56 protein-coding genes (1 of these 56 running past the window's edge) are annotated in these 56,176 nt (G+C 74.3%); 38 read left to right on the forward strand and 18 right to left on the reverse strand.

Translation table 11 applies throughout. The annotated features are described in order from the left end of the window. Positions 1-950: 950 nt before the first annotated feature. Together ACWDNY_RS02580 and mycP are read left to right on the forward strand one after the other, a co-directional pair. Positions 951-1,769, forward strand: coding sequence for a hypothetical protein (locus ACWDNY_RS02580; protein WP_451643860.1), 819 nt, complete (start codon positions 951-953; stop codon positions 1,767-1,769). Further along, complete coding sequence (gene mycP / locus ACWDNY_RS02585; protein ID WP_451643861.1) at positions 1,766-2,944, forward strand: type VII secretion-associated serine protease mycosin; 1,179 nt, start codon at positions 1,766-1,768, stop codon at positions 2,942-2,944. The genes ACWDNY_RS02580 and mycP overlap by 4 nt, the downstream gene beginning before the upstream one ends. 219 nt (positions 2,945-3,163) lie before the next feature. On the opposite strand, the gene ACWDNY_RS02590 is transcribed toward mycP, so the two are convergent. Then, entirely contained in the window at positions 3,164-3,394 is a 231-nt protein-coding gene (locus tag ACWDNY_RS02590; protein ID WP_451643862.1) for a hypothetical protein, read from the reverse strand. 207 nt (positions 3,395-3,601) lie between these two features. Between ACWDNY_RS02590 and ACWDNY_RS02595 the strand changes: the two genes are divergently transcribed. Further along, a complete protein-coding gene (locus tag ACWDNY_RS02595) occupies positions 3,602-4,333 on the forward strand; it encodes an SseB family protein (protein WP_451643863.1) in 732 nt (243 codons plus the stop codon). Between the two features lie 60 nt (positions 4,334-4,393). On the opposite strand, the gene ACWDNY_RS02600 is transcribed toward ACWDNY_RS02595, so the two are convergent. Further along, positions 4,394-4,792: a DUF1844 domain-containing protein gene (locus ACWDNY_RS02600; protein ID WP_451643864.1), complete on the reverse strand. Its 399-nt coding sequence runs from the start codon at positions 4,790-4,792 to the stop codon at positions 4,394-4,396. A gap of 393 nt (positions 4,793-5,185) precedes the next feature. Between ACWDNY_RS02600 and infC the strand changes: the two genes are divergently transcribed. The 10 genes from infC (at position 5,186) to ACWDNY_RS02650 (ending at position 17,017) form a co-directional block, all read left to right on the forward strand. Further along, the gene (infC, locus tag ACWDNY_RS02605) at positions 5,186-5,842 is read left to right on the forward strand and encodes a translation initiation factor IF-3 (RefSeq protein WP_451643944.1); all 657 of its coding nucleotides are present in this window, start codon (positions 5,186-5,188) and stop codon (positions 5,840-5,842) included. A gap of 201 nt (positions 5,843-6,043) precedes the next feature. Beyond that, positions 6,044-6,238, forward strand: a complete 195-nt coding sequence (gene rpmI, locus ACWDNY_RS02610) for a 50S ribosomal protein L35 (RefSeq protein WP_451643865.1) — start codon at positions 6,044-6,046, stop codon at positions 6,236-6,238. 95 nt (positions 6,239-6,333) lie between these two features. Then, on the forward strand, positions 6,334-6,717 hold the full coding sequence (rplT, locus tag ACWDNY_RS02615; RefSeq protein WP_055492778.1) for a 50S ribosomal protein L20: 384 nt from the start codon (positions 6,334-6,336) through the stop codon (positions 6,715-6,717). A 211-nt stretch (positions 6,718-6,928) separates the two neighbouring features. Next, positions 6,929-7,789: a TrmH family RNA methyltransferase gene (locus ACWDNY_RS02620; RefSeq protein ID WP_451643866.1), complete on the forward strand. Its 861-nt coding sequence runs from the start codon at positions 6,929-6,931 to the stop codon at positions 7,787-7,789. A gap of 93 nt (positions 7,790-7,882) precedes the next feature. Next, a complete protein-coding gene (locus ACWDNY_RS02625) occupies positions 7,883-9,034 on the forward strand; it encodes an ATP-binding protein (protein ID WP_451643867.1) in 1,152 nt (383 codons plus the stop codon). 178 nt (positions 9,035-9,212) lie between these two features. Continuing rightward, positions 9,213-10,334 carry a phenylalanine--tRNA ligase subunit alpha gene (gene pheS, locus ACWDNY_RS02630; protein WP_451643868.1) on the forward strand — a complete coding sequence of 374 codons (1,122 nt, stop codon included), beginning with the start codon at positions 9,213-9,215 and terminating at the stop codon, positions 10,332-10,334. After that, on the forward strand, positions 10,334-12,892 hold the full coding sequence (pheT, locus tag ACWDNY_RS02635) for a phenylalanine--tRNA ligase subunit beta (protein ID WP_451643869.1): 2,559 nt from the start codon (positions 10,334-10,336) through the stop codon (positions 12,890-12,892). The genes pheS and pheT overlap by 1 nt, the downstream gene beginning before the upstream one ends. Before the next feature lie 269 nt (positions 12,893-13,161). Beyond that, positions 13,162-14,358, forward strand: a complete 1,197-nt coding sequence (locus ACWDNY_RS02640) for a PP2C family protein-serine/threonine phosphatase (RefSeq protein WP_451643870.1) — start codon at positions 13,162-13,164, stop codon at positions 14,356-14,358. 416 nt (positions 14,359-14,774) lie between these two features. After that, on the forward strand, positions 14,775-16,115 hold the full coding sequence (locus ACWDNY_RS02645) for a transcriptional regulator (RefSeq protein WP_451643871.1): 1,341 nt from the start codon (positions 14,775-14,777) through the stop codon (positions 16,113-16,115). Between the two features lie 356 nt (positions 16,116-16,471). Next, positions 16,472-17,017, forward strand: coding sequence for an NUDIX hydrolase (locus tag ACWDNY_RS02650; protein ID WP_451643872.1), 546 nt, complete (start codon positions 16,472-16,474; stop codon positions 17,015-17,017). Positions 17,018-17,038: 21 nt separating this feature from the next. Here the strand turns inward: ACWDNY_RS02650 and ACWDNY_RS02655 are convergent, their stop codons facing one another. Next, positions 17,039-17,296, reverse strand: coding sequence for a hypothetical protein (locus tag ACWDNY_RS02655; protein ID WP_451643945.1), 258 nt, complete (start codon positions 17,294-17,296; stop codon positions 17,039-17,041). Positions 17,297-17,489: 193 nt separating this feature from the next. Continuing rightward, positions 17,490-18,350: a 3-hydroxybutyryl-CoA dehydrogenase gene (locus tag ACWDNY_RS02660; protein WP_451643873.1), complete on the reverse strand. Its 861-nt coding sequence runs from the start codon at positions 18,348-18,350 to the stop codon at positions 17,490-17,492. 168 nt (positions 18,351-18,518) lie between these two features. Between ACWDNY_RS02660 and ACWDNY_RS02665 the strand changes: the two genes are divergently transcribed. Further along, a complete protein-coding gene (locus tag ACWDNY_RS02665) occupies positions 18,519-19,814 on the forward strand; it encodes a glycoside hydrolase family 10 protein (RefSeq protein ID WP_451643874.1) in 1,296 nt (431 codons plus the stop codon). Here ACWDNY_RS02665 and ACWDNY_RS02670 read toward each other — a convergent pair. Then, entirely contained in the window at positions 19,784-19,999 is a 216-nt protein-coding gene (locus ACWDNY_RS02670; RefSeq protein WP_451643875.1) for a DUF1918 domain-containing protein, read from the reverse strand. The two genes, ACWDNY_RS02665 and ACWDNY_RS02670, sit on opposite strands and share 31 nt — an antisense overlap. A 106-nt stretch (positions 20,000-20,105) precedes the next feature. Beyond that, the gene (locus ACWDNY_RS02675) at positions 20,106-21,152 is read right to left on the reverse strand and encodes a DMT family transporter (protein ID WP_451643876.1); all 1,047 of its coding nucleotides are present in this window, start codon (positions 21,150-21,152) and stop codon (positions 20,106-20,108) included. Between ACWDNY_RS02675 and ACWDNY_RS02680 the strand changes: the two genes are divergently transcribed. From ACWDNY_RS02680 to ACWDNY_RS02690, 3 genes are all read left to right on the forward strand, one after another. Next, positions 21,151-22,665 (forward strand): aminotransferase-like domain-containing protein, encoded by a 1,515-nt coding sequence (locus ACWDNY_RS02680; RefSeq protein ID WP_451643877.1) that lies wholly within the window; start codon positions 21,151-21,153, stop codon positions 22,663-22,665. The genes ACWDNY_RS02675 and ACWDNY_RS02680 overlap by 2 nt on opposite strands. Then, positions 22,662-23,099 (forward strand): GNAT family N-acetyltransferase, encoded by a 438-nt coding sequence (locus ACWDNY_RS02685; protein ID WP_451643878.1) that lies wholly within the window; start codon positions 22,662-22,664, stop codon positions 23,097-23,099. The genes ACWDNY_RS02680 and ACWDNY_RS02685 overlap by 4 nt, the downstream gene beginning before the upstream one ends. A 103-nt stretch (positions 23,100-23,202) precedes the next feature. Continuing rightward, a complete protein-coding gene (locus ACWDNY_RS02690; protein WP_451643879.1) occupies positions 23,203-23,796 on the forward strand; it encodes a histidine phosphatase family protein in 594 nt (197 codons plus the stop codon). Here the strand turns inward: ACWDNY_RS02690 and ACWDNY_RS02695 are convergent. Continuing rightward, on the reverse strand, positions 23,778-24,341 hold the full coding sequence (locus ACWDNY_RS02695; protein ID WP_451643880.1) for a DUF6314 family protein: 564 nt from the start codon (positions 24,339-24,341) through the stop codon (positions 23,778-23,780). The two genes, ACWDNY_RS02690 and ACWDNY_RS02695, sit on opposite strands and share 19 nt — an antisense overlap. A 444-nt stretch (positions 24,342-24,785) precedes the next feature. On the opposite strand from ACWDNY_RS02695, the gene ACWDNY_RS02700 reads away from it, so the two are divergent. The 10 genes from ACWDNY_RS02700 to ACWDNY_RS02745 all read left to right on the forward strand — a co-directional run bounded on the left by ACWDNY_RS02700 (position 24,786) and on the right by ACWDNY_RS02745 (position 33,817). Then, positions 24,786-25,136 (forward strand): GtrA family protein, encoded by a 351-nt coding sequence (locus ACWDNY_RS02700; RefSeq protein ID WP_451643946.1) that lies wholly within the window; start codon positions 24,786-24,788, stop codon positions 25,134-25,136. A 195-nt stretch (positions 25,137-25,331) separates the two neighbouring features. Beyond that, positions 25,332-25,616 carry a hypothetical protein gene (locus ACWDNY_RS02705; protein ID WP_451643881.1) on the forward strand — a complete coding sequence of 95 codons (285 nt, stop codon included), beginning with the start codon at positions 25,332-25,334 and terminating at the stop codon, positions 25,614-25,616. A 155-nt stretch (positions 25,617-25,771) separates the two neighbouring features. After that, complete coding sequence (locus ACWDNY_RS02710) at positions 25,772-27,118, forward strand: MFS transporter (protein WP_451643882.1); 1,347 nt, start codon at positions 25,772-25,774, stop codon at positions 27,116-27,118. A 241-nt stretch (positions 27,119-27,359) separates the two neighbouring features. Continuing rightward, positions 27,360-28,388, forward strand: a complete 1,029-nt coding sequence (gene argC / locus ACWDNY_RS02715) for an N-acetyl-gamma-glutamyl-phosphate reductase (protein WP_451643883.1) — start codon at positions 27,360-27,362, stop codon at positions 28,386-28,388. A 148-nt stretch (positions 28,389-28,536) separates the two neighbouring features. Continuing rightward, positions 28,537-29,688: a bifunctional glutamate N-acetyltransferase/amino-acid acetyltransferase ArgJ gene (gene argJ, locus ACWDNY_RS02720; protein ID WP_451643884.1), complete on the forward strand. Its 1,152-nt coding sequence runs from the start codon at positions 28,537-28,539 to the stop codon at positions 29,686-29,688. Next, positions 29,685-30,629, forward strand: a complete 945-nt coding sequence (gene argB, locus ACWDNY_RS02725; RefSeq protein WP_451643885.1) for an acetylglutamate kinase — start codon at positions 29,685-29,687, stop codon at positions 30,627-30,629. Before argJ ends, argB begins: the two co-directional genes overlap by 4 nt. Continuing rightward, positions 30,626-31,837, forward strand: a complete 1,212-nt coding sequence (locus tag ACWDNY_RS02730; protein ID WP_451643886.1) for an acetylornithine transaminase — start codon at positions 30,626-30,628, stop codon at positions 31,835-31,837. Before argB ends, ACWDNY_RS02730 begins: the two co-directional genes overlap by 4 nt. Before the next feature lie 7 nt (positions 31,838-31,844). Then, positions 31,845-32,387, forward strand: a complete 543-nt coding sequence (locus tag ACWDNY_RS02735; protein WP_361499605.1) for an arginine repressor — start codon at positions 31,845-31,847, stop codon at positions 32,385-32,387. A gap of 97 nt (positions 32,388-32,484) precedes the next feature. Then, positions 32,485-33,072: an RNA polymerase sigma factor gene (locus ACWDNY_RS02740; RefSeq protein ID WP_451643887.1), complete on the forward strand. Its 588-nt coding sequence runs from the start codon at positions 32,485-32,487 to the stop codon at positions 33,070-33,072. Next, positions 33,062-33,817, forward strand: coding sequence for a hypothetical protein (locus tag ACWDNY_RS02745; RefSeq protein ID WP_451643888.1), 756 nt, complete (start codon positions 33,062-33,064; stop codon positions 33,815-33,817). Before ACWDNY_RS02740 ends, ACWDNY_RS02745 begins: the two co-directional genes overlap by 11 nt. A gap of 69 nt (positions 33,818-33,886) precedes the next feature. Here the strand turns inward: ACWDNY_RS02745 and ACWDNY_RS02750 are convergent, their stop codons facing one another. From ACWDNY_RS02750 to ACWDNY_RS02785, 8 genes are all read right to left on the reverse strand, one after another. Next, the gene (locus tag ACWDNY_RS02750; RefSeq protein ID WP_451643889.1) at positions 33,887-34,843 is read right to left on the reverse strand and encodes a serine/threonine-protein kinase; all 957 of its coding nucleotides are present in this window, start codon (positions 34,841-34,843) and stop codon (positions 33,887-33,889) included. After that, entirely contained in the window at positions 34,840-36,690 is a 1,851-nt protein-coding gene (locus ACWDNY_RS02755) for an ABC transporter ATP-binding protein (RefSeq protein ID WP_451643890.1), read from the reverse strand. Before ACWDNY_RS02755 ends, ACWDNY_RS02750 begins: the two co-directional genes overlap by 4 nt. A gap of 99 nt (positions 36,691-36,789) precedes the next feature. Further along, on the reverse strand, positions 36,790-36,957 hold the full coding sequence (locus tag ACWDNY_RS02760; protein WP_451643891.1) for a hypothetical protein: 168 nt from the start codon (positions 36,955-36,957) through the stop codon (positions 36,790-36,792). A 349-nt stretch (positions 36,958-37,306) separates the two neighbouring features. Further along, on the reverse strand, positions 37,307-38,044 hold the full coding sequence (locus ACWDNY_RS02765) for an FAD:protein FMN transferase (protein WP_451643892.1): 738 nt from the start codon (positions 38,042-38,044) through the stop codon (positions 37,307-37,309). 55 nt (positions 38,045-38,099) lie between these two features. Further along, positions 38,100-38,906, reverse strand: a complete 807-nt coding sequence (locus ACWDNY_RS02770; protein WP_451643893.1) for an FMN-binding protein — start codon at positions 38,904-38,906, stop codon at positions 38,100-38,102. 58 nt (positions 38,907-38,964) lie between these two features. Continuing rightward, on the reverse strand, positions 38,965-40,347 hold the full coding sequence (locus tag ACWDNY_RS02775; RefSeq protein WP_451643894.1) for a ferredoxin reductase family protein: 1,383 nt from the start codon (positions 40,345-40,347) through the stop codon (positions 38,965-38,967). 76 nt (positions 40,348-40,423) lie between these two features. Beyond that, complete coding sequence (locus ACWDNY_RS02780; protein WP_451643895.1) at positions 40,424-40,915, reverse strand: FMN-binding protein; 492 nt, start codon at positions 40,913-40,915, stop codon at positions 40,424-40,426. A 7-nt stretch (positions 40,916-40,922) separates the two neighbouring features. Next, positions 40,923-42,275, reverse strand: coding sequence for a ferredoxin reductase family protein (locus ACWDNY_RS02785; protein WP_451643896.1), 1,353 nt, complete (start codon positions 42,273-42,275; stop codon positions 40,923-40,925). A 212-nt stretch (positions 42,276-42,487) separates the two neighbouring features. Between ACWDNY_RS02785 and ACWDNY_RS02790 the strand changes: the two genes are divergently transcribed. The 7 genes from ACWDNY_RS02790 to ACWDNY_RS02820 all read left to right on the forward strand — a co-directional run bounded on the left by ACWDNY_RS02790 (position 42,488) and on the right by ACWDNY_RS02820 (position 51,588). Next, entirely contained in the window at positions 42,488-43,249 is a 762-nt protein-coding gene (locus ACWDNY_RS02790) for a response regulator transcription factor (RefSeq protein WP_451643897.1), read from the forward strand. A gap of 32 nt (positions 43,250-43,281) precedes the next feature. Next, entirely contained in the window at positions 43,282-44,760 is a 1,479-nt protein-coding gene (locus ACWDNY_RS02795) for a sensor histidine kinase (protein ID WP_451643898.1), read from the forward strand. A 275-nt stretch (positions 44,761-45,035) separates the two neighbouring features. Beyond that, positions 45,036-46,232, forward strand: coding sequence for an argininosuccinate synthase (locus ACWDNY_RS02800; protein ID WP_451643899.1), 1,197 nt, complete (start codon positions 45,036-45,038; stop codon positions 46,230-46,232). A gap of 109 nt (positions 46,233-46,341) precedes the next feature. Beyond that, positions 46,342-47,778, forward strand: coding sequence for an argininosuccinate lyase (gene argH, locus ACWDNY_RS02805; protein ID WP_451643900.1), 1,437 nt, complete (start codon positions 46,342-46,344; stop codon positions 47,776-47,778). Between the two features lie 158 nt (positions 47,779-47,936). Further along, on the forward strand, positions 47,937-48,908 hold the full coding sequence (locus ACWDNY_RS02810) for an aldo/keto reductase (RefSeq protein ID WP_451643901.1): 972 nt from the start codon (positions 47,937-47,939) through the stop codon (positions 48,906-48,908). Positions 48,909-49,489: 581 nt separating this feature from the next. Next, positions 49,490-50,041: a TetR/AcrR family transcriptional regulator gene (locus tag ACWDNY_RS02815; RefSeq protein ID WP_451643902.1), complete on the forward strand. Its 552-nt coding sequence runs from the start codon at positions 49,490-49,492 to the stop codon at positions 50,039-50,041. Then, on the forward strand, positions 50,038-51,588 hold the full coding sequence (locus ACWDNY_RS02820) for an MFS transporter (protein WP_451643903.1): 1,551 nt from the start codon (positions 50,038-50,040) through the stop codon (positions 51,586-51,588). Before ACWDNY_RS02815 ends, ACWDNY_RS02820 begins: the two co-directional genes overlap by 4 nt. Before the next feature lie 114 nt (positions 51,589-51,702). On the opposite strand, the gene ACWDNY_RS02825 is transcribed toward ACWDNY_RS02820, so the two are convergent. Beyond that, positions 51,703-52,374, reverse strand: coding sequence for a lysophospholipid acyltransferase family protein (locus ACWDNY_RS02825; RefSeq protein ID WP_451643904.1), 672 nt, complete (start codon positions 52,372-52,374; stop codon positions 51,703-51,705). A 401-nt stretch (positions 52,375-52,775) separates the two neighbouring features. Between ACWDNY_RS02825 and ACWDNY_RS02830 the strand changes: the two genes are divergently transcribed. The 3 genes from ACWDNY_RS02830 to ACWDNY_RS02840 all read left to right on the forward strand — a co-directional run bounded on the left by ACWDNY_RS02830 (position 52,776) and on the right by ACWDNY_RS02840 (position 55,075). Next, a complete protein-coding gene (locus ACWDNY_RS02830; protein WP_451643905.1) occupies positions 52,776-53,951 on the forward strand; it encodes a glycerophosphodiester phosphodiesterase in 1,176 nt (391 codons plus the stop codon). A 75-nt stretch (positions 53,952-54,026) separates the two neighbouring features. After that, positions 54,027-54,533, forward strand: a complete 507-nt coding sequence (locus ACWDNY_RS02835) for a sigma-70 family RNA polymerase sigma factor (protein WP_451643906.1) — start codon at positions 54,027-54,029, stop codon at positions 54,531-54,533. A 44-nt stretch (positions 54,534-54,577) separates the two neighbouring features. Continuing rightward, positions 54,578-55,075, forward strand: a complete 498-nt coding sequence (locus tag ACWDNY_RS02840; RefSeq protein ID WP_451643907.1) for a GNAT family N-acetyltransferase — start codon at positions 54,578-54,580, stop codon at positions 55,073-55,075. A gap of 64 nt (positions 55,076-55,139) precedes the next feature. On the opposite strand, the gene ACWDNY_RS02845 is transcribed toward ACWDNY_RS02840, so the two are convergent. Both ACWDNY_RS02845 and ACWDNY_RS02850 read right to left on the reverse strand, forming a co-directional pair. Continuing rightward, positions 55,140-55,595 carry a hypothetical protein gene (locus ACWDNY_RS02845; protein ID WP_451643908.1) on the reverse strand — a complete coding sequence of 152 codons (456 nt, stop codon included), beginning with the start codon at positions 55,593-55,595 and terminating at the stop codon, positions 55,140-55,142. After that, entirely contained in the window at positions 55,576-55,935 is a 360-nt protein-coding gene (locus ACWDNY_RS02850) for a hypothetical protein (protein ID WP_451643909.1), read from the reverse strand. Before ACWDNY_RS02850 ends, ACWDNY_RS02845 begins: the two co-directional genes overlap by 20 nt. Before the next feature lie 70 nt (positions 55,936-56,005). Between ACWDNY_RS02850 and ACWDNY_RS02855 the strand changes: the two genes are divergently transcribed. After that, positions 56,006-56,176, forward strand: the beginning of a protein-coding gene (locus ACWDNY_RS02855; protein WP_451643910.1) for an HAD family hydrolase. Its footprint extends 480 nt past the window's final position; 171 of the gene's 651 nt are visible here — the first part of the coding sequence; the start codon lies at positions 56,006-56,008; the stop codon falls past the right edge of the window.

Below are 56,176 nucleotides of genomic sequence, written 5' to 3' on the forward strand. Positions count from 1 at the left end.
GGCTTTCGGCGGCCGGTTCCGGTGAGTCGCCGGGTTCCCTCCGAGGTGTGCCGCCGGTGACCGGTGCCGCGGCGTCCGGCGGGCCGGGGCAGGGGGAGGCGTTCGGCTCGGAGCGTGGGCTTTCGGCGGCCGGTTCCGGCGCGGCCCCGGGGTCCTTCCCCGGCGGCCCGCAGGCTCCGGGTGCCGGCAGCCCCGGGCGGCCGACCGGCGAACGGCCCTCGGCACGGCGTGGCGGGGAACGCGGGTCATCGCCGGGCGCAGCCGGTCCGGCCCCCGACCGTGACCGTCTCCGTGGCACGCCCGCGGGCCCCGGTGCCGGAACCGGCGGCCGGCCCACTGCGGAGGGTCCGCGGCCGTCGGCGGTACGTCGGCCGCCGGTGACCGGGCGCGGCGACGTCCCCGCCGAGGGCGCCTCGGAGACGACCCGGCGCCTGCGCCCGATCCCCGCCGAGAACCCGTCGGAGACGACCACGCGGCTGCGGCCCCTGCCCGCTCACCGGCCGCCGGGCACGGGCGCGCCGCGCCCGGCACCGCCGTCCTCCCGCCCCGGCGTCCAGTCCGACGGCGCGGCCCCGTCCGCGTGGTCCGACGCCGCGACCCGGCCGTCCCACCCGGACGCCCCGGCTTCACCCACCACGTCCAGTCCGTCCCGGTCCGACGCCCCCGCCGCACCCGCGAGCCGGCCCGGAGCCGGGCGCACCGGACCGCGTCCCGGCAGCGCGGGTGATCGGCTGGGCACACCCTCCGGCCCACCGCCCGCCCGTCCCGAGCGCGGCGCCTGGACCTCCGTACCGGACGATCCGTTCCACCCGGGTTCCGTCCGCCCTGCCCATGCCGCCACCCCGCCCCGGCCCCCGTCGCGTACGGCCTTCGCTCCCGTTTCCCCCGATCCGTCGCGCTCGTGGAGCGCTTCGGCGTCCGCCGCCGACCCCTACGCCCACCGACCCGTCGTGGGGCTCGGCGAGCCCGAGGGCTACGACGAGCGGGGACGCGGGCGCGCGCTCGGGGCACGGGTGCGCCTGCGGCCGCGGGCGGCCGCGGTGGCCGCCTGCGTCGTGCTCGGCTTCGGGCTCATCGGTGGTGCCGTCACCGGGAGCTGGCTCACCGGCGGCTCCGCCGAGGCGGACACCGCGGGCACGTTCACCGCCGCCGGCGCCCTGTGGCACAGCGTCCCCGTCGACCAGTTGTTCCCGCCCACCGTGGCGGGCCGCGGTGCCGGACCCGGCGGCGCGGACCGCACCTGGACCCGCGTCGCCGTAGCGCCGGACAGCGGCTGCAAGGACGCCTTCGACCCGCTGCTGCGCCAGGTCCTCGCCCCGGTCGGCTGTGCACGTCTGCTGCGCGCCACCTACACGGACGCCACCCAGAGCCACGTCACCACCGTCGGACTGCTCTTCACCAAGGCCGACGCCGCCGCCATGCACGCCCTCGGCGGGCGCTTCGAGAAGGAGCGGCTCGACCGGCGCGCCGACCTGATGCCCCGTACGTACCCCGCCGAGGGCACCGCCGCCGCGCACTTCGGCGCCCGGCAGCGGGCCTCCTGGACGGTCTCCGTGCTCACGGACGCCCCCGTGGTCGTCTACGCGGTGTCCGGCTGGGCCGACGGCCGCACCGTCGACGACCCGCAGCCCGCGGCGGACGCGGTACGCTCCGGCGCCACCGCGGCCCCCGCCCAGGCGGGCCTCGGGCACGAGGCGCAGGGCCTGGCCGACCGTATCGAGCGCGGCCTGCGCAAGACCGTCGGCCCGGCCACGGAGAAGCCGTCGTGAAGCCCGAAGTGACCCGCAGGACCGGGGCGCTGAGCCTGCTCGTGGCCGCCTGCCTCGCCCTCGTGCCGCCCTCCGCCGCGTACGCCGACGGCATACGCGCCCAGCAGTGGGCCCTGGACGCCCTGCACGTCCAGCAGGCGTGGCGCACCACCAGGGGCGAGGGCGTCACCGTCGCCGTCCTGGACACCGGCGTCGAGGCGGACCACCCCGACCTGGCCGGCAACGTCCTGCCCGGCAAGGACCTCATCGGCTTCGGCGCCCGGCGCGGCGACCGGGCCTGGGCCCGCCACGGCACCGCCATGGCCGGCATCATCGCCGGGCACGGGCACGGGGCGGGCCGGGCCGACGGTGTCATGGGCGTGGCTCCGGGCGCGAAGATCCTGCCCGTGCGGGTCATCCTCGAGGACGGCGACTCCGCCCGAGCCCAGGCCCGCAGCACCCGCGGCAGCGCCCTCGCCGACGGCATCCGCTGGGCCGCCGACCACGGCGCCGACGTCATCAACCTCTCCCTCGGCGACGACTCCGCCTCCGCGCACCCGGAACCGGCGGAGGACGAGGCCGTCCAGTACGCACTGAAGAAGGGCGCCGTCGTGGTCGCCTCGGCCGGGAACGGCGGCGAGAAGGGCGACCACGTCTCCTACCCGGCCGCCTACCCCGGCGTGATCGCCGCGACCGCCGTCGACCGCTACGGAACCCGCGCGTCCTTCTCCACCCGCCGCTGGTACGCCACCGTCAGCGCACCCGGCGTCGACGTGGTGATCGCCGACCCGGACCACAAGTACTACGAGGGCTGGGGCACGAGCGCGGCCTCCGCGTTCGTCTCCGGGGCCGTCGCGCTCGTCAAGGCGGCGCACCCCGGCCTGACGCCCGCGCAGATCAAGAAGCTCTTGGAGGACACGGCCCGCGGGGCGCCGTCCGACGGCCGCGACGACTCCCGCGGCTTCGGCTTCGTCGACCCGGCCGCCGCGATCTCGGCCGCGGCCCGCCTCAAGCCGGGCGGCCTGCACGCGGCGGCGTACGGCGACGAGTACTTCGGGGCCGGCCCCGACCCCGCCGACGACGACCAGGGCGCCTCGCACTGGGCGGGCGCCCTCGCGGGCGGCGCGGGGGGAGTGCTCCTCGTCACGGCGGTGGTCCTGTGGCGCGGCCGCCGCACGTCCCCCGAGGGCCACTGACCCGGCCCTCCGCTCGGGCCGGGCCCCACAGGTCCCGCCTTCCCATGGGTCCGGCCGCCGCACGCCGCGCAGGCCGGCCCCCGCAGGTTCTGTCTTCGCACGGGTCCCGCCTTCGCGGAGCCCAGCCCTGCAGAGTCCGGCCCCTTCAGGCGCCGGCGGCCTTCGCAGGTCCCGGCCCTCGCAGGACCTAGCCTTCGCCGACCGCCGGCCGCGGTCCGGTCAGCCGGTCGGCGAGGCCGTCGCGGGCGGCGTCGCCGCGTCCCCGGCGCAGGCCTGCACCGCGGCCCGTGCCGCCGCCTCGACCAGCACGATCCCCTGCTCCTTCGTCGGGTTGCCGTTCGACAGGACGGCCGGCAGGTGGTCCTCGTCGCCCGCCGTCACGCGCCCGACGCTAGTGAGGACCCACAGCCCGTCGTGCCGCGCGGCGGACAGCCGTTCTTCAGCGCCCACGCCGAGTCGTCGGCCGCGGCCGACACACCCCGGTCCCGGCCCTCGGCGATGCGCTCCGTCGACTCCCGGAGACACCTCCTTAGGACGCCGCGGACGACGCCGCCGCCGACGATACGGCGAGCGCGCCGGGGCGCCCCCGGCGGCCGGGGCGGCCGCTGAAGTGGCCCCGGCCCGGCGCGGCCGGTTGGCCCGGATAGGGTCGGGACCGTGGCGAAGAAGAACATTCCCGACTCCGGCTTCTCCGACGACGACGGCTCCGCCGACCCCCGGCTGAGCGCCGCACTCGCCGCCTGGGCCGAGGACCGCACAGCCGTCGAGCCGGTCCTGCGGGCACTCAAGGGCACCCGGCTGCTCGTCCCCGTGGTGGCCGTGCTCGGCGAGGTCGAGGAGGACGCCGGCGGGCTGCGGCGCGAGAAGACCAGCGACATGGCCGTGCCCACGCTGAAGGCGGGCGACCGCACCGCGCTGCCCGCCTTCACCTCGACCGGCTCCCTGGCGCGCTGGGACCCGGCGGCCCGCCCCGTGGCCGTCCCTCTGCACCAGGCCCTGGAGGCCGCCGCGCACGAGAAGGCGGACACGGTGGTGCTGGACGTGGCCGGTCCGGTGCCGTTCGAGCTGACGGGACCCGCGCTGCTCGCGCTCGCCGAGGGCCGTACGTCGGCCGACCCGCTCGCCGACCCGGCGGTACTGGAGGCCGTACGGGACGCCCTGGCCGCAGAGCCTTCCGTGGTCCGGGCCCACCTCGGGCCGGGTCGGGCCGACGGCATCCTCGCCCTCGTCCTCGACGCGTCCGCCGCCCCGGCCGAGGCGGCGCGTGCCGTCGCCGAGCGCCTCGCCGCCAGCGACACACTGAGGGCCCGCCTGGTGCGGGGTCTCGACCTGGCACTACTGCCGGCCGGGACCACGCCTCCGGGCGAGCCCCTGTACGTACGCGGATGACCTGGGCGCGCGGGCGCGCGGGCGGGACTCGTCGCTCCCCGCCCGCAAGGGCCGGTGGCGTCAGCCGTACACCGGCCCCGTGTACTTCTCGCCCGGTCCCTGGCCCGGCTCGTCGGGGACGACCGACGCCTCGCGGAACGCCAGCTGCAGCGACTTCAGGCCGTCGCGCAGCGGGGCGGCGTGGAAGGAGCTGATCTCCGTCGTGCTCGCGTCCAGCAGACCGGCGAGGGCCGTGATCAGCTTGCGGGCCTCGTCCAGGTCCTTGTGGTCGTCGCCCTCCCCTTCCTGGGGGGCCAGACCGAGCTTCACGGCGGCGGCGCTCATCAGGTTGACGGCGACCGTCACGATCACCTCGACCGCCGGTACCTCCGCGATGTCGCGGGTCATGGCGTCGAAGTCGGGGGTCTCGGCGGCGTCCGAGGCGGTCTCGGGGCGGTCGGAGGCGGGAGTGTCACTCATGCCCTCACCATAGGTGCAGCCCGGCCGCCGCCCCGCCGCGGGAGTGCCCCGCACGCGGATTCGCACCACCCCCGGCGAGCTGCTAACCTTGAGTGACGACCGGCCGGACGCGCATGTCTCGGACATACGGGCCCGGCCCACAAGTGGAGGCTTCGAGCTCCCACCCGACCGCCCCCCGGGGCGGCGGGTCACCGGTCAGGCGGCTCCGCCCCAGCGGCGGTCCGCCCGATAGCACGCCCCCGCGGTCACCGCGGCGGTTGTTCCGGTAGTTCGAGGAGCTCCGCCTGTGATCGTCCGGGGCATTTTTCGTGTCTCGGCGCGGTTAGGTCTAATGACTACAGACGTTACGCGGCTGTCCGCCAGACCGTCGCGTGGTGCTACCGAGGAGGATCCATCAGCGCCGAGCCCCGCATCAACGACCGGATTCGCGTTCCCGAGGTGCGACTTGTCGGTCCCAGTGGCGAGCAGGTGGGCATCGTCCCCCTGGCCAAGGCACTGGAGCTTGCGCAGGAGTACGACCTGGACCTGGTCGAGGTCGCGGCGAACGCCCGTCCGCCCGTGTGCAAGCTCATGGACTACGGGAAGTTCAAGTACGAGTCGGCCATGAAGGCCCGTGAGGCGCGCAAGAACCAGGCGCACACGGTCATCAAGGAGATGAAGCTCCGGCCGAAGATCGACCCGCACGACTACGACACCAAGAAGGGTCATGTCGTCCGGTTCCTCAAGCAGGGCGACAAGGTCAAGATCACGATCATGTTCCGCGGTCGCGAGCAGTCCAGGCCCGAGCTGGGCTACCGGCTGCTGCAGCGCCTCGCGGAGGACGTCCAGGACCTCGGTTTCGTGGAGTCGAACCCGAAGCAGGACGGTCGCAACATGATCATGGTTCTCGGTCCGCACAAGAAGAAGACCGAGGCGATGGCCGAGGCCCGTCAGGCGCAGGAGGCACGCAAGGCGGACGCGAAGGCCAACCCCGGCCGCTCGCAGAACCCTGCAGATGGCGGTGCCGACACCGACGCCGACACCGACACCGAGGCTCCGGCCGAGGCCTGATCCCGGGGCTCCACGGCCCCGGGACACCGGACGGACCGGACGTCCGGGCCCTTCGGGAACGACAAGACGTCCGGAGACGTCCGGACCACCACCGGGGACGCCAGTCCCAGGATGTAACCGACACAAGAGCGACGCTCCCACCACCGTGCCCGGTTTTGCGACCGGGCACGGGAGCGCCACCGACGAGGAGAGAACGGCGCCATGCCGAAGAACAAGACGCACAGCGGTGCCAGCAAGCGCTTCAAGATCACCGGCTCCGGCAAGGTGCTCCGTGAGCGCGCCGGCAAGCGCCACCTGCTCGAGCACAAGTCGTCCCGTCTGACGCGTCGCCTCACCGGCAAGGCCGTGCTGGCCCCGGGCGATGCCAAGAAGGTCAAGAAGCTTCTCGGCAAGTGACGTTCCGGCGCCGAGGCGCCGTACGTCTGGACCGGGACCCAATCGTTTCCGGGCCGTGTGACGACACCCACGGCCCCGCTACAAGGAGTTAACAAGTGGCACGCGTCAAGCGGGCAGTCAACGCCCACAAGAAGCGCCGGGCGATCCTCGAGCAGGCCTCCGGCTACCGCGGTCAGCGTTCGCGCCTGTACCGCAAGGCCAAGGAGCAGGTCACCCACTCGCTGGTCTACAACTACAACGACCGCAAGAAGCGCAAGGGCGACTTCCGTCAGCTGTGGATCCAGCGCATCAACGCCGCTGCCCGCGCCAACGGCATCACCTACAACCGCTTCATCCAGGGTCTGAAGGCCGCGAACGTCGAGGTCGACCGCAAGATCCTGGCGGAGCTGGCCGTCAACGACGCCGGTGCGTTCGCCGCGCTGGTCGAGGTCGCCCAGAAGGCACTCCCGGCGGACGTCAACGCCCCGAAGGCTGCGTGACGCCGCGCCGGCTCTCCGCCGACGCGACTGTCCGGACCCGCAGGCCATGACGGCCTGCGGGTCCTGCTGTGTCCGCGCGCGGCCCGTCACGCGCCCCGCGCCGCTCAGTCCGGTCCGGCGCCCCCACCGCCTGGACGGCGTGGGGGACCCCCGCATCCGCCGCCGTGGCCGATCGCCTGCGGCGGGAACCGAGTTCCCGAAGGTGAAGAGCATGCCCCCCGCCACACCCGAGCTGATCTCCCCCCGCTCGCCCCGCGTCAGCGCCGCCCGCCGGCTCGCCAAACGGAACTTCCGGGGCAAGGAGCGGCTGTTCCTCGCGGAGGGCCCGCAGGCCGTGCGGGAGGCGGCGGCGCACCGGGACGGCGGCACCGCCACGCTCGTCGAGCTGTTCGCCACGGTGGAGGCCGCCGAGAGGTACGCCGACATCGTCGGGGAGGCACGGGCCGCCGGCGCCCGCGTGCACCTCGCCGCCGAGCAGGTCATCGCCGATATCTCCACCACCGTCACCCCGCAGGGCCTGGTCGGGGTCTGCCGCTTCCTCGACACCCCGTTCACGCGGATCCTCGCCGCGCGTCCCCGCCTGGTCGCCGTCCTCGCGCACGTGCGCGACCCGGGGAACGCCGGCACCGTCCTGCGCTGCGCCGACGCCGCCGGTGCCGAGGCGGTCGTCCTCACCGACGCCTCCGTGGACCTGTACAACCCCAAGGCCGTCCGCGCCTCCGTCGGTTCCCTCTTCCACCTGCCCGTCGCCGTCGGCGTCCCCGTGGAGCAGGCGATCGGCGCCCTGAAGGACGCCGGCGTCCGGGTCCTCGCCGCCGACGGCGCCGGCCCGCACGACCTCGACGACGAGCTCGACAAGGGCACCATGGGCGGCCCCACCGCCTGGGTGTTCGGCAACGAGGCGTGGGGGCTGCCGGAGGAGACCCGCACCCTCGCCGACGCCGTCGTCCGGGTTCCGATCCACGGGAAGGCCGAGAGTCTGAACCTCGCGACCGCCGCCGCCGTATGTCTCTACGCGTCGGCCCGTGCACAGCGCGCCTCCGGAGGGTGCCGCTGCGTCACCGAGAGCTAGTAGGGTGGCCGGCTGGGGGGCCTTTCCCCTGGCTCCCGCTCTGCTCGGGCGGAAAGGCGCCCCGGCACACCGTGGGAAGGGTGGGGTACGGGGATGAGCGTGGGCACGAGCGGCGCACCGGGAACGCGGGACGCGCGCCGGCCACCCACGCCCCGGCACGGAGATCCCGCCGCGCTCGGCGTCGACCCCGACGACCTGCCCGACGGCCTGGTGATCGCCGACGAGGACGGGCGCGTCGTCTGCTTCAACGCGTCCGCCGCCCGCATCACCGCGATCCCCGCCGGGGAAGCCCTCGGACAGCCGCTCGACAAGGCCCTGCCCCTGGAGGACCTCGAGGGCCGGCGCTGGTGGCAGCTGACCGACCCCTACGGCGGGCTCGCGATCCGCGTGGGCCAGCCCGAGCGCAACCTGCTGCTGCACGGCGGGCGCGAGGTGCTCGTCTCCGCGCGCTACGTGCGCGACCACCCCACCGGCCCGGTCCGCCGCGTCGTCGTCTGCCTCCGGGACACCGAGGCCCGCCGCCGCACCGAACGCAGCCACGCCGAGCTGATCGCCACCGTGGCGCACGAACTGCGCTCGCCGCTCACCTCCGTCAAGGGCTTCACCGCCACCCTGCTCGCCAAGTGGAACCGCTTCACCGACGACCAGAAGCGCCTGATGCTGGAGACCGTCGACGCCGACGCCGACCGCGTCACCCGGCTCATCGCCGAACTGCTCGACATATCCCGCATCGACTCCGGCCGCCTCGAGGTGCGCCGCCAGCCGGTCGACATCGGCGCGGCCGTCGGCCGGCACATCCAGGCCTACGTCGCCGCCGGACAGCCCGCCGACCGCTTCCTGCTGCGCATCGACCAGCCCCTGCCGGCGCTGTGGGCCGACCCGGACAAGATCGACCAGGTGCTCGGCAACCTCATCGAAAACGCCGTGCGCCACGGCGAGGGAACCGTCACCATTGAGGTCATGGCCTCGGCGTCCCCGCGTGACGGGGAGCACGCCGAGAGCACGACCACAGCCACGTCGGTCACGGTGAGCGACGAGGGCACCGGCATCCCGGAGGAGTGCATGAACCGCGTCTTCACCCGCTTCTGGCGGGGCAGCAAACGTGGCGGCACGGGCCTCGGGCTGTACATCGTCAAGGGCATCGTGGAGGCCCACGGCGGCACCATCACGGTCGGCCGGGCCCCCGGCGGGGGCGCCGAGTTCCGATTTACCCTGCCCGTGGGAACCCCGGCGCATCTGCTGTAGCCGCCGGCCCGAGGACCCACGGGCGCGTTCGCTTTCTCCCCACCCCGTTAGACTCGGCCTTTGGCACCCTTGCGTCCCAGAAACGAGAGACGATTCGGCCACGAGTCGGTGACGGAGACCGTCAGCCTGGGGGCACCTCCCAGCGTCAGCTGGGGGACAATCGGAAGCACGGGAAGAGATGTCGGCACCCAATAAGTCGTACGACCCTGTCGAGGTCGAGGCGTTGAAACCGGAAGAGATCGAGCGCATGCGGGACGAGGCGCTCGCCGCCTTCGCCGCCGCGGACTCCCTCGACGCGCTCCACGAGGCCAAGGTCGCCCATACCGGCCCGGCCTCCCCCCTCTCCCTCGCCAACCGCGAGATCGGCGCCCTGCCCCCGCACGCCAAGGCCGACGCCGGCAAGCGCGTGGGCCAGGCCCGCGGCGCGGTGAACAAGGCCCTGGCCGCCCGGCAGGCGGAACTGGAGGCCGAGCGGGACGCCCGCGTGCTCGTCGAGGAGGACGTCGACGTCACGCTGCCGTACGACCGTGTCCCGGCCGGCGCCCGGCACCCGCTGACCACGCTCTCGGAGCGCATCGAGGACATCTTCGTGGCCATGGGCTACGAGGTCGCCGAGGGCCCCGAGGTCGAGGCCGAGTGGTTCAACTTCGACGCCCTGAACATCGGCCCGGACCACCCGGCCCGCGGCGAGGCCGACACCTTCTTCGTGCAGGGCCCGGAGGGCGGCACCGAGTCCGGTGTCGTGCTGCGCACCCACACCTCGCCCGTGCAGATCCGCTCCCTGCTCAGCCGTGAGCTGCCGGTGTACGTCATCTGCCCCGGCCGCGTGTACCGCACCGACGAGCTGGACGCCACGCACACGCCCGTCTTCCACCAGGTCGAGCTGCTCGCCGTGGACGAGGGCCTGACCATGGCCGACCTCAAGGGCACCCTCGACCACATGGTCCAGTCGCTGTTCGGCGCGGGCATGAAGACCCGGCTGCGGCCGAACTTCTTCCCGTTCACCGAGCCGAGCGCCGAGATGGACATGCTCTGCTACGTCTGCAAGGGCGAGTCCGTCGGCAACCCCGACCGGCCCTGTCGCACCTGCTCGTCCGAGGGCTGGATCGAGCTCGGCGGCTGCGGCATGGTCAACCCGCGCGTCCTCGCCGCGTGCGGCGTCGACCCGGAGAAGTACAGCGGCTTCGCCTTCGGGTTCGGCATCGAGCGGATGCTGATGTTCCGCCACAACGTCGAAGACATGCGAGACATGGTCGAGGGTGACGTCCGGTTCACCCGGCCGTTCGGGATGGAGATCTGATGCGGGTCCCGCTTTCTTGGCTGCGGGAGTACGTCGACCTGCCGGCGACGGAGACCGGGCGCGACGTCCAGGCCAAGCTCATTTCGGCCGGCCTCGAGGTCGAGACCGTCGAGCAGCTCGGCACCGACCTGAAGGGGCCGCTCGTCGTCGGCCAGGTGCTGACCATCGAGGAGCTCGAGGGCTTCAAGAAGCCGATCCGCTTCTGCACCGTCGACGTCGGCCGGGCCAACGGCACCGGTGAGCCGCAGGAGATCGTCTGCGGAGCCCGCAACTTCGCCGTCGGCGACAAGGTCGTCGTGGTCCTGCCGGGCGGCGTGCTGCCCGGCGGCTTCTCGATCAGCGCCCGCAAGACCTACGGCAGGACGTCGCACGGCATGATCTGCTCCGCGGACGAGCTGGGCATGGGCGACGACGGCAGCCACGGCATCATCGTGCTGCCGCCCGAGACCGAGGTCGGCAAGGACGCCGTCGAGCTGCTCGAGCTCGTCGACGAGGTCCTGGACATCGCCGTCACGCCGGACCGCGGCTACTGCCTGTCCCTCCGCGGCGTCGCCCGCGAGACCGCGATCGCCTACGGCCTGCCGCTGCGCGACCCCGCCCTGCTCGACGTGCCGACGCCGAACGCCTTCGGCTACCCGGTGCGGATCACCGAGCCGAGCGGCTGCGACCGCTTCACCGCCCGCACCGTCTCCGGCCTCGACCCCGAGGCGCGCTCCCCGATCTGGCTGCAGCGGCGGCTGCAGAAGGCCGGCATGCGCCCGATCTCCCTCGCGGTCGACATCACCAACTACGTGATGCTGGAGGTGGGCCAGCCACTGCACGCCTACGACCGCGGCCGCGTCCAGGGCGCCATCGGCGTCCGCCGGGCCGAGCCGGGCGAGAAGCTCACCACCCTCGACGGCGTCAAGCGTGTCCTGGACGCCGAGGACCTGGTCATCACCGACGACCGCGGACCCATCGGCCTCGCGGGCGTCATGGGCGGCGCGCACACCGAGATCGACGACGCCGAGGGCACCACCACCGAGGTCGTCATCGAGGCGGCGCACTTCGACGCGGTCTCCGTCGCACGCACCGCGCGCCGTCACAAGCTGTCCTCCGAGGCCTCGCGCCGCTTCGAGCGGGGCGTCGACCCGCAGGCCGCCGCCGCGGCGGCCCAGCGCACCGTCGACCTGCTCGTGCTGCTCGCGGGCGGCACCGCGGACGCCGGCGTCACCGAGGTCGCCGCGGACAGCGCGCCGCGCGCCATCACGATCCCGGCGGACCACCCGGACCGGGTCGCGGGCGTCCGGTACGGCCGGGAGACCGTCGTCCGGCGGCTGCAGGAGATCGGCTGCGACGTCGTGGGAAGCACGGCCGCGGGGCAGGACGAGCTGACCGTCACCGTCCCCTCCTGGCGGCCCGACCTGACCGACCCGAACGACCTGGCCGAAGAGGTCATCCGGCTGGAGGGCTACGAGAACCTGCCCTCCAGCCTGCCCAGGCTGCCCGCGGGCCGCGGGCTGACCCACCGGCAGCGGCTGCACCGCCGGGTGGGCCGGGCGCTGGCCGGGGCCGGCTACGTCGAGGCGCCGAACTACCCGTTCGTCAGCGAGCAGGTCTTCGACCAGCTCGGCCTGGCGGCCGACGACCCCGCCCGCCGCGTGGTCAAGCTGGTCAACCCGCTCAGCGACGAGGAGCCCGCGCTCCGCACGACGCTGCTGCCGGGCCTGCTCGCCGCGCTGCGCCGCAACGACGGCCGGGGCAGCCACGACCTGGCGCTGTTCGAGACCGGGCTGGTCTTCCTGCCCGGGACTTCCGGCTCCGCCCAGGCCGGGGAGGCCCCCGCCCACGAGGAGCGGCGGGTCGCCGCCCTGCTGCCCGTCGACCGGCGTCCCACCGACGAGGAGATCGCCGAGCTGACGGCCGCACTGCCCGAGCAGCCGCGCCACGCCGCCGTCGTCCTCGCCGGAGCGCGTGAGCAGGCCGGCTGGTGGGGCAGGGGCCGTCCCGCCGACTGGGCCGACGCGGTCGAGGCCGGGCGCGCCGTGGCCCGTGAGGCCGGCGCGGAGCTGATCGTCCGCAAGGGCCAGTACGGGCCCTGGCACCCGGGCCGCTGCGCCGAGCTGGTCGTCGTCGCGCACGGCGCCGAACAGATCGTGGGCCACGCCGGCGAGCTGCACCCGCGGGTGCTGAAGGCGCTGGGCCTGCCCGCGCGCACCTGCGCGATGGAGGTCGACCTGGACGCCCTGGAGCGGGTCGGCCAGGACATCCCGCAGGCCCCGGGCATCTCCACCTTCCCCGTCGCCACCCAGGACGTCGCCCTCGTCGTCGACAGGCCGGTCCCGGCCGCCGACGTGGAGGACGCGCTGCGTGAGGGCGCCGGCGAGCTGCTGGAGTCGATCCGGCTGTTCGATGTCTACGAGAACGCCGAGCAGCTGGGCGAGGGCCGGAAGTCGCTGGCGTACGCGCTGCGCTTCCGCGCGGCCGACCGGACGCTGACCGTCGACGAGGCGTCGGCCGCCCGGGACGCGGCGGTGGCGCTGGCGGCGGAGCGGCTGGGCGCGGTGCTGCGCAGCTAGGGGTTCCGCCGGGACCGGCCCCGGGCCCGCGTCCGGGTTCCGCCCGGGCCGGTTCCGGGGCCGCGTCGCTCCTGCCGGCCACCGGGCCGGGAGGAGCGACGCGTCGCCGCGGTGACGGGGGCGCCCGTGTACCTCCGCGTCCCCGTACCTCTCACTCGTTCGGGTGGCACATCAGGCCGAAGTGGTCCCGACGAGGCAGGCGGTCGACAGAATCGGACCGGCCTTTCGGGCCGGTCTGCGCTGTCGGGGCCTGTTGGGGGACCATCGGCATGATCCGCATCAGGGCTGGGACTCCGCGCAGTGCGTGGACCCGTACCGTCGCCCGGGCGTCCGCCCGGGCAGGACTTCCGGCGTGGGCGCGATCGGGTGCCCGCCGCCCCGGCCGCCCGCCCGGCGGGGGACCCGGGCACCGGCCGCTGCGCCGGGCTCTCGCCCTCGGACCGCCCGCGGCCTGGGGCGTCCTGGGCGTCACCTACAAGCTGGTCTGCCCGGTCGCGCAGCAGACCGGTCTCGGGGCACGCCTTGTCTCCAGCGCCGTGTTCCTCGCCGTGGGCACCGGGCTCGTCCTGCACGTCCGGCGGACCCTGCTGCGCGAACTGCGGCAGGCCCGCGCGGTCGCGGGCGCCGCCCAGAGCGTGCTGCTGCGGCCGCTGCCGTCCCGCGTGGGCGGACTGCGCCTCGCGGCGGCGCAACTCTCCGCCGACCGCGGTGCCGACGTCGGGGGCGACCTGTACGACGTGATCGCCACCGAGCACGGCGTTCGGGTCGTGATGGGGGACGTGCGCGGGCACGGGCTCGGCGCTCTCGCGACGGTCGCCGCCGTCCTGGGCAGCTTCCGCGAGGCCGTCCACGACGAGGCGGAACTCGCCGGCGTGCTGCGGCGGCTGGACCGGGCGATGGGCAGACATCTGCGGGAGCGGGCGCGGGCCGAGCACCCGTCGACCGGCCGGCACCCCGACGCCCCGGTCGCCGAGGAGTTCGTCACGGTCCTGCTGCTGGAGATCGACGCGAGCGGTGCGGTGCGCGCCCTCAACTGCGGGCATCCGTGGCCCTACCTGCTCAGCGGTCCCCGCGTCGATCCGCTGGCCGACGCGGACCCTCTTCCGCCGTTGGGCGTCTTCCCCCTGCCGCCGGACCTGCGGGCCGTCGACTGCGGCAACCTGCGGCCCGGCGACGGGCTGGTCCTGTACACGGACGGTGCGGAGGACGCCCGGGACACGCACGGCCGGTTCTTCCCCCTGCCGGCCGTACTGGCCGAGGCGGCCGGAGACCTGGCCGTCTCCCCCCGGGCCGTGCTGCGCGGCGTCCTCGCCCGGCTGCTGCGGCACACCGGGAGACGGCCCGCCGACGACGTGGCCGTCCTCGTGCTCCGCAACGACCGCGACCTCTCCGCGTGCGCCGGCCTCGCAGGGGTACCGGCCGCGCGCCACGGCACACCGAGCCCGCAGTCGACCGGCCGCCGGTAGGACCCGTCCGGCCCGTCGCGCCGGGGCATGGACGGCCGCACCGCGGGCCGGGCGTGCGTGCGGGCTCACCGCCCCGCAGTCGACCGGCCGCCCGCAGGACCTGCCCGGCGCGGCCCGCCGAGCCCGGGCCCGGGGGCATTTCGGGCGGCAGGGCCCACACCGGCCGCCGGGCAGGCCGGCGCCGTCCGCCCCGCCACGGATGGTCTGGCAGGCGGCTGGGCGGACGGCGAACGGACCGCCGCACTGTACGAGGGGGAGCCGGCGGCCCGGCCGGCCTCTTGCGAGGTGCTCCAGTGAACCGGCCGGAGCACGCTCGGCGACAGCGCGCGCAGGGGCCGGATCCGGGCACTTGGTTCACACCCCGTGTGAACCCGGACGCACTACGCTGTCGGCACCGAGCCAACCCGGGGGCCTCCATGCAGCCCAACACTCTGCTCGACGCGATCCTGGACGAGGCCGGGATCTCGCACGCGGGCCTCGCCGCGCACGTCAACCAGGCCGGACGGGCACGCGGTCTCGCACTCCGGTACGAACACACCGCCGTCGCCAGGTGGCTGAAGGGCCAGCGGCCGCGCGGCCAGGTTCCCGACCTGATCTGCGAGGTGCTCGCCGCCCGGCTGCACCGCACCGTCACCCTCGACGACATCGGCCTGGGCGTGCCCGGCGAGCCGTCCGCCCCGCACGCCGGCTCCCTGTCCGGCTTCGTCGAGCGCGCCACCGCCCTGTGGCGCTCCGACGAACAGCAGCGCCCGCACCTGCTCGGTGCCCCCGCCGTCACCGGCACGCCCGCCGTCATGCCCGTGTGGGAGTGGGAGAACCCACCCGAGGACGTCGACGTCTCCCGCGGCGGCCGGCACCGGGTCACACCCGCCGACATCGACATGCTGCGCGCCGCCCGCGGCCACTACGAGCAGATGTACCGCAAGGCCGGCGGGGTGGCGACGCGCAGCCGCATCGTGGGCTTCCTCAACGCCGAGGCCGCCCCGCTGCTGCGCGGCGGCTACACCGACGCCACCGGCCGCCAGCTGCACCGCGCGACCGGGGGACTGGTGGCGGTCGCGGGGATCTGCGCCTACGACTCCGACGCGCACGGCCTCGCCCAGCGCTACTTCCACCAGGCCCTCAGGCTGGCCAAGGCCAGCGGGGACAGGGGACTCGGCGCGTACGTGATCGCGCTGCTGGTCAACCAGTCGCTGTTCATGAGGGAGTACCGCCAGGCCGTGGCCTTCGCCGAGGCGGCGCTGCGCACCGCCGGCCGGCACATCACCCCCGCCCTGGCGTCCGACCTGTTCGCCATGCAGGCCAAGGCCTACGCCCATCTCGGCGACGGCACGGGCGCCCTCGCCTGCATCCGCCGGGCCGAGGCGGCCGCCGAACGCATCCGGCGCGGGCACGAACCCGACGAGACCGGCTACGTCCAGCCGGGCCTGGTCAACGTGCAGGTGGCGGAGGCGCTGCTCAGCCTCGGCGAACTGGCCGCCGCCGAGCAGCACGCCGCGGCGGCCGTGGACACCCCTGCGCACGACCGGGGACGGGTGCACCGGCTGGCCATGCTCAGCACGATCGAGCTGCGTCGCGGCAACGCCGACAAGGCCGTGGCCACGGCCGTGCAGATGACCGAGCAGGCCCGCGGCATGGAGTCGCAGCGGATGCGCGACAGACTCCGCGCGGTGCGCGAGCACCTGGTGCGCAGTGGCTGCGCGGGCACGGGGGAAGCGGCCGAACTGATCGACGGGGCCCTGCGCGTGCCTCTGTGACGCCCGCCGGAGGGGCTCCACCGCCGTCGGCCGTGCGTCGACGACCCGCCGCTGCCGGGCGGACGGCCGCTGCGGGGCGGACGTCCCGCGAGCCAGGCCGGCGACCGTCAGGCCGGCGACCGCCGGGTGTGGAGCCAGGCCGAGCCGGGCGGCCGTACCGCCGGTGCGGGGCGCCGGCCCGTCGGCGTGACCGGACGTCCGCCGAGACCGGCCGCGGCACGGCCCGGCACGGCCCGCGCCGCACCCCCGTACGGGCCACTGCGCCGCCCCCTGCGCTGTGAGCGGTCACCGTGCGCCTGCTGTCGAGCCGTTGGGGCTGCGATATTGCCCCTTACTCGACGGAAGGTGGCAGAACCGTGCAGTGGACGAAACAGAACGAGCAGACTGTGTATGCGAACCGCTGGTTCAGCGTCAACCTGGCGGATGTCGAACTGCCGGACGGCCGGCACCTCGACCACTTCCTCATACGGATGCGGCCCGTCGCCGTCGCCACGGTGGTCAACGAGGCCAACGAGGTCCTTCTCCTGTGGCGCCACCGCTTCATCACCGACAGCTGGGGCTGGGAGCTCGCGGCGGGCGTCGTGGAGGACGGCGAGGACGTCGCCGACGCGGCCGCCAGGGAACTGGAGGAGGAGACGGGCTGGCGGCCGGGGCCCCTGCGCCACCTCATGAGCGTGGAGCCGTCCAACGGCCTCACCGACGCCCGGCACCACATCTACTGGGCGGACGAGGGCGAGTACGTCGGGCACCCCGTGGACGACTTCGAGTCCGACCGCCGGGAATGGGTCCCCCTCAAGCTCGTTCCCGACCTGGTCGCCCGCGGTGAGGTCCCGGCCGCCAACATGGCGGCCGCGTTACTGCTCCTGCACCATCTCCGGCTCGGGCAGGACATCCTGCCCTGATCCCCCGCCGCTCCCGGCCGTTCAGTGGCCGAGGGCCTGCCAGACCGCCACGACCAGTGCCCCGACGGCCGCGAGGGCCGCGACCGTGGGCAGCGGCCAGCGGGCGTGTTCGAGGGAGATGATCCTGGCGTGCAGTTCGTCCAGTTCCTTCGCGGTCTCCTCGGTGCGATGGCTGAGCAGGGCCAGCCCGCCCTCGACGCGTGCGTAGGCCACGTCGAGGCGGCGCCGTAACTCAGCGAGTTCTCCGTTGAGGACGGGATGCTCGGGATCGGCGGTCACCAGCCGCTCCTTTCCGTAGTCGTCTTCCATCCCTTGCATGCGCAGGGAGAGTCAACTCGCCTGGTGAGTGGCTGAGGAGAGTGTGTGACGGGCATATGCGGGTCCGCCGCGCACACGGTGTGTGAATGCCACGGGCCCGGCACCCTACGGCGGTGCCGGGCCCGTGGCAACCGTGCGGATCGACGCTGCGTAGTCAGGCGTAGGTGTAGAAGCCGGAACTCGTCTTGCGGCCCAGCCGGCCCGCGTCGACCATCCGCTGCAGCAGCGGCGGCGCGGCGTACAGCGGCTCCTTGTACTCCTCGTACATCGAGTAGGCCACCGAGGCCACCGTGTCCAGGCCGATCAGGTCGGACAGCTTCAGCGGGCCCATCGGGTGGGCGCAGCCCAGCTCCATGCCGTTGTCGATGTCCTCGCGGCTGGCGATGCCCGACTCGAACATCCGGATCGCGGAGAGCAGGTAGGGGATCAGCAGGGCGTTGACCACGAAGCCGGAGCGGTCCTGGGCGCGGATGGAGTGCTTGCCCAGCACCTTCTCGGTGAACAGCTGCGCCCGGCTGAGGGTGCCCTCGGAGGTGGTGAGGGCAGGGATCAGCTCGACCAGCTTCTGCACCGGGGCCGGGTTGAAGAAGTGGATGCCGATGACCTGGTCGGGCCGCGCGGTGGCGACCGCCAGCTTCACCAGCGGGATCGAGGACGTGTTGGACGCCAGGATCGCGTCCGGCCGGGTGACGACCTGGTCCAGCACCTGGAAGATCTCGGTCTTGACCTGCTCGTTCTCGACGACGGCCTCGATGACGAGATCGCGGTCGGCGAACTCGCCGAGGTCGGTGGTGAAGCTCAGCCGCGCCTGCGTCGCCTGGTGCTCCTCCTCGGTGATCTTGCCGCGCTCGGCCGCCTTGGCCAGGGAGTTGAACAGCCGGGTACGGCCGATCTCCAGGGCCTCGCCGGTGGTCTCGGCGACCTTCACGTCCAGTCCCGCCCGGGCGCAGACCTCAGCGATGCCCGCACCCATCTGGCCGCAGCCCACCACTCCGACGCGTTCGATGTCCGTCACATCGTCCCTTTCGCTGATCTACGGCTGTGGCAGGCGGCCCATTGTGTGGTGCCTGCTCCGATCGTGCACGTTACCCCCGTCGTGACGATGATCGATCGTCCGGGTCCGGCATGCTGGCCGGGCACGATCCGTGACGAATCGGATCCGCGTCGTAGGGAGGTGGCCCGGATGGGCCGAGTGTCGCGGCGGGCGTTCGCGGTGGCGGCGCTGTCCACCCTGACGCCGGCGCGGGGGGCAGCGGCCGCTCCGGCACGGCGGCGCACGGCCGGCGGGACGCCCCGCGGAGGCGGCGCCACCGAGATGCGCGGCATGTGGCTGGCGACCGTGGTGAACCGGGACTGGCCCTCGCACACCGGGCTGACCGCGGCCCGGCAGCGCGCCGAGCTGACCGCCCTCCTCGACGAGGCGGTGCGCCGCCGTCTCAACACAGTGTTCTTCCAGGTGCGCCCGGCGGCCGACGCGCTGTGGCCCTCGCCGTACGAACCGTGGTCCGAGTTCCTGACCGGGACGCAGGGCCGGGAACCGGGCTGGGACCCGCTGGGCACGGCCGTGGCGGAGGCGCACGCCCGCGGTCTGGCGCTGCACGCCTGGTGCAATCCCTACCGCGTCGCCGTCCACCCCGACCGGGACCGGCTCGTCGCCTCCCACCCGGCCCGCCGGAACCCCCACTGGGTGGTGCCCTACGGCGGCAGGCTGTACTACGACCCGGGGCTGCCGGAGGTCCGCGCGTTCGTACGGCAGGCGATGCTGGACGCGGTGCGCGCGTACCCCGTGGACGGCCTCCACTTCGACGACTACTTCTACCCGTATCCGGTGGCGGGCCAGTCGTTCGACGACGACGCGGCCTTCGCCCGGCACGGTGGCGGCTTCGCGAGCCGGGCCGCCTGGCGGCGCGACAACATCGACAGGCTGATCCTCGAGACGGCCGCGGGCGTGCGGCAGGCGCGGCCCGGCGCGCAGTTCGGCGTGAGCCCCTTCGGCGTGTGGCGCAACGCCTCCACGGACAGCCGGGGTTCGGCCACGGCCGCCGGCGTGGAGACGTACGACGACCTGTACGCGGACACGCGGAAATGGGTCCGCGAGGGCTGGGTCGACTACGTGGTGCCCCAGCTGTACTGGAACATCGGCCTGGCCGCCGCCGACTACGCGGAGCTGGTGTCGTGGTGGGCCGGGGTGGCGCGGGGCAGCCGTACGAAGCTGTACGTGGGCGAGGCGCTGTACAAGGCGGGCGACCCGGGGCAGGGCGCGGCCTGGCGGGACCCCGCCGAGCTGTCCCGGCACCTCACCCTCGCCCGGCGTCAGCCCGAGGTGCGCGGGCACGTCTTCTTCGCGGCGAAGGAGGTGGCGGCGGACGCGGCCGGTGCGATGGCGCGGGTGGTGGCCGACCACTACGGCCAGCCGGCGCCGCCCCCGTCCGCCGCCTCGGCGCTCGGCTACCCGACGATCCGTTCCACCCGGGTCTGACGCTCGATGTGCCGGACCACGCAGTCGGGCCCCGGGGACATCACTGCCTCGTGCCCGTCCGGGAAGCGGACCCGGTACGGCGGACTGCCCTCGGGGCCCATGACCTCGACGATCTCGGTGACCTGGTCGTGCTGACCGACCACCCTGCCGTGCTGGACGAGCTGGTCGCCCACGGACGCGTGCATCTGCCGGCCTCCTCACCGGGTGCGGGGAACAGCGGTCCGGCGGTTCCGGGCTCGCTGCGTTGCGTTGACGGCGCGGTACGCGGGCCGGACCGGTGTCTGCGGCCGGTCAGCCGCGCGCCCGCTGCGTGACGGCGATGCAGACGAGCACGGCTCCGGCGGTGAGCGGGGCCGCCACCGTCAGGTGCTCGCCGAGAAGCAGCACCGACCACACCAGTGTGAGCAGCGGCTGGGCCAACTGCAACTGGCTGGCCTTGGGGATGCCGACGGCCGCCATGCCCCGGTACCAGACGACCAGGCCCAGGAACTGCGAGCCCAGCGCGACCCAGAGCAGCCCGGCCACGCCGTGGACTCCTAGGCGCACCGGCTCGTGGGCGAGCGCGAGCGCGGCGCCCGGCACGGTGAGGGGCAGGCAGAGCACCAGCGCCCAGCCGATGACCTGCCAGCCGGGCATCACCCGCGCCAGCCGGCCGCCCTCCGTGTAGCCCGCGGCGCACACCAGCAGCGCGCCGAAGAGACAGCCGTCGGCGGCGCTCAGGGCGCCGCCGCTCTGCTGCACCGTGAAGGCGACCACGGCGGCCGCGCCCGCCAGGGCGGCGGCCCAGAACGTCCGCGACGGCCGGGTGCCCACACGCAGCGCGGAGAGGAGCGCCGTGGTCAGCGGCAGCAGGCCGACGACGACCGCGGCGTGCGCGGTGGTGGAGGTCTCCAGAGCAAGGGTGGTCAGCAGCGGGAAGCCGAGGACCACTCCCGCGCCCACCACCGCCAGGCCGGGCCAGTGACGGCGGGCGGGCACCGGGACGCGCAGGGCGAGCAGACAGCCGCCGGCGACGAGGGCCGCCAGGACGCTGCGAACGGCGACCAGCGTCCACGGCCCGAAGCTCTCCAGGCCCCAGGCCGTCGCGGGGAAGGTGAGGGAGAAGGCGACGACGCCCAGGGCGGCCTGGAGCGTGCCGCGGCGGCGGTCGGCCGGTGCGGTGCGTGCGGCCTGCGGCGTGCCGGGGGAGGGGGCCGGGGTGGCCAGGGGCTTCGGTGCGGGGGCCGCGACGGCGGCCGGGCGGCGGGCGCCCTCGGCGTCCGGCTCCGGGGTGGGCCCCGTGCCCCGGGGGCCGACCGCTTTCCGGATGTGCCCGGTAGCGCTACTCTCTGCTCTCATGCATGAGCGTAGCAGTGCGGCCGAACTGGTGAACCGCCTGCGCAGGGAACTGGAGCGCTACTCACCCGGTGAGAAGCTCCCGTCCAGCCGGGCCCTCGTCGAACGGCTGCGGGTCAGCCCGGTCACCGTCTCGCGGGCCCTCGCACAGCTCGCCGCCGAGGGCCTGGTGGTCACGCGGCCCGGCGCCGGCGCGTTCCGCGCCCAGCCGCGGACGCCGGACGCACCCGCCGGGGACACCTCCTGGCAGGAGGTCGCACTCAGCGCCGAAGGGGTGGCCGACCTCGTGCCGCGGACGGTGGACGCCGCCGGGGTGACGGTCTCGCTCGCCGCCCCGCCGCCCGGCGTGATCGAGTTCAACGGCGGCTACCTGCATCCGTCGCTGCAGCCGGAGCGGGCGATGTCCGCGGCCCTGTCCCGCGCCGGCCGCCGCCCCGGCGCCTGGGGGCGGCCCCCGCTGGAGGGGCTGCCGGAGCTGCGGGAGTGGTTCGCGCGGAGCATCGCCGGCCCGGACGGCACCGTCACCGCCGCCGACGTCCTGATCACCGCGGGCGGCCAGTCGGCGCTCACCACGGCCCTGCGCGCGCTCGCCCCGCCCGGCGCCCCCGTGCTCGTCGAGTCGCCTACGTACCCCGGCATGCTCGCCATCGCCCGCGCCTCCGGGCTGCGGCCGGTGCCCGTGCCGATGGACGCCGACGGGGTGCGGCCGGAACTGCTCGCCGACGCCTTCCGGGCGACCGGTGCCCGCGTCTTCGTCTGCCAGCCGCTGTTCCAGAACCCGACCGGTGCGGTGCTGGCCGCCGCGCGGCGCCCGGCGGTGCTGCGGATCGCCCGCGAGGCCGGTGCCTTCGTCGTCGAGGACGACTTCGTACGGCGGCTGGTGCACGAGGACGCCGGGCCGCTGCCGGCCCCGCTGGCCGCCGACGACGTGGACGGCGTCGTCGTCCACGTCGGGTCCCTGACGAAGGCCACCTCGCCCAGCTTCCGGGTGAGCGCGCTGGCGGCCCGCGGCCCGGTACTGGAGCGGCTGCGGGCCATCCAGGTCGTCGACACCTTCTTCGTGCCCCGGCCGCTGCAGGAGGCGGCCCTCGAACTCGTCGGCTCACCCGCCTGGCCCCGCCACCTGCGGGCCGTCTCGGCGGAACTCAGGGCGCGCCGGGACGCCATGACCTCCGCGCTGCTCCGCGAACTGCCCGGGCTCGCCCTGCCGCACGTCCCGTCCGGCGGCTACCACCTGTGGCTGCGTCTGCCCGACGGCGCGGACGAGGCGGCGCTGACCGCCGCGGCCCTGCGCGAGGGCGTCGCGATCACGCCGGGCCGCCCCTACTTCAGTGCCGAACCCCCCGCCTCGCATCTGCGGCTGAGCTTCGCCGCGGTCGGCGGCACGGGCGAGATCGCCCAGGGCGTACGGCGGCTGCGGACGGCCTGGGACGAGACCGTCCGGCCCGTGAGCGGCGAGCACCGGCCGGCCGGGGCTCGACAGGATCCGCCCCGGCCTGCGAGCCTCCCGTCATGACCGACACCCCGCGCCTGCCCGACGGCTACGAACTCACCACCGACCCCCGGCGGATCGACCGGGACCGCGTCCACCACTGGCTCGCCACGGGAGCGTACTGGGCGATCGGAAGGCCCCGCGAGAAGCAGGACCGGGCGGTCGACGGCTCACTCAACTTCGGTGTCCACGACGCCGCCTCGGGGGAGCAGGTCGCGTACGCCCGCGTGGTGACCGACCGGGCGACCTTCGCGTGGCTGTGCGACGTCTACGTCGACCCCTCCGTGCGGGGCAAGAAGATCGGCACGGCGCTGGTGGGGGCCGTGTGCGGGCATCTGCGGCAGTACGGTCTGCGCCGGGTGCTGCTCGCCACCCACGACGCGCACGGCCTCTACGAGAAGTGCGGGTTCCGGGCGCTGGAGCGGCCCGGCGAGTGGATGGCGCTCGTCCTCGAGTGACGTGTCCGGCACGTCCTGACTTGTGAGCAGGGTTTCACGCTCCGTGGGTAAAGCCCCGACCGCACCCCTTGACCTGCCCACTTGGGCGTCCCACCATCACCGCATGGCACTGCGGGTCATGTTCGTCGCCGCCGCGCGCAGCTCCCCGGCGCTCGCCGAGCGCTTCCAGGACGACCGGCCGCTGGACCAGGCCGGCTGGCAGGCGGTGGAGCGCGCCGCACCCGGGCTGCTGCCCCTGGCGGCCGCCGAGCTGCGCTACTGCTCGCCGACCCCGCGCAGCCGCGCCACCGGGGACGCCCTCGGCTACGCGCCGCTCGCCCAGCTGGCCCTGCGCGACTGCGACATGGGCCGATGGCGCGGGCTGACGCTCGGCGAGGCGATGGCCCGCGAGCCGGAGGCGGTGGACGCCTGGCTCACCGACCCGCGCGCCACGCCCCACGGCGGAGAGCCGCTGCTGTCCTTCATCACCCGGGTCGGCGACTGGCTGGACACCCGGCCGGTCGACGACGGCGACCGCGTCGTCGCCGTGGCCGAACCCTCGGTGATCCGGGCCGCCCTGGTCTACGTCCTCAAGGCCCCTCCGGCGACGTACTGGAACATCGACGTCCGTCCGCTGTCGACGACGACCGTCACCGGCCGCGCGGGCCACTGGAACCTTCGCCTGGAGGGGGCACCGGCTCAGCCCTCCCGCGCGTAGTCCGTGGTCAGCACGAGGTCCTTGGCCGGGCCGCGCACGCGCCACACCGTCCGCCAGTGGTCCCGGTCCCGCACGGTGAACTCACCGCGGTAGAGATCGGCGGCGCAGGGGTGGTCGGCGACATGCCGGCCGGAGCGCAGATCGAGGTCGTGGAAGGGGCGCCCGTCCGCGAACCGCACCTCCGCCGTCCCGGGCGGACCGGCGCGCAGGAAGAGCAGCGTCCGCTCGGCGGGCCGGCGCACACCGCGCCAGACGAAGGTGCCGGACTCCCGGCTCACCAGGCCGTACCGCGGACCGGGCGGGTCCTGCGGCCGGCCGGTCCGCGGACCGCCGGGCAGCCCGTGGGGCCGCCGGCCGGCCCGCGGATCGCCGGGCGGCTCCTCCGGCAGGTCCTGCGGCAGGCGGTCGGCCGGCAGCGGGGTGAAGACGGTGGTCCCCGTGAACCGTCCTTCGTCGCCGGTCGCTAGATCCCGCACCGTCCGCTCCACCCGCCAGCTCCCGGCCAGATGGGCCAGCACGTCGCTCACCGGCCAGAAGTCCTCCATGCGGTCCGCTCTCCGTCCCTACCGCTCCCGCACGTCCGATCGACGCGCCTCGCCCCCTCCCCATCCTGCCGTGGGAGGCGCCGCCCGCCCCGTCCGGCCGGCGCCTCGCCGCGCCGCCGAGCGCCTTCCACGGCTCCGCCGCCCGTGCGCCGAAGGACGGCCCAGCCCCCCTCCATGGCGGCGGGACACCCGGCTGTGCCACGATCGTCACCGCCGTCCCACCACCCCGGCCGGCGCCCGGACCGGCTGCGCCGGGGCGCCGGGAGCGGACCGGCCGGGCCCACGACGGGGCCGAGGGGCGCGACCGCGCTCCCGCGGTGACGGCGACGAACGGCGACGAACGGAAAGGACGGCCGCACACCCGCGCGGCACGACGAAAGACCTCACTCCTTGACACCCACCCCACCCGGCCGCGCGACCGCGAGACAGATCGTCACCTTCGCCATGGTCGGTGTCGTCAACACCCTGGCCTACTACACCCTCTACCTGGTGTTCCTCACGCGCCTGCCCTACCTCGCCGCACACGCCCTCGCGTTCGTCCTGAGCATGATCGGCTCCTTCTTCCTGAACGCGCGGTTCACCTACCGGACCCGTCCGACCTGGCGGAAGTTCCTGCTCTTCCCCCTGACCAACGTCACCAACTTCCTCCTCACCACGGTGGGCGTGTACGTCATCGTCGACGTACTGCACGCGGGGAACCGCTTCGCTCCCCTGCTGGCCTCCGCGGCCGCGATCCCGGTGACGTTCGTCGTGTCCCGCATGATCATGCTGCCGGGGGCCGGGAGCGCCACCTGACCTCGCCCGCCGCGCGGCACGGGCGAGTGCGGTGGCCGTACCGGCGAGGGGGCGCCCCGGACGCGTGCCGCCGTTCGCGTCACCGACGGGGGCCCTTCCGGTGATTGCCGCACGTTCCCGCACGCCCCGCGTGCCGCCTGCGGGTACGCCGTCCCTGCACAGACGACGGTCCTACGAGCCACGAGGAGACCAGCCATGTACGCAGTGGTCCGGCGGTACGAGGGGGTGACCGATCCGGCCGAGGCGGGACGTCAGGTGAACGAGGGCTTTCTGCCGATCATCAGCCAGGTGGAGGGCTTCGTGGCCTACTACTGGGTCGACGCCGGAAACGGGGTGATGCTCTCGACCAGCGTCTTCCAGGACCGGTCCGGCGCCGAGCAGTCGACCGAGAGCGCGGCGGACTTCGTCCGGGACCGCCTGGCCTCCCTGCTCCCCAACCCGCCCCAGGTCACGGCGGGCGAGGTCGTGGCCCATTCGTAGCGGCTGCCGCGGCCGGCCGGGCAGCGGCGGCGCACCCGGCCCGCCGGTCGTCCGCGCGCCCGCAGGACGGAGTGGGCGACGTGCCCTTCGCGCGGCCGGCCAGTGGCGGTGAGTCAGGGCCTCCGGGGCCGTCGGCGACGGCCGCACGAGGCTCCGTGGCGCCGCTGGTGGCCGTGTGCGCCGGGTACTTCATGGTCATCCTGGACGTCACCATCATCAACGTCGCCGTGCCCGTGGTGGGACGGGAACTGCCGGCCTCCCTCACCGGCATCCAGTGGATCACGGACGGGTACACGCTGGTCCTCGCCGGGTTCCTGATGACCGGTGGCGCGCTGGGCGACCGGCTGGGCAACCGGCGCGTCTTCTGCTCGGGCGTGGCGGTGTTCACCGTCGCCTCCGCCGCGTGCGCCCTCGCGCCCGGCGCGTCCTTCCTGATCGCGGCCCGGCTGGTGGAGGGGCTCGGCGCGGCGCTGATCGTGCCCGGTTCCCTCGCCCTCCTCCAGGAGGCCTACGCCGTGCCGGCGGCACGCTCCCGTGCGTTCGGGCTGTGGGGATCGATGGCGGGTGTCGCGGCCTCGGCCGGGCCGCTGCTGGGCGGGCTGCTGGTGTCCACGGTGGGCTGGCGCTGGGTCTTCCTCATCAACCTGCCCGTCGGCGTGGCCTGCCTGGTGCTGACGTCGCGGTACGTCGCGCGCTCGCCACGCCACGCCGACCGGGCCCTGGACTGGCCGGCGCAGTGCGCCGTGGTGGCGGCGGTGGCCCTGCTGACCGCCTCGCTGAACGAGGCCGGACGGCGCGGCTGGTCCGATCCGGCCGTTCTCGCCGGGCTGGGTCTGACCGTGCCGGCCGTCGCGGCGTTCCTCACGCGCGAGCGGCTCGCCGGGTCCCCGGCCCTTCCGCTGCGCCTGCTGCGTTCACGCGCGACGAGCGGCGCCGCCGTCATCGGGCTGCTGTTCAACTTCGGCTTCTACGGCATGGTCTTCACCGCCAGTCTCTCCTTCCAGCACCAGCGTGGCCTCAGCGCCCTGCAGACCGGGCTGGCGCTGTTCCCGGCGGTGGCGATGACCACGTTCGCCTCCGGCCTGTCCGGGCGGCTGACCCGCCGCACGGGTGATCGCCCGCTGGTGACGTCCGGCATGCTCCTGGGCGCCCTGGGGCTGGCCGGCTGGGCCGCCGCGGGACCGGACGCCCCCTACCCGGTGCTGGTGGCGCCGATGATGGCCGCCGGGTTCGGTACGTCCTTCGCGCTCACCGGCTCGACCGCCACGGTGATGGGGGCCGCCCCCGCGGCGTACGCGGGGGCCGCCTCCGCCCTGTTCAACACCACCCGCCAGGTCGGCAGTGCCACCGGCGTGGCACTCGGAGGGAGCCTGCTGGCCACCGGCGCCGGCTACGGCGCGGGACTGCGCACCAGCATGGCCGCCGGCTCCCTCGCCTACCTGACCGCCGCGGCCCTCGCGTGGCGGTGCGTACCGGCCAGGACGGGCGCGAACGGTCGGTGAGCGCCGGCCTCGCCGCGCCGCCGCCCCGTTGCCGCCTCGGCTCGGGGCCGCGGAAGGGCTTGGGCCCGCGGCGCCCTCCGCGCGGGCCCGCCCGGGGCTTCCCGGCGGCGGGACGGGGGTGCGCGCCCGGCCGCCCCGTGCCGGCCGCCGTCCCGCGGAGCCGACCGTACGCATGGCGAGAAACGCATATTGCATAAACGTGCAGGGAGACGTATAGTCATGCCATGGAGGAGGAGGGTCCATGACGGTACGTGTGGCGGTCGCCGGAGCGAGTGGGTACGCGGGCGGTGAGGTTCTGCGCCTGCTCCTGGCGCACCCGGAGGCCGAGATCGGCGCGCTGACCGGCAACTCCAACGCCGGACAGCCGCTCGGCGCGCTGCAGCCGCACCTGACGCCCCTGGCCGGCCGGGTGCTGGAGCGGACCACCCCCGAAGCGCTCGCCGGGCACGACGTCGTCTTCCTCGCCCTGCCGCACGGCCAGTCCGCCGCCGTCGCCGAGCAGCTCGGCCCGGACGTCCTCGTCATCGACATGGGCGCCGACTTCCGGCTGCGCGACCCGGCCGACTGGGAGCGGTTCTACGGCTCCCCGCACGCCGGCACCTGGCCCTACGGCCTGCCCGAACTGCCGGGTGCCCGCGCGGCGCTGGAGGGGTCCAGGCGCATCGCGGTGCCCGGCTGCTACCCGACGGCCGCCTCCCTCGCGCTGGTCCCCGCCTACGCCGCCGGGATCGCCGAGCCCGAGGCCGTGATCGTCGCCGCCTCCGGCACGTCCGGCGCCGGCCGGTCACTCAAGCCGCACCTGCTCGGCAGCGAGGTGATGGGCTCGATGTCCCCCTATGGCGTCGGCGGCCTCCACCGGCACACCCCGGAGATGATCCAGAACCTCAGCGCGGCCGCCGGGGAGCCGGTCACGGTCTCCTTCACGCCCACCCTGGCCCCGATGCCCCGCGGCATCCTCGCCACCTGCAGCGCGAAGGCGAGGCCGGGCGTCACCGCGGAGGCCGTCCGCGCCGCCTACGCGAAGGCGTACGCCGACGAGCCGTTCGTCCACCTCCTCCCCGAGGGGCGGTGGCCCGCCACCGCGTCCGTCCACGGCTCCAACGCCGTCCTCGTCCAGGTCGCCCACGACGAGGCCGCACACCGCATCGTCGCGATCAGCGCCATCGACAACCTCACCAAGGGCACCGCGGGCGGGGCCGTGCAGAGCATGAACATCGCCCTCGGGCTCGACGAGGCCACCGGACTCCCCACGACCGGAGTCGCACCGTGAGCCGGCGGCGCCCCCCGGAAGACGCCGGGGGAGCGCGTGCGGCCACCGGGCCGCACCCGACCGGAGAACCCTCCCAGGCCGTCAGGGCGCTGGGGACGACAGCCGCACCGCTGCGCCGCCCGGGCGCAGGAGCGAACAGGGAGATGCAGTGAGCGTCACGGCAGCGAAGGGATTCACGGCGGCGGGCATCGCCGCCGGGATCAAGGAGAACGGCAACCCGGACCTGGCCCTCGTGGTCAACACCGGACCACGCCGCGCCGCCGCGGGCGTCTTCACCTCCAACCGCGTCAAGGCCGCGCCGGTGCTGTGGTCCGAGCAGGTGCTGAAGACCGGCCGGCTGTCGGCCGTGGTCCTCAACTCCGGCGGCGCCAACGCCTGCACCGGCCCCCAGGGCTTCCAGGACACCCACGCCACCGCGGAGAAGGCCGCCGACGTGCTGGGCGTCGGCGCCGTCGAGGTCGCCGTCTGCTCCACCGGGCTCATCGGCGTGCCGCTGCCCATGGGCAGGCTGCTGCCGGGCGTCGAGCAGGCCGCGGCCCAGCTGTCCGAGCACGGCGGCGAGAAGGCCGCCATCGCCATCAAGACCACCGACACCGTCCACAAGACGTCCGTGGTGACGAAGGACGGCTGGACCGTCGGCGGCATGGCCAAGGGCGCCGGCATGCTGGCGCCGGGCCTGGCCACCATGCTCGTCGTCCTGACCACGGACGCCGACGTCGACAGCGGGACACTTGACGCGGCCCTGCGCGCGGCCACCAAGGTCACCTTCGACCGCGTCGACTCCGACGGCTGCATGTCCACCAACGACACCGTCCTGCTCCTGGCCTCCGGCGCCGCCGGCGTCACCCCCGCCCAGGCGGAGTTCGCCGAGGCCGTGCGCGCCGTCTGCGACGACCTCGGGCAGCAGCTGATCCGGGACGCCGAGGGCGCCAGCAAGGACATCAGGGTCGAGGTGGTCAACGCGGCGACCGAGGAGGACGCCGTCGAGGTAGCGCGCTCCATCGCCCGCAACAACCTCCTCAAGTGCGCCATCCACGGCGAGGACCCCAACTGGGGCCGCGTGCTGTCGGCGATCGGCACCACCCGCGCCGCCTTCGAGCCCGACCAGCTCAACGTCGCCATCAACGGCGTCTGGGTGTGCAAGAACGGCGCGGTCGGGGAGGACCGCGCACGCGTCGACATGCGCTACCGCGAGGTGCACATCGTCGCCGACCTCGCCGCGGGCACCGAGACGGCCACCGTCTGGACCAACGACCTGACCGCCGACTACGTCCACGAGAACAGCGCCTACTCCTCATGAGCGACAGCGGCACGGGCACGACCCGTAAGCACACCGCGCTTCCCAAGGCCCGCATCCTCATCGAGGCGCTGCCTTGGCTGACCCGCCATCACGGCAAGATCGTCGTCATCAAGTTCGGCGGCAACGCCATGGTGGACGAGGAGCTGAAGGCCGCCTTCGCCCAGGACGTGGTGTTCCTGCGGCACGCCGGCCTGAAGCCGGTCGTCGTGCACGGCGGCGGCCCCCAGATCAGCGCCGCCCTCGACCGGCACGGCATCGTCAGCGAGTTCAAGGCGGGACTGCGTGTCACCACCGAGGACGCCATGGACGTCGTGCGGATGGTGCTGGCCGGGCAGGTGCAGCGGGAGCTGGTCGGGCTGCTCAACCGGCACGGGCCGCTGGCCGTCGGCCTGACCGGTGAGGACGCGCGCACCATCACGGCCGTCAAGCACACGCCCGAGGTCGACGGCAGACGCGTCGACATCGGGCGGGTGGGCGAGATCACCGAGATCGACACGGGCGCGATCGAGGCCCTGCTCGCCGACGGCCGCATCCCGGTCGTCTCGTCGATCGCCCGGAGCAAGGACGACGGTGATGCGGGACATGTCTACAACGTCAATGCTGATACGGCGGCTGCGGCACTCGCTGCGGCGCTGGGCGCCGAGACCCTCATGGTCCTCACGGACGTCGAGGGACTCTACGAGGACTGGCCCCACAGCGACGAGGTGATCAGCCGCCTCACCGCCTCCCAGCTGGAGAAACTCCTGCCGGAGCTGTCCTCGGGCATGGTGCCGAAGATGGAGGGCTGCCTGCACGCCGTGCGGGGCGGCGTCCGCACCGCCCGCGTCATCGACGGCCGGGTCCAGCACTCCATCCTGCTGGAGATCTTCACCGACGAGGGCATCGGCACCATGGTCGTGCCCGACGAGAGCGGTCAGCGGACCGAGGGGGACGTGGCATGACGAGCAACGAGGAGCTCACCCGGCGCTGGCAGGGCGCGCTCATGAACAACTACGGCACCCCGCGACTGCCCCTCGTGCGCGGGAAGGGCACCCGGCTGTGGGACGCCGACGGCAAGCAGTACCTCGACTTCGTCGGCGGCATCGCCGTCAACGCCCTCGGGCACGCGCACCCCGCCGTCGTCGAGGCCGTCAGCCGTCAGATCGCCTCGCTGGGCCATGTCTCCAACCTGTTCGTCGCCGAGCCGCCCGTCGCCCTCGCCGAACGCCTGCTCCAGCTCTTCGGCCGGGACGGCAGGGTCTACTTCTGCAACTCCGGCGCCGAGGCCAACGAGGGCGCCTTCAAGATCGGCCGGCTGACGGGCCGCCGGCACATGGTCGCCACCCGGGGCGGCTTCCACGGCCGCACCATGGGCGCCCTCGCGCTCACCGGGCAGCCCGGCAAGCAGGAGCCCTTCGCGCCGCTGCCCGGCGACGTCACGCACGTCCCGTACGGCGACGCGCAGGCGCTGGCCGCCGCCGTCACCGACGAGACCGCCCTCGTGATCATCGAGCCGATCCAGGGCGAGAACGGGGTCGTGGTGCCCCCGGCCGGCTATCTGAAGGCGGCCCGGGCGATCACGGCGGCCACCGGCGCGCTGCTGGTCCTCGACGAAGTGCAGACCGGCGTCGGCCGGACCGGCCACTGGTTCGCCTACCAGGCCCACGAGGGCGTCCTGCCCGACGTCGTCACCCTCGCCAAGGGCCTCGGCGGCGGACTGCCGCTCGGCGCCACCGTCGCCTTCGGCCGGGCCGCCGAGCTGCTCCGGCCCGGCCAGCACGGCACGACCTTCGGCGGCAACCCGGTCGCCTGCGCCGCCGGCCTCGCCGTCCTCGACACCCTCGCCGACGAGGGACTGCTGGAGAACGTCAAGCGGCAGGGCGAGCGGCTGCGGGAGGGCATCGAGGGCGCCGGCGGCAGTTCGCCACATCCGTTGATCGCCCATGTCCGGGGCGCCGGACTGCTCCTCGGTATCGTGCTCACCGGGCCGCTCGCACCGAAGGTGCAGCAGGCGGCTCAGGACGCCGGCTTCCTCGTGAACGCGCCCACCCCCGACGTCGTACGGCTGATGCCGCCGCTGAACCTCGGAGACGACGAGGTGGATGCCTTCCTCGACGCGCTGCCCGGCATCCTGGACGTGGCCGAAGGAGACGGACGATCCGGAGAATGAGACGACGATGAGTCAGGCGCAGGACCACGGGAACGGAGCCGGCGGACCCGCCGTACCGCAGACCCGCACGGCACGCCACCGCCGGATCGTGGACATCCTCAACCGGCAACCGGTGCGCTCACAGAGCCAGTTGGCCAAACTGCTCGCCGACGACGGGCTGAGCGTCACCCAGGCGACGCTGTCCCGGGACCTGGACGAGCTGAACGCGGTGAAGATCCGCAACAACGACGGCGACCTCATCTACGCGGTGCCGAGCGAGGGCGGTTTCCGCACCCCGCGGGCGCCGCTCGGGGAGTCCGCCAAGGAGGAGCGGATGCGGCGGCTGTCGCAGGAACTCCTCATCTCCGCCGAGGCCTCCGCGAACCTCGTCGTCCTGCGCACCCCGCCGGGGGCCGCCCAGTTCCTGGCCTCGGCGATCGACCAGGCCGAGCTGCACGACATCCTGGGCACCATCGCCGGCGACGACACGGTGCTGCTGATCAGCCGGAACCCCACCGGGGGGCAGGCACTGGCGGACCATCTGCTGCGGCTCGCGCAGAACGGGCACTGACCCGGCTGCGGGCCCGGCACCGGCGGCGGAGACTGGGGGTGTGCCGTTCCGCAGCGGCCGGGCAATCCCCCGGCGGGGCCGGGCCGTACATGGAGATGTGTCGAGTTTCCGCTTCCCCGTGGGCCGCCTCCCGGACGAGGCTCTGCTGTCCGGGCTGGCCACCGGTGACCCGGAACTCGCCGTCACCTTCGTCCGCAGGTTCCAGCACACGGTCTTCGGCGTCGCCATCGCCGTCACCGGGGATCCGCAGCTCGCCGAGGACATCGCCCAGCAGACGTTCGAGCGTGCGTGGCGTCATGCCCAGATCTACGACTCGCGCCGCGGTTCGGTGACGACCTGGCTGACGACCATCGCGCACAATCTCGCCATCGACGCGGTCCGCGCGCGGCGCACCGACCCGGTGGCGCCCGAGGACCTCGACGCGCTGCTCGGTGTCGTTACCGAGACCCCTGAGCAGTGGGTGCTGGATGACGAGGCCTCGTCCCGGTTGCGGGCCGCGGTGGCGCGGCTGCCGAGGGAGCAGGCCCGTGCCCTGGTGATGGCGGGCATCTACGGGATGACGGCCCAGCAGATCGCCGACTGGGAGGACATCCCGCTGGGCACCGCCAAGACGCGGATCAGGTCGGCCATGGGAAAGCTCAGGACCACACTCGCGGCTCCGAAGCGAGGCGACCATGCCCAGTGACCTGACCTGCGAGAAGCTGCGGGAGATCGGTGCCGAGCTGGCGCTGGGCGTGCTGTCCGGCCGCGAGCGGGCCGAGGCGGTCTCCCATCTGGACCGGTGCGCGGAGTGCCGGGAGTACGTCGAGCACCTCACCCTCGTCGGCGACAGGCTGATCGGCCTGCTGCCGGGCAGCGAGCCGCCGCTGGGGTTCGAGACCCGGGTGGCGCGCAGGCTGACCCGGGCCGTGCCGGCGCGGGAGGGCCGCCCGCGCGCACGGGTGGCCGGCCTGGTGCGGCGCCTGCGCGGCGGCGCCCGCCGTGCCCGGCTGCGGACCGCGGCGGCCGTGGCCGCCCTCGCCCTCGCCGTCGGGTTCGCCGGCTGGGGGATCGGCACCGCCATCGAGGAGGCCACCACCTCGCCCCCGCCGGCCGCCGAGCCGGGCCTGGTGACCGGAGAGCTGACCTCGGCCAAGGGGCCCGCGCGGCCGGCCGGCGAGATCTACGCCGACCCCGGGTGGCCCGGCTGGATCTGGATGTCCGTGGACCTGGCCGCCGCCGGCAACCCGTACAGCGGCAGGGTCTCCTGCGTCCTGGAGCACGCGGACGGCACGACCGTCCGGCTCGGCGCGTTCGAACTGCGCGGCGGCCGCGGCGACTGGGTCACGCGCGCCCTCGTCGACCCCTCGGCGCTCACCGGCGCCCGCCTGATCGCCGCCGACGGCACCGTCCTCGCCACCACCCGCTTCGAGCCCGGCGCGCACGAGTGACCGGTGCGCACGGGCCGCCGCGCACGAGGGGCCGGGCGGGTGTCGTCTCAAGGGCGCCCGGGTGCCGCCTCAGGGCCGGGCGGTACGGCGCCGGGGGCCGGTCGCCGCGTCGACCGCGGCGGCCAGTTCGCTCAGCGTGGGCCGGGACGACGGGTCGGCACGAAGGGAGCCGTCGATGGCGGCGGCGAGAGCGCGGGGCAGGCGCCGCCGGGAGCCGATCGGCGGGGCGGGCCCCGCCAGTTGCGGGTACCGCACGTTCCGCCCGCCCGTGGTGCCGGAGCCGTCCTCCCCGTCCGGGGACCCGCCGTCGGACTCGCCCGTCCGGGCCGGCGTCCGCCCGGCGCGGTGCCCGGCCGCCTCGTCGGCGCGCTCGCCCCGGTCGAAGGGCCCGTCACCGCAGGCGGCCTCGTACAGGGTCACGCCGACGCCCCACACGTCGGCCGCCGCCGACAGCGGCCCGCCGCGCGCCTGCTCCGGCGAGAGGTAGCCCCACGTGCCGACCCCGGCGGGCGCGGGCCCCGGGGGCCGCGCCACGCTCAGGTCCAGCACCTTCGCACGACCGCAGTCCACGACCACGTTGGACGGCTTGAGGTCGAGGTGCAGCAGGCCCTGGCCGTGCAGGTAGTGCAGCGCGGAACACAGTTGCACGCCGAGAAGCGCCACGTCGGCCGCGGCGGGCCGGCGCGGCAACCGGTGCAGCAGGTGGGAGAGCGTCTCGCCGGTCAGCGTCTCCAGCACGACGAGCGGCTCGGGCGACGCGAACGTCTCGTACCCGCGGACCAGGTGCGGGTGGGTGAAGGCCCGCAGCCACCGGCCCTCGCGCAGCAGCCGGTCACCCAGCCGCCGCTCGTCCCGGCGGTCGGGGCGCACCACCTTGATCACGCACCGGCAGTCCCGTTCCTCGCTCCAGGCGTCGTAGACGTCGAGCCAGCCGGTGCGCGTGAGGTGCGCCAGCACCTCGTAGCCGGGTACCGGTCTCGTGCCCGGCGCCAGGAACGGGCCCGCCCGGGCCGCGCCGGCACTCACGACAGCACCGTCCCCGGCGACGCGGCCCGGGACGGGGCGGGACCCGTGAGGGCGTTCAGCCGGTGCAGCCGGGCGTACGTCCCACCGCGCCCGATCAGCTCGTCGTGGGTGCCGTGCTCGACCGTCCGGCCGTGGTCGAGCACCACGATGCGCGTCGCGTCACGGACGGTCAGCAGGTTGTGGGAGATGACGACGGTCGTCCTCCCGGCCATGAGCCGGCGCAGCGGGTCCATGATCCGTCGCCCGGACCGGGCGTCGAGCCCGGTGGTCGGCTCGTCCAGCAGGAGCACGGGCGCGTCCCGGATCATCGCGCGGGCGATCGCCAGGCGCTGGCGCTGTCCGCCGGAGAGCGTCCGGCCGTGCTGGCCGACCATGGTGTCGTACCCCTCCGGGAGCAGCAGGATGAACTCGTGCGCGTCCGCGGCGCGCGCCGCCGCGACGATGTCCGCCTCGGTGGCCCCGGGCCGGCCGTAGGCGATGTTGTCCCGCACGGTGCCGTGGAAGACGAGCGTCTCCTGCAGGACCACCGCCACGCTGTCCCGGACGTCGGACAGCCGGAGCTCGCGCAGGTCGATTCCGTCGAGGCGGACCGCTCCGCGGTCGGGGTCGTAGAAGCGCAGCTGCAGTTTCGCCACGGTCGACTTGCCGGCCCCGCTGGCCCCGACCAGCGCCAGCGTCTCCCCGGGCGCCACGTGGAAGGACACGTCCGACAGCGCCCAGCGGGCGGTGTCGGGGTAGCGGAAGGAGACGCCGGCGAACTCCACGTCTCCCCGCGCCCGGGTGACGTGCCGGGCGCCGGCGGCGTCGACGACCTGCGGCCGCTGGTCCAGCAGTTCGATGATCCGCTCGGCCGAGGCGGACGCCGCGTAGAAGGTGGTGCCGAGGTGGGACAGGCCGCGCACCGGGCTGTAGAGCTTGCCGATCAGCGCGAGGAAGACCAGCAGTCCGCCGAGGGTGAGCTGCCCCTGGGCCAGCTTCCAGGTGCCCAGGCCCATGACCGCGAGAGCGCCGGACACCTCGACGAACTCCACGACGGCTCCGTAGACGGCGCGGATGCGTGCCGCGGCCATCGCCGCCCGGAACCTGCCGGCGTTCTCCCGTTCGAACCGGCGCTCCTCCCAGCCCTGCCGGTTGTACGCCTGCACCAGGGCGGCGTTGCCCAGCGACTCCTCGGCGATCGCGCTGATCGAGCCGCTGCGGCGCCTGCGCTCGCGCGAGGCCTCCTTCGTCAGCCGTGAGAAGTGCCGGGCGGCGCTCCAGAACAGCGGCACGACGACGAGGGCGAGGAGGGTCAGATCCCACTGCAGGGCGAACAGCAGGGCGAGGAAGACGCCCAGGCGGACCACATAGTAGAGGGCGTCCGCCACTCCGGAGAGCAGGAACGTCTCGACCGCGTCGACGTCGCCCGTCACTCGCGACAGCACGTCCCCGAGCCGCCGGCGCTCGAAGAACCCGAGTGAGAGCCCCTGGACATGCCGGAACACGTCGGAGCGCAGGGAGAGCAGGAAGCGTTCGCTGACCCAGGTCGAGGTCACGTCGTCGGCGAACCCCAGGACGCCCGAGCCGACGATGAGCCCGAGATAGGCCGGCGCGATCCACAGCAGCGGCCCCAGGTCGCGGGGGACGAGTACGTCGTCCACCACGATCTTGAAGAGCCAGATCTCCCCGGCGTCGATGGCGGGGCCGAGCAGGCTGAAGAGGACGACCGGGACGAGCCAGCGGCGGCCACCGCGGGTGTAGGGCCAGAACCGCCGGAACACCTCGCGCGGGGCGACCGGGGGCGCGGCCGCCACCACGGCGTCGGACGTCTCGCCCACCGGCAGCAGCCGCCGCAGGACCTGCGCCATGGCATGCGTTCCTCGGGGAGTGGAGGGGAGGGGGAGAGTGGGGGAGGGCCGGGCGACCGGGTCCCTCCGGCCTCCGGTCGGCTCGGCCCTCGTGTGCGGTCAGTAGCCGCCGTGGCCGTGGCGGTCGCCGTGGCCGTGGCGCCTGCCGTGGTCGTGGTGGTCGTCGTGACCGTGACGGTGCCCGTGCCCCGACCTGTCGTGGCGGTCGGACGTGTCCCTCCCGCGATCGCGGTGCTTCGCGGGCATCAGACTGCTGAAGATGGCCATCGCGTTCCTCCTGAGAGCTCCGGAGATGGGCTGCACACGGGATACGTCTCAGGGCCGCGGCCGGGATGGCGCTGTGGGGTAAAGGTGGGAAAAGTGCTGTTCTGCGGTGGCCCGTCGCCCGTCGCCCATGCCCGTGGCTTTGGCGCCGACGGTGGGCGCGGGGCTGGGAGCCGGTGCGCCTGTGGCGCGCAGGGGCGTCTGCCCGGTGGCCGACCTCGCGGGCCGGCGTCGGCTTCCGCCGTGCCGTCCGGCAGTCCTCGTCGTCCTGGCCGTGGGCCGACTTCGCGGCGGCCGGGCAAGCGTGCGCCGGACGCCGTCGCACGGCGGCAGCCGCGTGCGCGACGGGCCCTCAGCCCAGCCGTGCCGCCAGCCCCCCGGTGCAGCGGACCTCGTCGTCCGCCGTGATCAGCAGGGCCTCCACGTCCGGCAGGGACTCCAGCCAGGCCAGGCCCTCCCGCGAGCCCCGCGCGAACGCGGCCGTCGCCCAGCAGTCCGCCCAGGTCAGGGACGGGGCGGCCACCGTCACGGCCACCAGGTCGGTCACCGCCGCCCGTCCGGTACGCGGGTCCACGATGTGCGCACCCCGCTCGGCCGTCCCGGAGGTGGCGACCGCCAGCTCCTCGGAGCCGGCCGCGGAGACGACCGCCGCCAGCCCGCCCGGCCGCAGCGGATCCGCCACCCCGACGCGCCACGGCCGCCCCGGCTCGGGCGCGCCGAGCAGCTGCACGTCGCCGCCCCCGTTGACGCTGACCCCGTCGGCCCCCGCCGCCGCGATCCGACGGGCGGCCCGCTCGGCCGCCCAGCCCTTGACGATGCCCGTCGGGTCCAGCCGGCCTCCGTAGCGCAGGCTGAACCAGCCCTCGCTGACCCGCTCCGCCTCGGCGCCCAGGCGGAGCACCTCGCCGACCTCCGGATCGCACTGCCCGGCGGTGAGTTCCTCCCGGACCAGCCGGGAGATCTGGCTGTCGTCGCGGTAGGTGCTGAACACCTCGTCCACCCGGTGCAGGCCGGCGACCGCCTCCCGGAGCGCGGCGCGCACCGCCTCCGGGTCCCCGCCGCGGACGTCGAAGGAGAAGACCGTCCCCATGACCTCCTCCGCGTGACGCACCGCGGCGGGAGCCTCCAGCGGCCCGGCCCCGCCTTCAGCCACCGGCCTGGTCCAGCGCCGACTGCAGGGACTGCTGGTAGCCGCCGCTGGTGTAGGTCGCGCCGGACACCGCGTCGATGTCCGCGCTGCCGGCCGCCACCGCCTCCGCGTTCAGCCTCGGCACGGCCTCGGCGGTCTTCTGGCTGCTCAGCCCGCCCTCCGGCGCCTGCACGGCCTCCGCCTTGGTCATCTTCCCGTCGACCACCGTGATGCGGACCTGCACCGGCCCGTACTGGGTCCGCGCGGTCTTCCCCGTGACGGTCCGGGCCCGCGCCGCACCGGAGGAACCCGCGCCCGGCGAGGCCGATCCGGAGGACCCCGGGCCGGCCGGCGCGGACGGGGCGCCGCCCTCCGCCTTCATCCGGTCCAGCGCGGACTGCAGGGACTGCCGGTAGCCGCCGCTGGTGTAGGTCGCGCCGGACACGGCGTCGATGCGGGCGCTCTGCGCGGCCACCGCCTCCGCGTTGAGCTTCGGCACGGCCTGGGCCGTCTTCTGGCCGCTGAGCCCGCCCTCCGGCGCCTGCACGGCCTCCGCCTGGACGATCTTCCCGTCGGCGACCGTCAGGCGGACCTGGACCGGCCCGTACTGCGTCCGGGCCACGCTCCCGGTGACCGTGCCGGTCCCGGCGGCCCGGGCCCCGCCCTGGGGCGACTCCTGCGCCGCGGCGCTCTGCTGCGGCGCCGCGCCCGCCGACGCGGAGGCCGGGTCGGACGCCGGCTTCAGCGACAGCAGCAGCACGATGCCGGACACGGTGGCGGCACCGGCCAGCACGGCACGCCGGATGGGGTGGCTCTTCCTCATCGCTCCTGAGCTCCTGTTTCCCGTGAGATCCGTCGTCGGTCGCGTGCGCCGGTGGCACTCACATCTCGAACGACTCGTGATGGATGCGGCGGGCGGGGATCCCCGCGCCGCGCAGCGCTTCGTACACCGACTGCGCGAAGCCGGGCGGCCCGCACAGGAACGCGTCGTGGCGCTCGATGTCGGGGATCTTCCGCCGCAGCGACTCGGCGGAGATGTCGGGACGCTCCCCGTCCGGGCTGTTGACGGCGTACATCAGCCGGGCGCCGCGCTCGTCGGCGATCTTCGCCAGCTCGTCCCACAGGGCCAGGTCCTGGGTGCTGTTCGCGCGGTACAGCAGCGTGATGTCGCCGGCCGCGCCGGGCAGCGTCTCGAACAGCGCCCGCATCGGGGTGATGCCCACGCCGCCCGCGACCAGGAGCACCTTGCCGCGGCTGCGCCGGGACGCGGTCAGCGCGCCGTAGGGTCCCTCCGCCCACACCCGGGTGCCGGGCGTCAGCTCGCGCAGCCGGGCGCTGTGGTCGCCGATCGCCTTCACGGTGATCCGCAGCATGTCGGGACGGGGCGCCGCCGACAGCGAGTAGGGGTGGGAGCTGAACCGCATGCCCGGCGCCAGGAACCGCCAGCGGAAGAACTGCCCGGCCTCCGCGCCCATCCGGTGCAGCCGCCTCCCGCCGATCAGCACGGACACGATCCCCGGGGTCTCCTCGACGACCGCCTCGACCCGCATCCGGTGCCGCAGGTTCAGCCGGACCGGGGTGAGGACGCGGTACCAGACCAGCAGCGCCGTCACCGCGCCGTACAGGCCGTACCAGAAGCTCTTCGCGGCCGGCTCGACGGCGAAGTCGTTGCCGGTGGTGATCTGGTGCCAGAAGGTCAGGAACACCGCCGCATAGGTCAGCAGGTGCACGTGGTACCAGGTGTCGTACGGCATCCGGCGGCGCACCGGCCCGGCGGAGACCAGACCGATGACCACCAGCAGCACCGTGCCGACGGCCGCCTTGCCCATGTCCGGCAGCTGCTGGACCGAGTCGACGGTCTGCTGGACGATCCCGCCCAGCGACCTGCCCGCCTGCACGGCGTAGCCCCACATGGTCAGGAATACGTGCGCGACGACCAGGCAGAGCGTGTACCGGCCGCTCATGGCGTGCCAGCGGGCGACCCGGTCGGAGCCCACCCGGCGTTCCAGGGCGGGCACGCGCGCCATCTGCAGCACCACCAGTGCCATCAGGTAGCCGGCGAGCAGGCCGGTGATCCGGCCGGCGTTGAGGATCCTGCCGCCGGTGTCGGCGATGGACGGCGTGTTCATCCACCACAGCCACAGGACGCCCGCCGCGCCCGCCCAGACGGCGAGCAGCAGCGGTACGGCGGGGGAGCGGCGCGGGCGGATGCGGCGCATCGTCTGGCGCCGGGCGGCGCGGCCTCCTGCGAGCGTGGTGGTCACGGTTCCTCCGTGGAGCGGGGGCAAGGGGGTGGCGTGGTCCCTTGGCCCTGGAATACGTGTCACGACGGCCGTGCGTTCAGAGTCCCGCCGAGTCGAGCGCGGACTGGAGTGACCGGCGGTAACCGTCACTCGTGTAGGTGGCTCCCGACACGGTGTCGATGCCGGCGCTCTGCGCGTCAAGGGTCTCGCGCCGCAGCTGGGGGAGCGCGTAGCTGCTGATCTCCTGGTCGCGCGGATTCTCCTCCGGGTAGGTGACGGCGGTGACATCTGTGATCCTGCCGTCGGTCACGGTGACGCGCACCTGGACCGGGCCCCAACGGGTCTCGACGGACCGTCCGGTCAGGGTCCGCGTGCCGGTGCCGTTCCCGCCGGACGACCCGCCCGCACCGCTCGTGTCCCCGGACCCGGCCGTGCCCCCCGGGGCGCCGGACGCGGCCGGGGCGGGCGCCGCGGCGATCCGGGGCGGGGTGTGCGGCTTGAGCGACAGCAGCATCACCAGACCGGAGACGGTGGCGGCGCTCGCCAGGACGATCCGGCGCAGTGGGCGGTTCTTCCTCAACGCGTGCAAGGCGGCCTCACAGTTCGAACGACTCGTGGTGGATACGGCGGTCCGGCACCCCCGCCGCGCGCAGCACCCGGTACAGGTCCTGGGCGAAGGCGTGCGGACCGCAGAGGTACACGTCGTGCCCGGACAGGTCCGGCACGGCCGACCGCAGGTACTCGACGTCGAGGACGGGGCGCTCCCCGCGCGGGCCGTTCAGCGCGTACAGCACCCGGGCCCCGCGCCGGCGCGCGACGGCCTCCAGCTCGCCGCCCAGGGCCAGGTCCTGCGCCGTGCGCGCCCGGTACAGCAGGGTGACCTCGCCCGGCAGGGTCTCGAACAGCGCCCGCAGGGGGGTGACGCCGACGCCGCCGGCGATCAGCAGCGACCGGTGGGAGGTGCGCCGGTCGGCGGTCAGCGACCCGTACGGTCCCTCGGCCCACACCCGGGTGCCCGGCCGCAGAAGCGGCACGGACGCGCTGTGGTCGCCGAGTGCCTTCACGGTGATGCGCATGAGCTCCGGACGCGGCGGCGCCGACAGGGAGTACGGGGTCGACGTCCAGGACATGCCCGGGGCGAGGAAGCGCCAGCGCAGGAACTGCCCCGGGCGCGCGCCGAGTTCGTCCAGCCGGTGCCCCCGCACGGCGACGGAGTACACCCCGGGCGCCTCCTGGTGCACCGAGTCGACCCGGAGCCGGTGCCGCGCGTTCAGCCGCACCGGGACGAGGATCCGGAACCACACCACCAGCCCGGCGACGCCCAGGTACAGCACGTACCAGGCGGCGGTGGCCGCACGGTGCCCGTTGAAGTCGTCGCCCAGGGCGGGCTGGTGCCCGAAGGCGAGGAAGACGGCGGCGTAGGTGAGCAGGTGCACGTAGTACCAGAACTCGTGACTGGTCCGGCGGCGTACCGCGCGCGCCGAGGTGACGCCCACCGCGAGCAGCGCGGCCGTGCCCGCGGTGGCCTTCAGCATCTCCGGGTAGTCCATGACCACCGTCAGCGTCTCGTGCCACAGCGAGGCGCGGTCCTGGGCCGCGTACCCGGCGAGGATCAGCACCACGTGCGCGAGCAGCAGGCAGATCGTGTACCGGCCCGCCATCGCGTGCCAGCGGGCCACCCGGTCCGAGCCGATCCGCCGTTCCAGCGCCGGAACGCGCGCCATCAGTCCGACCAGCACCGCGCAGGCGTACCCGGCCAGCAGCCCGGCGATCCGCCCGGCCCCGGTCAGCCAGCCCGCGGCCCCCACCACCGAGGCCGTGTCCCGCCACCACATCGCGACCACCGCGGCGGCGCCCGTCCACAGCAGGGCGAGCGCGGCCCCCGCCGGGGAGCGCCTCACGGCCCGCGGCACCGGGGGTGCCGCCCGCCGCCCGTACACCGTCGTCATGGGTCCGCGTCCTTTCGCCTGGTCCGGGAGGCCACTGTGCGGGCCGAACCTCTGAGGCCGCTCTGAGATCCGCGGTCGGCGCGGCCGCCGCACGGAGAACCCGGAGGGTTCGGGGCGCGGCTCCCACGTGGGACGCGGGCGGCCACTCAGAGGAAGTTCAGAGCGGCCCGGCGGCGCGGGCACCCCGCGCGGCGGGGGATCCTTGAAACGCCATGAACACTCACTTCGGCCCCGTGCCCGCCGCCCGCCCCGGCCCGTCCGCCCTCACCCGACCCGACGGCAGTCCCGTCCGGGTCCTCGTCGTGGACGACGACCCGGACCTCGCCGAAGTGCTCTCCGGCGCCCTGTGCTACCAGGGCTGGGAGGTGCGCACCGCCGGCGACGGCGCCTCGGCCGTCGCCGCGGCCCGGGAGCTGCAGCCCGACGCCGTCGTCCTGGACGTGATGCTCCCGGACACCGACGGCTTCGCGGTGCTGCGCTCCCTGCACGCCGTGCAGCCCGACGTCTGTGTGCTGTTCCTCACCGCACGGGACGCGGTGGAGGACCGCATCGCGGGCATCACCGCCGGCGGCGACGACTACGTGACCAAGCCCTTCAGCCTGGAGGAGGTCGTCGCCCGGCTGCGGGGTCTGCTCCGCCGCTCGGGCATGGCCCGGCAGCTGGAGGAGGGACCCCGGCTCGTCGTGGGCGACCTGGTCATGGACGAGGACGCCCGCGAGGTCACGCGGGGCGGGGAGCTGATCGAGCTGTCCCCGACCGAGTTCGAACTGCTGCGCTTCCTGATGAGCAACCCGCGGCGGGTGCTCAGCAAGACCCGGATCCTCGACCGGGTCTGGTCCTACGACTTCGGCGGCCAGGCCCACGTCGTGGAGCTCTACATCTCCTACCTGCGCAAGAAGGTGGACGCGGGCCGGGAACCGATGATCCACACGGTGCGCGGGGCCGGGTACGTGCTGAAGCCGGCTGTCCGGTGACGGCGGCGGCGCGGGGCCGGGTGGGAGCGGCGGTGCGGCGGTGGGCGGCGCTGCTGCGGCCGCGCACCCTGCGGGCCCGCCTGACCGCCGGCCTGGTGGTGCTGCTCGCCGTCAGCTGCGCCGCCGTCGGCGTGGCCGCAGTCGTGGAGCTCGACGGCTTCCTCACCGGCCGCGTCGACCAGCAGCTGCGGGACGTCGCCGGGCGGTTCCCGGCCAGCCTGGAGCACCGCACCCCGCTCCCCGACGACCACGACGGGGACGAGCACGGCGACACCCGCCGGCAGGCGGCGGGCACCTTCGGCGCCCGTCTGGTCGACGGCACCGTGGTCAACGCGGCGGTCGTGCCACCGGCCGGTTCCGCCACCGCCGACCTCACCGTCCACCTGACCCCGAGCGACACCGCCCGGCTCGCCCGGCTGCCGGCCGACGGCCGGCCGCGCACCGTCCACCTGTCGTCCCTGGAGGCCTACCGCGTGGTCGCCCAGCCGGGGCGGGACGGCGACGTCCTGGTCACCGGCCTGCCGCTGGAGCCGGTGGAGGCCACCGTCCACCGGCTCGAACTGGTCGCCGCGGTCGTCTTCGGCGCGGCTCTGGCGATCACCGGTGTCGCCGGGGCGCTGTGGGTGCGCTGGTCGCTGAGGCCACTGAGCCGGGTCGCGGCGACCGCCACCCGGGTCAGCGAGCTGCCCCTGGCCAGCGGTGAGGTGGCGCTGCCGCGGCGGGCACCGGCCGCCGACCCGCGCAGTGAGGTGGGCCGGGTCGCCGCCGCCATCGACCGCATGCTCCACCACGTCGAGGACGCCCTGACCAAGCGGCACGCCGGCGAGCAGCGGCTGCGCCGCTTCGCCGCCGACGCCAGCCACGAGCTGCGCACCCCGGTCGCCTCGGTCCGCGGCCACGCGGAGCTCGCGCTGCTGCACCCGGGGCCGGTGCCGCGGGAGGTCACGCGCGCGCTCGAACGCATCGCCGCCGAGTCCGCCCGCATGGGCGACATCGTCGACGAGATGCTGCTGCTGGCCCGCCTGGACGCCGGCCGCCCCCTGGAACGCCTGTCCGTCGATCTGACCCGTCTGGTTCTGGACGCGGTGACCGACGCCCGCGCCGCGGGTCCCGGTCATCGCTGGACGCTGGAGCTGCCGGAGGAGCCGATCGCGGTGACCGGCGACGCGCACCGCCTCCACCAGGTGCTGGCCAACCTGTTGGCCAACGCCCGTACGCACACACCGCCGGGCACCAAGGTGACGGTGTCCCTGGTCACCGAGGACACCGTGGCCGTCCTCACGGTGCACGACGACGGGCCGGGCGTGCCGGAGGACGTCCGGCCGGGTGTCTTCGAACGCTTCACCCGCGCCGACCGCCGCCGGACCGACTCGGCGGGCGGCGGCGCCGGCCTGGGCCTGTCGATCGTGGCGGCGGTGGCCGAGGCGCACGGCGGGTGCGTGGGGCTCGACAGCAGGCCGGGGTCGACCACGTTCACCGTGCGGCTGCCCGGGGGCGGCGCCACCGCCTGACGGCCGGGCGCCGCCCGCCGCCCCGCCCGCATGTGCGACCGGGCCGCCCGCCGCCCCGCCCGCATGTGCGACCGGGCCGCCCGCCGCCCCGGCCGCCGCGCGGGTACCGCCCTCCGGGATCCGCAGACCCGGGGCACCCGCCCGACGGGCTCCCGGGTGAGCGCGGCCGGCGACTTGCGACCTTTCACCCTTCGGCGTGGCCCGATGCAATTGACGAACCATGCAGAGTTCTGCATACTCATGCATATCAGCGAATGCACTGTGAGGAGAAACCCGTGACCGAGCGCGTCGTACTCGCCTACTCGGGCGGTCTGGACACCTCCGTCGCCATCGGCTGGATCGCCGAGGAGACGGGCGCCGAGGTCATCGCCGTTGCGGTCGACGTCGGCCAGGGCGGCGAGGACCTGGACGTCATCCGCAAGCGCGCGCTCGCCTGCGGTGCCGTCGAGGCCGAGGTCGCCGACGCCAAGGACGAGTTCGCCGAGGAGTACTGCCTCCCGGCGATCAAGGCCAACGCCCTGTACATGGACCGCTACCCTCTGGTCTCCGCCCTGTCCCGGCCGGCGATCGTCAAGCACCTCGTCGCCGCCGCGCAGAAGCACGGCGCCACCACGGTCGCCCACGGCTGCACCGGCAAGGGCAACGACCAGGTCCGCTTCGAGGCCGGCATCGTCGCCCTCGCCCCCGGCCTCAAGTGCATCGCGCCGGTCCGCGACTACGCGATGACCCGCGACAAGGCCATCGCGTTCTGCGAGGAGAAGAACCTCCCGATCGCGACCACCAAGAAGTCCCCGTACTCCATCGACCAGAACGTCTTCGGCCGCGCCGTCGAGACCGGCTTCCTCGAGGACATCTGGAACGCCCCGATCGAGGACATCTACGAGTACACCCAGAACCCGGCGCTCACGCGCGAGCCCGACGAGGTGGTCGTCACCTTCAAGGAGGGCGTCCCGGTCGCCCTCGACGGCAGGCCCGTGACCGTCCTGCAGGCCATCCAGCAGCTCAACGAGCGCGCCGGCGCCCAGGGCATCGGCCGGATCGACATGGTCGAGGACCGGCTGGTCGGCATCAAGTCCCGCGAGGTGTACGAGGCCCCCGGCGCGATCGCGCTGATCACCGCGCATCAGGAGCTGGAGAACGTCACCGTCGAGCGCGAACTGGCCCGCTACAAGCGGCAGGTCGAGCAGCGCTGGGGTGAACTGGTCTACGACGGCCAGTGGTTCTCCCCGCTCAAGCGCGCCCTGGACGGTTTCGTCAACGAGGCCAACCAGCACGTCTCCGGCGACGTCCGGATGACCCTGCACGGCGGCCGCGCGGTCGTCACCGGCCGGCGCTCGCAGGAGTCGCTGTACGACTTCAACCTCGCGACGTACGACACCGGCGACACGTTCGACCAGTCCGCCGCCAAGGGCTTCATCGACATCTACAGCCTGTCGTCGAAGATCGCCGCGAAGCGCGACCTGCAGGCGTAGCCCGGCGCGCGACGCGCCCGCCCACCTCCCACGCAGTAGCCTGACGACCGCCTCCTCACCCGCCGTGAGGAGGCGGTGGCACATCCACCCTTCCCGAGGAGCGCAGCAAGTGAGCAGCAACAGCGGTGACGTCCGGCTCTGGGGCGGCCGCTTCGCCGACGGCCCCGCCGAGGCCCTGGCGAAGCTGTCCGCGTCCGTCCACTTCGACTGGCGGCTCGCGCCCTACGACATCGCCGGTTCGCGCGCCCACGCGCGGGTGCTGCGCAAGGCGGGCCTGCTCACGGACGACGAGCTGACGCGCATGCTGGCGGGGCTCGACCGGCTGGAGGCGGACGTCGCCTCCGGTGCCTTCACCGGCACCCTCGCCGACGAGGACGTCCACACCGCCCTGGAGCGCGGCCTGCTGGAGCGCCTCGGCCCGGACCTCGGCGGCAAGCTGCGCGCGGGACGCTCCAGGAACGACCAGGTCGCCACCCTCTTCCGCATGTACCTGCGCGACCACGCCCGGATCATCGGCGGCCTGATCGCCGAGCTCCAGGACGCGCTGATCGGCCTCGCGGAGGCCCACCCGGACGTGGCGATGCCCGGCCGCACCCACCTCCAGCACGCCCAGCCCGTGCTGTTCGCCCACCACGTCCTCGCCCACGTGCAGTCCCTGTCCCGGGACGCCGAGCGGCTGCGGCAGTGGGACGAGCGGACGGCGGTGTCCCCGTACGGCTCGGGCGCCCTGGCGGGCAGCAGTCTCGGCCTGGACCCGGAGGCGGTGGCCGCGGACCTCGGCTTCGAGCACGGCAGCGCCGGCAACTCCATCGACGGCACCGCCTCGCGGGACTTCGTCGCCGAGTTCGCCTTCGTCACCGCGATGATCGGCGTGAACCTCTCCCGGATCGCCGAGGAGATCATCATCTGGAACACGAAGGAGTTCTCCTTCGTGACCCTGCACGACGCCTTCTCCACGGGCTCGTCGATCATGCCGCAGAAGAAGAACCCGGACATCGCCGAGCTGGCGCGCGGCAAGTCCGGCCGCCTGATCGGCAACCTGACCGGCCTCCTGGCGACCCTGAAGGCCCTCCCGCTCGCGTACAACCGCGACCTGCAGGAGGACAAGGAGCCCGTCTTCGACTCCTGCGACCAGCTGGAGGTCCTGCTGCCGGCCTTCACCGGCATGATCGCGACCCTCACCGTCCACCGCGAGCGCATGGAGGAGCTGGCGCCGGCCGGCTTCTCGCTCGCCACCGACATCGCCGAGTGGCTGGTCAAGCAGGGGGTGCCGTTCCGCGTCGCGCACGAGGTCGCCGGCGAGTGCGTCAAGACCGCCGAGGCCGACGGCAAGGAGCTCGACGAGCTGACCGACGAGCAGTTCGCCAAGATCAGTCCGCACCTGACGCCCGAGGTGCGGACCGTCCTCAACGTCCCCGGCGCCCTCGCCTCCCGCACCGGCCGCGGCGGCACGGCGCCGAGCGCGGTCGCCGTCCAGCTCGCCGAGGTGAAGGCGGACGTGGCGGCGCAGCACACGTGGGCCGCCGCCCAGCGGAAGCCCTCCTGACCTGGTGGGCACCGCGCCGTGAGGCCCCGCGGGGTGAGCCGGCCGGCCGACCTCCGGCGCCCCCTCCCGCCCGGACGGCGGCCCGCCCGGGCGGGAGGCCCACGGGATACCTTGGCCCCATCCGTGAGGATCACCAGCCGCACCGGACGGAGCCCCTGATGCCCTTCGCACGACTCGCCTCGGCGACCACCCCCACCTGCCACATCGGTCTGGGACTCGCCGCCGTCGGGCGCCCCGGGTACATCAACCTCGGCCGGGACCGGGACCTCCCGGCCGACCGCACGGTCGAGGCGCTGCGCGCCCGCACCCACGAACTCCTCGACGCCGCCTACGCGCAGGGCGTCCGCTACGTCGACGCGGCCCGCTCCTACGGCCGTTCCGAGGAGTTCCTCGCCGACTGGCTGCGTGCCCGACCGGACGCCTCCGACGTCGTCGTCGGCAGCAAGTGGGGCTACACCTACACCGCCGACTGGCGCGCCGACGCCGAGCGGCACGAGGTCAAGGACCACGGCCGGGCCACCTACGAGCGGCAGCGCGCGGAGAGCGCCGCCCTGCTCGGCGGCCGGCTCGACCTGTACCAGATCCACTCGCTGACCCCGGACAGCCCCGCCCTCACCGACACGGAACTGCACCACCGGCTCGCCGAGGCCGCGGCCGAGGGCCTGACGATCGGCTTCTCCACCAGTGGCCCGGCGCAGGCCGACACCGTCCGCGCCGCACTCGCGGTGACGGTCGACGGCCGGCCGCTCTTCCGCACCGTCCAGTCGACGTACAACGCCCTGGAGACGTCCGCCGGTCCGGCGCTCGCCGAGGCGCACGACGCCGGACTGACGGTGATCGTGAAGGAGGGCATGGCCAACGGGCGGCTCGCCGGGCCGGACGCGCCGGACGTGCTGGAGGCCGTGGCCCGCGAGACCGGCGCCGGCTGCGACGCGGTCGCCCTCGCCCTCGTCCTGCGCCGGCCGTGGGCAGGCGTCGTCCTCTCGGGCGCCGCCACCACCGAGCAGCTCACGTCCAACCTGCACGCCGCGACCCTCGACCTCGACGAGGACCAGCTGTCCCGCCTCGCCGGACTGGCCGAGGATCCGCGCGCCTACTGGGAGCGGCGCGGACGGCTGCCCTGGCACTGAGGGCTGTCCGGTAATCCGCGGTGGATCGGCGCGCGGCGTCAGACGCGGTGCATCGCAAGGCGGAGGGTCGTCCTGGGACCGCCAGGATCAGGGAGTTGTGCTGCCACGAGGGCCCGACCTGCTGGGGTGCGGTAGTAGAGGACTGAGCGGCCTGCGCGTCGGCGCCGGGTCGGGTTCGCCTCGCGGAGCAGGGCGGCCAAGGCCCTTGGCGTCGGGCGCCGGTCGTCGTCGACCAGGGCACCACGGCACGGGTGGACGACCGCATACCTCCGGGCGGGAGGCGTGCGCTGGGTGCCGATGCGCGCAACGTCCCAGCAGAGCCGGCTTTGACTCAGCGTGACCGGTACGAACATCAGCCGCACGGTGGAGAGTTCCTGCGGTGGGCTGTCGCAGACGGTGATCTGCAGGCGGTCGTGGCCGAGCCAGCGCAGGCAGACGCCCCTGTCCGGCGGGTTCGGTAGTTTCCCTTCGCGTCGAGCACGCCTTCGCGCGGACGAAGACCTGGAAGATCCCCGCACCGGTCATGAGACGGTAGTGCCCCACGTGAGACAACAATGTCTCACCTGGCCTATGCTTGTCTCATGGCTGTCGATCGTGACCACGTGCTGCGCAGCGCAGCCGCCCTGCTCACCCGGAAATCCACCGCCACCATGGACGAGGTCGCCCGGGCGGCCGGGATCAGCCGGGCCACGCTGCACCGCCGGTTCGCCGGCCGCGACGCGCTCGTGCGGGCGCTGGAGGCGCTGGGCATCGCCGAGTGCGAGGCCGCCCTCGACGCCGCGCGCCTGGACGACGGGCCGGCGAAGGACGCCGTACGGCGTCTGGTGGCCTCCATCGAGCCGGCCGCCGGACTGCTCGCCTTCCTGTACACGGAGAACCAGCTGTTCGAGGGCGAGGAGCAGAACGCGGGCTGGGCCCGGATCGACGACCGGATCGCGGCCCTGTTCCGGCGCGGCCAGGCGAGCGGCGAGTTCCGCATCGACCTGACTCCGGCCTGGCTCACGGAGGCCCTCTACGGCCTGCTGGCCTGCGGCGCCTGGTCCGTGTCCGAGGGCCGGGTGGCCTCCAGGGACTTCACCCACATGATCGTCGAGCTGCTGCTCGGCGGCGCACTGCGAAGAGAGGAACGATGACCGGCACCCTGCGGCACCGGGGTGCCCCGGGCTCCGGCGGAGCCGGCAGCCCGGGCCGCCGCACGGCGGAGGCGGAGCGGCGCCCCGGCCGCTGGCTCGCGCTCTGCGTCCTGGTCCTGGCCGTGCTGCTGGTGGCCGTCGACGCGACCGTCCTGGGCCTCGCGACCCCCTACATCAGCGAGGACCTGCGACCCACCGGCACCCAGTTGCTGTGGATCGGTGACGTGTACTCGTTCGTCATCGCCGGTCTGCTCGTCTCCATGGGCAGCCTCGGCGACCGCGTCGGCCGCAAACGGATCCTGCTGTACGGCTCCACGGCGTTCGGCGCGGTCTCCGTCCTGAACGCCTACGCGACGAGCCCGGAGACGATGATCCTGGCACGGGCCCTGCTCGGCGTCGCGGGCGCCACGCTGATGCCCGCCACGCTGGCCCTGATCCGCAACCTCTTCCACGACCCGCGCGAGCGCAGCCTCGCCGTCGGGGTCTGGGGAGCGGCCGCCTCCGCCGGCACGGCCGTCGGCCCGGTCGCCGGCGGCTTCCTGCTCGAGCACTTCTGGTGGGGCTCGGTCTTCCTCATCAACCTGCCCGTCATGGCGGTGCTGGTCCTCGTCGGCGCCAGGCTGCTGCCCGAGTCCCGCAACCCGGACCCGGGCCCGTGGGACCTGCCCGGCGTCGTGCTGTCGCTGGCCGGCACGGTCGGGGTCGTCTACGCCGTCAAGGAGGCGGCGGCGCGGGGCCCCGCCTGGGACACCCTCGCCGTCGGAGCGGCCGGCGCGGCCGCGCTGTACCGGTTCGGGCGACGTCAGCTCACGCTCCCGGCGCCGCTGCTGGACATCCGGCTGTTCCGCGACCGGGGCTTCGGCGGTGCCGTCCTCGCCGACCTGCTGACCGTGCTCGGCATGTCCGGGCTGGTGTTCTTCCTCTCCCAGTACCTGCAACTGGTGCAGGGCAGGGGCCCGTTCGAGGCGGGTCTCGCCGAAGTGCCCGCCGCGGTGGGCGCGGTGGCGGCCGGCCTGGTCGCGGGCCGCGCGGCCCGCCGCTTCTCGGTGCGGGCCGTGGTCTCCGGCGGTCTCGCCGCCGTGGGTCTGGCGCTGGCCGCGCTGACGACGCTCGGGGAGGCGACCGGGTACCCGCTGCTCGGCACGGTGCTGCTGGTGGTGGGCCTCGGCGCCGGCTTCTCCTTCACCGTGACCGCCGACGTCATCCTCGCCGGCGTGCCCAAGGAGGAGGCCGGCGCGGCCTCCGCGGTCTCGGAGACGGCCTACGAACTCGGCGCGGCCCTCGGCATCGCCCTGCTCGGCTCGATCGTGACGGGCGCCTACCGCGGCTTCGCCGGCCCGGCGGGCACCCCGGCCGCGGCCCACGAGTCGCTGGGCGGCGCGGTGGAGGCGGCGAAGCACCTGCCGGCCCACACCGGCGAGGCACTGCTCACGGCGGCCCGCGACGCCTTCGTCCACGGCCTGCACCTGGCGTCGGGCGCGGGCGCGGCGGTCCTGCTGGCGACCTCGGCGGCGGCATGGTTCCTGCTGAGGAACCAGAGACTGTGAGACACCGGGTGGGGGAGCGTCACCGGGGTCGCGGCGGACGCGGCCGACGCCGCATCGGCCCGGCCGGCCGGCCAGGAAGGCCCGAAGCGCCCCCCGAAGGAACCGCCGGAGGCGCTACGCCGCCTTCGCCTTCGTGGCGTACATGTCCACGTACTCCTGCCCCGACAGCTGCATCACCTCGGCCATCACCGAGTCGGTGACGGCCCGCAGCACGTACCGGTCCCGGTCCATCCCCTCGTACCGGGAGAACTCCATCGGCTCGCCGAACCGGACGGTGACCCGGCACGGCCGCGGGATGCCCGACCCGCCCGGCTGGATCCTGTCGGTGCCGATCATGGCGAACGGGACGACCGGCGCCCCGGTCATCAGCGTCAGCCGCGCGATGCCGGTGCGCCCGCGGTACAGGCGGCCGTCGGGGGAGCGGGTGCCCTCGGGGTAGATGCCGAAGATCTTCCCCTCCTCCAGGATCCGGCGGCCCGTCATCAGCGCCGCGACACCGCCCTTTCCGCCGTCGCGGTCCACCGGGATCATGCCGACCCCGATGAAGAACCAGGCCATCAGCCGGCCCTTGAGGCCCTTCCCGGTGACGTACTCGTCCTTGCCGATGAAGAAGACCTGACGGTCGCAGACCAGCGGCAGGATCATCGAGTCGATGAACGTGAGGTGATTGCCCGCCAGGATGACCGGGCCGTCGCCCGGGATGCGCTCCGCGCCCTCCACCCGTGGGCGGAACATCAGGCGCATGATCGGGCCGAGCACTGCCTTGATGAGCGCGAACCGGGACAACGTGCCCTCCGGGGTCAAGGGAGTCGATATGAGTCTGTGCAGGTGAGGACGATACTCGCGGCCCGGGGCGGATTGCACATCGGGCACACCGCGTCTTACGCGGTGTTGACCCAGGTTTACCTGCGACGCCACGTCGCCGCATCCCGGTAACCGGGTCGCAACGTGTGACGGAGGTCGCGCGCGCCGGGCCGGCCACGTCCACGGCACCGTGTTCCCCGAGGCCGTGCCGTCATGCCCGACACTCCGTCACCCGGGCGCCCCCGCACCCGACGCGGTGTCACCACTCGCCTCCCCTTACGACATCCGGCGTCACCCCCGCGTTCCGGCCGGGGTCTCCCGTTCGTCATGCTCACGCCCATACGATCGGCGCGCACCGGACGACACGACGGCAGGAGACGGTCATGGGAACGCAGGAGTCGGACGAGCAGTCGGGCGGGACCGGGCGCCGGGCGCTGCTCTCGGCCGCGGTGCTCGGGGCGGGCGGCGCGGTGCTCGGCCTGCCCCAGGGGGCGGCCGCGGCGGAGAGCGGGACGGCCCGGCGCGGGCGCGGCGGCCTGAACGGCCTGCCCGTGCCCACGGTCATCGGCCACCGGGGCGCCAGCGGCTACCGCCCCGAGCACACCTTCGGCTCCTACCAGCTCGCCCTGGACATGGGCGCCCACGTCGTCGAGGCCGGCGACCTGGTGCCCACCAGGGACGGCCACCTCGTCTGCCGGCACGAGCCGGAGATCGGCGGCACGACCGACGTCGCCGATCACCCGGAGTTCGCCGACCGCAGGACCACCAAGGTCCTCGACGGCGTCCGCACCACGGGCTGGTTCACCGAGGACTTCACCCTCGCCGAGCTCAAGACCCTGCGCGCGGTCGAGCGCATCCCGGCCAACCGCCCGCACAACACGCTCTACAACGGCCGCTGGGAGATTCCCACGTTCGAGGAGGTCCTGCGCTGGCAGGACGAGCAGACCCGCAGGCGCGGCAGGCAGGTGTGGATCTACCCCGAGACCAAGCACCCCACGTACTTCCGCAAGCTGGGCCTCGGCGTCGAGGAGCGGGTGGCCGCGCTGCTGCGCCGGCACGGCAAGGACGGGAAGGACTCGCCGGTCATCCTGCAGTCCTTCGAACCGACCAGCATCCAGCGGCTGAACCGGCTCGTCGGCAACCCGCTCGCCGTCCTGCTGTCCGACGCGAACAGCCGTCCCTACGACTTCGTCGAGGCGGGCGACCCGCGCACCGTCGCCGACCTCGTCACCCCTGCGGGCCTGCGGGAGATCGCCTCCTACGCCCAGGGCATCGGCCCGACCGCCGACCTCGTCATCCCGCGGGGCGCCGACGGCAACCTCACGAAGCCGAGCACCCTCGTCCGCGACGCGCACGCCGCGGGCCTGGTCGTGCACCCCTACACCGTGCGCAACGAGAACCCGTTCCTGCCGCCGGCCTTCCGCAGGGGCGCCGACGCGGACGCCTACGGCGACGTCCTCGGCGTGTTCCGGGCGTACTTCGCCACCGGCATCGACGGCATCTTCACCGACAACCCGGACACCGGTCTGCTGGCCCGCGAGGACTTCGTCAACGGCTGAGCCGCCCCTCACCGCTCACGGTGAACCGACGGCCGCTCCGGCAACCCGCGCCGGGGCGGTCGCGTCGTGCTGCACATGACGTACGACCTGCTCACCAGCCTGCGTCCGCTGCTGGCCGCCGAGGCCACGGCGGAGGCGCACGCCGCCGCGTCCGAACCCGGCGACCTGGAGCAGGCGGTCTGGCTCCGCCTGCTGGAACGCCTGGCGGCCGACGGCCCGCCGCACGACCCCCAGGGCTGGCTGCGCCGGGCCGTCCGCTGCGAGGCGCGCCGGGCACGCCGCGCCGCCCGGTGGGAGCGGCCCTACGGTGCGGAGCCCGCCGACGACGGCGAGCGCGGCCCCGAGTCCCTCGCCCTGGCCGCCGCACGCGGGCGGGCGCTGCGTGCCGCCGTGCGGCGCCTGCCCGGCCGGTGTCCCCGGCTGCTGGAGGCGCTGCTGTCGCCGCGAGACCTCACTTACCGGGAGATCGCGGGGGAGTTGGGTATCTCACAGGGCAGCCTCGGACCGGAACGCTCCAGATGTCTTGGTTGTCTGCGACGGCTGCTCGCCCAGGAGGTTGCGGCCGGCGAAGCGCGGGGATAGGAGTGGGGACGACAGGCGATCAGGTGAGCGGGAGGCATGCGCACATGGGCATGAGCGTGACCATCTCTGCGGCGACCGCGCAGGACGCGGAGCAGATCTTCAGGCTGCAGTACCTGTGCTTCCAGAGCGAGGCCGCGCTGTACGGCAACTACCGCATCGACCCGCTCGTCCAGAGCCTGGACTCGGTCCGTCAGGAGGTCGCCGGGGACTGCGTGTTCGTGGCGCGGCTCGGGGACGAGGTGGTTGGCTCGGTGCACGGTCGCGTGGCCGAGGACGGCGCGGCCGCCATCGGCAAGCTCTGCGTCCACCCGCGCCTTCAGGGCCACGGCATCGGCGCCCGTCTGCTGCGCGCCGCGGAGTCGGCCCTCGCCGAGAAGCACGGCGCCACCAGGTTCCGCCTGCACACCGGCCACCGCAGCGAGAGCAACCTGCGCCTGTACCGCCGCGTCGGCTATCAGCGGGTGGGCACCGCCGAGGGTGCGGACGGCGTTCCGATGATCGTCCTGGAGAAGGCGGCGGGGGCGTACGCGGCGACCGCCTGAGCCCGGGGCGGCCGTCCGGCGCCCGGGGCCCTCGCCCCGGGCGGACCCGGGCAGGGCGGACGCCTCAGTGGGCCGTCTCCGTCCGCCCGGCCCGCGCCCCGCGCAGCCAGTACATCGCCGACACCGGCAGCAGTACCGGGATGAAGAGGTAGCCCATGCCGTAGTCGGACCACACCGTGGCGTCCGGGAAGGCGGACGGCTCGACGAGCGTCCACGTACCCACCGTCAGCACGCCGAGGAGCTCGGCCGCACAGCACACCAACGCCGCCCTGCGCGCGGTCTCGCCGCCGCGGACCAGGGAGTACGTGATGAAGCCGTAGACGACGCCGGCGACGGCCGACAGCGTGTACGCCAGCGGCGCCCGGCCGAAGTCGGTGGCGATCTGGACGACGGAGCGCGACACCGCGCCGACGACCATCACCCCGTACAGCCAGACGAGCAGCATGCCGGGACCGCTGATGAGCCGCGTCCTCGCCGGCTTCTCGTCGGTGGTGACCACCTCATCCTCCCCAGATGTCATAGAGCCGCACCTCCAGCACGGCGAGGACGACACCGCCGGCGGCGGCCGTCACCGAACCCCACCGGGTCCGCTCGGCCAGCGACATGAACCCGGCCGCGGGGACGCAGGCGAACGCGCCCAGCAGATACGCCACGAAGATCGTCGTGCCCTGTTCCGGCTTCCCGCCCCGCGCAAGCGCCGCGACCCCCACCACCAGCTGGATCGTGGCCAGCAGGGTCACCACGGCCATGCCGATGAAATGCCAGTCCTTCGTCGACTGGTCACGGTGGGCCGCCCAGCCGCACCAGGCGGCGAGCAGCAGCGCGGCGACGCCGGTCACCAGCGTCAGGGCATCAAGCATGGAGCGACCTTATTACGGGCCAAAAGACCCGTGGCGGCCGCCCCCGGCCGGGCGCCGTAGGGTCGACGGCATGACCATGCGCGCCCAGGCACTCCTGTTCGACAACGACGGCACCCTCGTCTCCTCCCTCGACTCCGTCCGGCGCTGCTGGACGCGGTGGGCCGTGGAGTACGGGATCAGCGCCGAGCGGTTCGGGCGGATCGAACTGCACGGCCGGACCGCCGCCGAGGTCGCCGCCGAC

This window comes from Streptomyces sp. NPDC003697, assembly GCF_053587115.1.

Coding starts and splice junctions, on each gene's coding strand:
- rpmI (WP_451643865.1), top strand. CDS start 6,044: ATGCCGAAGAACAAGACGCACAGCGGTGCCAGCAAGCGCTTCAAGATC.
- ACWDNY_RS02745 (WP_451643888.1), top strand. CDS start 33,062: ATGCCCAGTGACCTGACCTGCGAGAAGCTGCGGGAGATCGGTGCCGAG.
- argB (WP_451643885.1), top strand. CDS start 29,685: ATGAGCGACAGCGGCACGGGCACGACCCGTAAGCACACCGCGCTTCCC.
- ACWDNY_RS02730 (WP_451643886.1), top strand. CDS start 30,626: ATGACGAGCAACGAGGAGCTCACCCGGCGCTGGCAGGGCGCGCTCATG.
- ACWDNY_RS02685 (WP_451643878.1), top strand. CDS start 22,662: ATGACCGACACCCCGCGCCTGCCCGACGGCTACGAACTCACCACCGAC.
- ACWDNY_RS02645 (WP_451643871.1), top strand. CDS start 14,775: ATGCAGCCCAACACTCTGCTCGACGCGATCCTGGACGAGGCCGGGATC.
- ACWDNY_RS02850 (WP_451643909.1), bottom strand. CDS start 55,935: ATGCTTGATGCCCTGACGCTGGTGACCGGCGTCGCCGCGCTGCTGCTC.
- ACWDNY_RS02675 (WP_451643876.1), bottom strand. CDS start 21,152: ATGAGAGCAGAGAGTAGCGCTACCGGGCACATCCGGAAAGCGGTCGGC.
- ACWDNY_RS02810 (WP_451643901.1), top strand. CDS start 47,937: ATGCCCTTCGCACGACTCGCCTCGGCGACCACCCCCACCTGCCACATC.
- ACWDNY_RS02735 (WP_361499605.1), top strand. CDS start 31,845: ATGAGTCAGGCGCAGGACCACGGGAACGGAGCCGGCGGACCCGCCGTA.
- ACWDNY_RS02705 (WP_451643881.1), top strand. CDS start 25,332: ATGTACGCAGTGGTCCGGCGGTACGAGGGGGTGACCGATCCGGCCGAG.
- ACWDNY_RS02815 (WP_451643902.1), top strand. CDS start 49,490: ATGGCTGTCGATCGTGACCACGTGCTGCGCAGCGCAGCCGCCCTGCTC.
- ACWDNY_RS02695 (WP_451643880.1), bottom strand. CDS start 24,341: ATGGAGGACTTCTGGCCGGTGAGCGACGTGCTGGCCCATCTGGCCGGG.
- ACWDNY_RS02700 (WP_451643946.1), top strand. CDS start 24,786: ATGGTCGGTGTCGTCAACACCCTGGCCTACTACACCCTCTACCTGGTG.
- ACWDNY_RS02845 (WP_451643908.1), bottom strand. CDS start 55,595: ATGACATCTGGGGAGGATGAGGTGGTCACCACCGACGAGAAGCCGGCG.
- ACWDNY_RS02840 (WP_451643907.1), top strand. CDS start 54,578: ATGGGCATGAGCGTGACCATCTCTGCGGCGACCGCGCAGGACGCGGAG.
- argC (WP_451643883.1), top strand. CDS start 27,360: ATGACGGTACGTGTGGCGGTCGCCGGAGCGAGTGGGTACGCGGGCGGT.
- ACWDNY_RS02600 (WP_451643864.1), bottom strand. CDS start 4,792: ATGAGTGACACTCCCGCCTCCGACCGCCCCGAGACCGCCTCGGACGCC.
- pheS (WP_451643868.1), top strand. CDS start 9,213: ATGTCGGCACCCAATAAGTCGTACGACCCTGTCGAGGTCGAGGCGTTG.
- ACWDNY_RS02620 (WP_451643866.1), top strand. CDS start 6,929: ATGCCCCCCGCCACACCCGAGCTGATCTCCCCCCGCTCGCCCCGCGTC.
- pheT (WP_451643869.1), top strand. CDS start 10,334: ATGCGGGTCCCGCTTTCTTGGCTGCGGGAGTACGTCGACCTGCCGGCG.
- ACWDNY_RS02670 (WP_451643875.1), bottom strand. CDS start 19,999: ATGCACGCGTCCGTGGGCGACCAGCTCGTCCAGCACGGCAGGGTGGTC.
- ACWDNY_RS02680 (WP_451643877.1), top strand. CDS start 21,151: ATGCATGAGCGTAGCAGTGCGGCCGAACTGGTGAACCGCCTGCGCAGG.
- ACWDNY_RS02835 (WP_451643906.1), top strand. CDS start 54,027: ATGACGTACGACCTGCTCACCAGCCTGCGTCCGCTGCTGGCCGCCGAG.
- ACWDNY_RS02640 (WP_451643870.1), top strand. CDS start 13,162: ATGATCCGCATCAGGGCTGGGACTCCGCGCAGTGCGTGGACCCGTACC.
- ACWDNY_RS02625 (WP_451643867.1), top strand. CDS start 7,883: ATGAGCGTGGGCACGAGCGGCGCACCGGGAACGCGGGACGCGCGCCGG.
- ACWDNY_RS02690 (WP_451643879.1), top strand. CDS start 23,203: ATGGCACTGCGGGTCATGTTCGTCGCCGCCGCGCGCAGCTCCCCGGCG.
- ACWDNY_RS02790 (WP_451643897.1), top strand. CDS start 42,488: ATGAACACTCACTTCGGCCCCGTGCCCGCCGCCCGCCCCGGCCCGTCC.
- ACWDNY_RS02770 (WP_451643893.1), bottom strand. CDS start 38,906: ATGAGGAAGAGCCACCCCATCCGGCGTGCCGTGCTGGCCGGTGCCGCC.
- ACWDNY_RS02665 (WP_451643874.1), top strand. CDS start 18,519: ATGGGCCGAGTGTCGCGGCGGGCGTTCGCGGTGGCGGCGCTGTCCACC.
- ACWDNY_RS02830 (WP_451643905.1), top strand. CDS start 52,776: ATGGGAACGCAGGAGTCGGACGAGCAGTCGGGCGGGACCGGGCGCCGG.
- ACWDNY_RS02765 (WP_451643892.1), bottom strand. CDS start 38,044: ATGGGGACGGTCTTCTCCTTCGACGTCCGCGGCGGGGACCCGGAGGCG.
- ACWDNY_RS02785 (WP_451643896.1), bottom strand. CDS start 42,275: ATGACGACGGTGTACGGGCGGCGGGCGGCACCCCCGGTGCCGCGGGCC.
- ACWDNY_RS02820 (WP_451643903.1), top strand. CDS start 50,038: ATGACCGGCACCCTGCGGCACCGGGGTGCCCCGGGCTCCGGCGGAGCC.
- ACWDNY_RS02755 (WP_451643890.1), bottom strand. CDS start 36,690: ATGGCGCAGGTCCTGCGGCGGCTGCTGCCGGTGGGCGAGACGTCCGAC.
- ACWDNY_RS02760 (WP_451643891.1), bottom strand. CDS start 36,957: ATGGCCATCTTCAGCAGTCTGATGCCCGCGAAGCACCGCGATCGCGGG.